This window comes from Arthrobacter sp. 05T420, assembly GCF_056396305.1.
This window is the reverse complement of sequence record NZ_JBFTLG010000017.1, coordinates 56,210-111,582: the sequence shown is the minus strand read 5'-3', so window position 1 is coordinate 111,582 and position 55,373 is coordinate 56,210. Positions and strand designations below refer to the sequence as shown.

Below are 55,373 nucleotides of genomic sequence, written 5' to 3'. Positions count from 1 at the left end.
TGCCGAACTCGGCGTTTTGAGGAGCGGCGGGTGACCCCCAGAGGCTTAAAGGCTGCGTGGCGCCTGCGTAGAATCAACCAGGCCGGCTGGGCCCGCCATGCGCTGTAGACCGCGTAGATAGCTATCGCTGCAGGTGCCAACGAAACCCAGTCCGCGAAATGCATCCCCCAGAAGTTCACTGCCTCAGTCATCGCCTCATTCAACCATCGAATGGAATCCCACAGCGCCGGGCTCGGGTGGTGTTGCAGCCGCCGTCACCGTCCCCGGTCCCCCCACCAGGCGACGGTGGCGGCGGCTGCTTCGCGCAGCGGGGTGGGCGCCAGCCCCAGGGCGGCCTGGCTTGCAGCGGATTCCATCACGAATGGCCGCTGGAACTGGTATAGGGTCTCTGTCAGTTCCCGCATGTCGGTGGAAAATACTCCCATCGTCCGCAGCGCCCAGCCGGGGACCGCAGTGACACGCGGCGCCCGGACCCCGGCCGCGCTGGCGAATGCGCCCGCGATCTCGCGCTGGGTCAGGGCGGCCCCGGTGGGTGCATGCCACACCCGGTTCCACGCCTGTGGCCTGTCCGCCGCCGCGATCATGGCGGCTGCAAGGTCCGGAACGTATGTGAAGGAATGCGGCTGGTCCGCCCGTCCGATCACCATCAGGGATTTGCCGGCCCGTGCCGGCTTCACCATGCGCTCGCCGGCATGTGCTCCGCGGACCCTGGGGCCGAAGAAGTCGCTCGCCACCACGCTGACCGTGTCCGTTGCCGATGCCGCGCGGGCGTTCAGGAGTGCCGTCCGGATGCCGCGCTTGCCGCCCTGCGCATCCCGCGGGCCGTCCTCGGTCATGGGCCGTTCCGGTGCGCTGTAGGAGTACAGGCTTTCCGGGAAGACCACGACGGCGCCCGCCGCCCCGGCCGCGGCGAGCACGTTCTGCTCGGCGGCGGGCAGTTCACTGGCCCACACGTCGGCGTTGTACCGCGAAGCGTGGATGCAGTGGAAGACGGCGGCGGCGCCGTGGAAGGCCTCGCCGAGCCGGTCAGGCTCCGACACATCAATCGACACTTTTTCGACCAGCGGGTGGGCCGGGCCGCTTCCGGACCTCGTCAGGATGCGCACGCGGTGGCCCGCAGCGGCCAGTTGTTCGGCAACGGTCCAGCCCACCGGGCCGGCCCCTGTGACGGCATAGAGCCTGGACGGTTGGCGCCCGGAGGCAACGGATTCGGACATTTCGATCTCCTTAATAAATTGTGAGAGCAGTGCTCTCCCAATCAGGATGCGACGTCGGGTGCGACCAAGTCAAGAGCGGTGCTCACATTTGTTGACAGTGCTCTTGTTTATGAAATGCTGGACTCATGCCAGAAGACAGGATTGAAGCCGGGAATGACGCTGACGTCCAGACTGGGGCTGACGGTTTTTCTGCGGCCGCAGCTTCCGGGCCCCGCACCCCGCGCGAGCGTGCCCGGGCCCAAACCGTCGCCGATATCGTCCGGTTGGGCCGGGAGCACCTGGCGCTGCACGGGGCTGCCGCGCTGTCCCTCCGGGCCGTGGCCCGCGATCTCGGGGTCGTCTCCTCGGCGGTCTATCGCTACGTGGAGAACCGGGAGGAGTTGCTGACCCTTCTCCTGATCGATGCGTACAACGAGCTTGGCGATGAAGTCGATGCCGAAGTCGCTGCGGTGCCGGAAGCCGATTTCGGCGGCCGCTTCGGGGCGCTGGGCCGCGCGGTGCGGAACTGGGCGCTGCGCGAACCCTCCCGCTACGCCCTGCTATTTGGCAGTCCGGTGCCCGGCTACCAGGCCCCGGCCGAGCGGACCACCGGCCCGGGAACCAGGGTGATTACTGCCCTCATTGGCATCCTCGACGGCGCCTTCCGGGCCGGGCAGCTTGCCGCGACAGGCCAGCGGAGTCCCGCCGTTGCCGCCGGGCTGGCCGCGGATCTGGCGAAGATCCGGACCGAGTTCGGCCTGGCGGTGCCGGACGACCTCCTGGCCCGTGGTGTGCTGGCTTGGACCTCCCTCTTCGGCGCCGTCAGCTTCGAAGTCTTCGGCCAGTACGGTGCCGGCACGTTCACTGCCCGGGAGGAGCTCTTCGGCCACCACCTCGCGGTGCTGGCAGGCGTCGCCGGCCTGCCGCCGGCCGGCGCTTCCCTGTGAACCCGGTTCCCCTGTTGCCCCGCGGCGGCGCTAGATAGACTGCCCCTGCGCCCGCACGGGCGCGCCCGATGCGTCCAGGAAGGATCCATCCATGTCTGAAGAGAACAGGCCCGAAGACAACAGGCCTGAAGAGAATATGTCCGAAGCGAAAGTGGCCGGTACAGCGGCGTCCCAAAACGCCGATGCGGGTCCCGCCGAGGATGAAGCGGAAGCCGCGGCACCAGAAGGGCAGTACGTCGAGGGCGACTACGGCTCCGCCGGGACGGCGGGCGAAGTCCCGCCCACCGCCGTCGAGGGGGAGTATGCGGCGGGGGACTACGGCAGCGCAGGCGTGGCCGGAGCGGCCGTCGTCGGCGACGTGGAAGGCGACTATCCCGAGGGTAACTACGGGGAGGGCGGGGTCTCCGGTGAGCCTGCACTTGCCGAGGAGGGGGAGTATCCCGAAGGCGACTATGGGACCGCCGGAACGTCCCGTCCCCAGCAGGCCGGCCGGCCGGCTCCGGGAGAGCCTGCAGGCGCCGACGACGCCGCCGCCCGGGGCGACGACTAGCGCGCCGGAAGCCGGGGCGACCAGCCGGCGCGGGGCGCCGGCTGGTCTGTGGTGTGGTCTCTGCGCAGGTTCGCGCAGGGCGAAACGGCGCCCCGGGAGAGGCTGCAAGGGCTGCAATCCGGGGAATCCAGGCTGCGATGAGCGGCCGCGGGCCGGACGCGGAAGCAAGGTTGAGTCGATGTCGCTCAACTTTGAGTTGACATATATCCGCGTCTGGGTAAAGTTGAGTCTAGATCGCTCAATAACGGTCGGACCCATGCGGTTGATCCCACTGTGGTCCGCGGCCATCTCCGCAAGATTCCCAGGAAAGTAAGGAAGCAATCCATGTCACGTGCAGTAGGAATTGACCTCGGAACCACTAACTCCGTCGTCTCCGTTCTCGAAGGTGGCGAGCCCACCGTCATTGCCAACGCCGAGGGTGGCCGCACCACGCCGTCGGTTGTTGCCTTCTCCAAGTCCGGCGAGGTCCTGGTCGGCGAGATCGCCAAGCGCCAGGCCGTCAACAACATTGACCGCACCATCGCGTCCGTCAAGCGCCACATGGGCACTGACTGGACCGTCGCCATTGACGACAAGAAGTACACGGCGCAGGAAATCTCCGCCCGTATCCTCATGAAGCTCAAGAACGACGCCGAGTCCTACCTTGGCGAAAAGGTCACCGACGCCGTGGTCACCGTGCCGGCGTACTTCAATGACGCCCAGCGCCAGGCCACCAAGGAGGCCGGAGAAATCGCCGGCCTGAACGTCCTACGCATCGTCAACGAGCCCACCGCGGCCGCTCTGGCCTACGGCCTGGACAAGGGCAAGGAAGACGAGCTCATCCTGGTCTTCGACCTCGGCGGCGGCACGTTCGACGTCTCCCTCCTTGAGGTCGGCAAGGACGAGGACAACTTCTCCACCATCCAGGTCCGCGCCACCGCCGGTGACAACCACCTCGGCGGCGACGACTGGGACCAGCGCGTCGTGGAGTACCTGCTGAACCAGCTCAAGGTCAAGGGCATCGACCTCACGAAGGACAAGATTGCCCTGCAGCGTCTGCGTGAAGCTGCGGAGCAGGCCAAGAAGGAACTCTCCTCCTCCTCGAGCACCAACGTTTCCCTCCAGTACCTGTCCGTCACCCCGGACGGCCCGGTCCACCTGGACGAGCAGCTGACCCGCGCCAAGTTCCAGGACCTCACCAAGGACCTGCTGGACCGAACCAAGAAGCCGTTCCAGGACGTCATCAAGGAAGCCGGCATCAAGCTCTCCGAGATCGACCACATCGTGCTCGTCGGCGGTTCCACCCGCATGCCGGCCGTCTACGACCTCGTCAAGGAACTGGCCGGAGGCAAGGAGCCGAACAAGGGCGTCAACCCCGACGAGGTAGTCGCAGTCGGTGCAGCCCTGCAGGCCGGTGTCCTCAAGGGTGAGCGCAAGGACGTGCTGCTGATCGACGTCACCCCGTTGTCCCTTGGCATCGAAACCAAGGGCGGCATCATGACGCACCTGATCGAGCGCAACACCGCCATCCCCACCAAGCGGAGCGAGACCTTCACCACGGCGGATGACAACCAGCCGTCTGTGGCCATCCAGGTCTTCCAGGGGGAGCGCGAGTTCACCCGCGACAACAAGCCGCTGGGCACGTTCGAGCTGACCGGCATCGCTCCGGCTCCCCGCGGGGTCCCGCAGGTCGAGGTCACCTTCGACATCGATGCCAACGGCATCGTGCACGTTTCGGCGAAGGACAAGGGCACCGGCAAGGAACAGTCCATGACCATCACCGGCGGCACCGCGCTGTCGAAGGAAGACATTGACCGCATGGTCCGCGACGCGGAAGAGCACGCAGCCGACGACAAGGCACGCCGCGAGGCAACCGACACCCGCAACACGGCCGAGCAGCTCGCCTACTCCGTGGACAAGCTGATCGCGGACAACGCCGACAAGCTGCCCGAAGAGGTCAAGACCGAGGTCAAGGCCGACGTCGACGCCCTCAAGAAGGCCCTCGAGGGCACCGATGACGCCGCCGTGAAGACTGCGTTTGAGAAGCTGCAGGCTTCCCAGACCAAGCTCGGCGAAGCCATCTACGCCCACGCTGGATCCCCCGACGGCCACGCAGGCGCTCAGGATGCCCCCGCAGGCGAGCCGGCAGCCGGCTCGGGCTCCGATGAGGACATCGTCGACGCCGAAATCGTTGACGAAGACGAGAAGAAGTAATCATGCCGCACCACGGTAACGAAGAAGAGCACGGTTCTTCCGAGAGCCGGAGCCAGGGCGACGAGCAGGAGAACGAGCCGCAGAAACCGGTCATCCACGACAACCGCAAGGTTGACCCGAAGACCGGCCAGGCCCGCCACCCGGACCAGGAACGCGCAGCCGCCTCCGCGGCGGACTCCGACCCCGACTCGGGAGACGCGCTCTCCCAGGCGGAGGACATCCTCAACAGCGTCGAGGTGCCTGCGGACGAATCCGTGGCCCAAGGCGTGGGTGCCGCTGAGGCGGAGGAGCTCAAGAATGACCTTCGCCGCCTGCAGGCGGAGTACGTCAACTACCGCAAGCGCGTCGAACGTGACCGCGCCGTGGCGGGGGAGATGGCCGTGATCGGCGTCCTGAACTCACTGCTTCCGGTGCTGGACGACGTCGATGCTGCCCGCCAGCATGGCGACCTCGCGGACGGCCCTTTCGCCGCGATCGCCGCCAAACTGGAGGCTGCGCTGAAGACGTACGGACTGGTCCGCATCGATGAGACCGGCGTGGAGTTCGATCCGACCATCCACGAGGCCCTCATCCAGCAGCCCGGCACGGACATCGAAATCGACACCGTCAGCCAGGTGCTGCGCGCGGGCTACAAGTCCGGCGAACGCGTCCTCCGCGCGGCCCAGGTGATCGTGGCGGTTCCGGCGTAGCTTCGCCTCCACGCCTTCGCGGATGAGGGGCCCCGCCCCTCCGCCGGGTGGCCAAGGATCTGCGATCCTGGGCCACCCGGCTTCGGCGTTACGCGATAGTCTCGCCTTAACCTCTTTGCATTTTGAAAGGAAACGCCATTGGCTAGCCAGGACTGGGTGGACAAGGACTTCTACAAGATTCTTGGCGTCGCCAAGGACGCTTCCGACGCCGACATCAAAAAGGCTTACCGCAAGCTTGCCCGGCAGCACCACCCGGACAGGAATGCCGGTGATGTCGCGTCGGAGAAGAAGTTCAAGGACATCTCCGAGGCCTATTCCGTGCTCTCGGACCCCGATGAGCGCCAGCAGTACGATGCCATCCGGGCCATGGGTGGCGGCGCACGCTTTGCACCCGGCGGAAGCGGCGGCGCCCCCGGCGGAGCTGGCTTCGAGGACCTCTTCGGCGGGCTCTTCACCGGCGGCGGGGGGCGCCATTCCGGCAGTTACAGCACGGCCGGCGGCATTCCGCCCGAGTTCGCAGATCTCTTCGGCGGCGGCGGGTTCGGCGGCGGCGGGTTCGGCGGCGGGGGCCAGCCGTTCCAGCGGGCTCCGCAGAAGGGCGCCGACCGCACGGCGTCCACCTCGATCTCGTTTGCCGGGTCAATCCGCGGCACCACGATCGGCCTGCGTGAACCGGATGGCGAGGTGATCGACGTCCGCATCCCGGCCGGAATCAAGGACGGACAAAAGGTCCGCGTCCGCGGCAAGGGACAGTATGCTGCCGCCGGCAACGGCGACCTCATGGTCACCGTCACCGTGAAGCCCCACGAGTTCTACGTCCGCGACGGCGACAACCTCCGGATCCACGTTCCGGTCTCCTTCCCGGAGGCGGCCCTGGGCGCGGACATCGAGGTTCCGACAATCGACGGCGACAAGGTCAAGGTCAGGGTTCCCGCAGGGACGCCCTCGGGCCGCACGCTGCGCGTCAAGGGCCGGGGCGTCAAGCACGCCAAAGCCACCGGCGATCTGCTGGTGACAATCGACGTCGCCGTTCCGCGCAGGCTCAACAAGGAAGCGGAGGAGGCCGTGAAGGCTTTCGCCGCGGCGACCACCGATGAGGACGTCCGCGCGGGCCTGGCAGCCAAGGCCCGGCTGTAGGAACGGGATCCAGCCATGGCCATCGACTTCGATCAGCCGATCTTCGTCATCTCCGTTGCCGCAGAGCTTGCGGACATGCACCCGCAGACACTGCGCCAGTACGACCGGCTGGGCATCGTCTCGCCCAGCCGTGCCCCGGGCAAGTCAAGGCGCTACTCGCAGCGGGATGTGAACATGCTCCGCGAGGTCCAGCGGCTCTCCCAGGAGGGGGTCTCGCTGGAGGGCATCAAGCGGATCCTGCAGCTGGAGAACCAGGTGGCCGCCCTGCAGCGCCGGGTCGGCGAACTGACTGAGGAGCTGGGCCGGCGCCGCCAGAGTGCCGATTCGCGGATCTTCGCCGCCGGAACTGCCGGCGACGTCGTCAGCCTGGCCCGCGGCAAGCGCCCCCAGGCGCGGTCGCAGGCGCTGGTGGTCTGGCGGCCACGGGGCATCGACTAGGGCGGGCACTAGGGACAATCAAGAGCACCAGGTTTGGCTTTGGATGCCCGGGCAAGTAGCCGCAGGACCGGACTGAGTACACCGGAACGTAAACAGGTAACCGGGAATCCGATAGTCGGGTACCTGATTTGCGTGACTTCAGGCCCGTGCCGCGCGTTGAATTGGAGTGTCAGAAAAGGCTGGCATGACACGCTCACAGCTCCCACAGGAAGCCCGGGCGCAGAGCCAGCGCAGAAGCAGCGTAGACGCCGGGGGGCATCGCATGCATGATTCAGCCCAGCTTGATCCGTCCATTGCCGATTCGAGGCGGCCTGGTCAGCCGCGACGGGGTTGGTCCCGACCGCGGCCGGCGACCTTGACGGGCACACTGTGAGCCCGGGGCTCCAGGCGGCCGTCCTGTTTGCCGGCTCGCTGACAGGGCACGTCCTGATGTCCCTGGGGCAGACCCTCGTGGTCGTATGCCTGTGCTTCGACTTCGTCCGCGCAGTTTCCGTCCCGCGGTCCCACCGCCGATACGTGGCCAACACCGCGTTCCGGACTCTTGCCCTGCCTTCCATCCTGGTCATGGCGTTCAGCGTGCTCATCGACGCCGCTTCCGGCTCCTGGCAGGACGTCGGCGCGGGAGTCTTTGTCCTGGTCGCCGTGATCTTCCGGTGGCACCATGACACCGACGAGGACAACTGGTGGAAGGGCAAAGGCAAAGCCCTGGGCCGGTGGCTCCGGAACCGGGCGGCCTCGGGGTCCATGGTTGCTCCGGCCACGGCGTGAAAAAGCCCTTGCTGTCCGGGCGTCCCAGGGTGTCCAATCCTTAACACAAGGCCCTGCGGGGCACGAGTGGATGCGACGCCGGGAGGTTCTCATGCCGTCGAAGGGCGCCAAGACCCCGTCCAGGGGTCCGGTCCGGGGTACATCTGACCTCCGGCGGGCCGACGCCAACGGCGTCGCGCCGCCGGAGCAGCCGGACAGGATCCGCAATGTGGCCCTCGTGGGGCATTCCGGTTCCGGAAAAACAATGCTTACCGAGGCCTCGCTTGCCGCCACCGGGGCCATCACCCGTAAAGGCTCGATCGCCGAGGGCACCACGGTGAGCGACTCGGACCCCTCCGCCATCGCGCAGCAGCGCTCCGTGGCCCTGGCGGTGGTGCCGGTGACGGTGGGGGAGACCAAGGTGAACCTGCTGGACACTCCGGGCTATACGGATTTCGTCGGCGAGCTGCGGGCCGGCCTTCGTGCGGCGGATGCGGTGCTGTTTGTCGTCTCGGCCACGGACGACGTCGACGCTGCGACAACTGCGCTCTGGAGCGAATGCCAACGGCTCGGAATGCCGCGGGCCGTGGTTATCAGCCGTCTGGACCATCCGCGCGCGGATTTCGACGCCGCCGTCGCCCGCTGCCGGTTGGCATTCGGCGACGCGATCGTTCCGCTCTACCTGCCGGTCCGCTCGGACGGTGCCGTAAACGGGTTGCTGGGGCTGCTGACCGGGACGGTGTCCGAGTACGGGCCGGCGGAAACGGCGCCGGCCACCCGGGCCGCGACCGGCGTCGAACTTGCCGCGGCGGAGACCGCACGTGACGCGCTGATCGAAGGGATCATTGCCGAGAGCGAGGACGAGACGCTCATGGACCGCTACCTCGCCGGTGTTGCAATCGCCCCCGATGTCCTGATCGACGATTTGGAGACGGCCGTGGCCCGCGGGTCCTTTCACCCGGTGCTGCCGACGTCAGCGGAATCCGGGCTCGGCATGGCGGAGCTGCTCGAGGTTCTGGTGCGCGCGTTTCCGACGCCGGCGGAGCACGGCGTTCCCGCAGCGACGGACCTCGACGGGGTGCCCGCCGGCCCGCTCGCCTGCGATCCCGAGGGCCCGCTGCTCGGTGAAGTGGTTCGCACGACGATCGATCCGTTCCTCGGCCGCGTCTGCCTGGTCCGCGTCTTCTCCGGCGTTGTGCGCGAGGACGCCGCCATCCATGTGGGCGGCCGCGGAATGGCGGACCGCGGCCACGAGGACCACGACAGCGACGAGCGGGTCACCCACCTGTATTCACCGCTGGGATCGGGACTGCGGCCGGTGCCGTTCTGCGTCGCCGGGGATATCTGCGCGCTGACCAAACTGGGCACCGCCGAGACCGGGGATACGATTTCGGCCAAGGACCTGCCGCTGCTGGTGGCACCCTGGGACATGCCGGACCCGCTCATGCCGGTCGCCATCGAAGCTGCCACGCACGGCGACGAGGACGCCCTGGCCAGGAATCTGGGGAAGGTCACCGCCGGGGACCCCACGCTCCGGGTGGAACGCAACTCCGAAACCCACCAGCTGATCCTGTGGTGCATGGGGGAGGCGCACGCCGACGTCGTCCTGGGCAGGCTGCGGGACCAGGGCGTAAATCTGCAGACCGTCCCGGTGATCACGCCGCTCCGGGAGACGTTTGCCGCGCCGGCGGCCGGGCATGGGCGCTACGTAAAGCAATCCGGCGGCCACGGCCAGTACGCCGTCTGCGACATCGAGGTGGAACCCCTTGACCGCGGCGCCGGTTTCGAGTTTGTCGACAAGACCGTGGGCGGGGTGATTCCCGGGCCGTTCATCACCTCGGTGGAAAAGGGCGTGCGTGCCCAGATGCAGAAAGGCGTCTCCGCCGGGTTCCCCGTAGTGGATATCAAGGTCACCCTGATCGGCGGCAAAACGCACAGCGTGGACTCCTCCGACGCGGCGTTCCAGGCTGCCGGCGCGCTGGCCCTCCGGGAAGCAGCGGCCGCAACCCGTATTCAGTTCCTGGAACCGGTCTCGTCCGTGACCATCAGCGTTTCGGAGGATCACGTGGGCGCGGTGATGAGCGACTTGTCCTCCAGAAGGGCACGCCTGACCGGAACCACCTCTGCCGGGGCCGACGGCACCGAGATCAGCGCCGAGGTTCCGGACCAGGAACTGTTGAAGTACTCCGTGGAGTTGCGGGCCCTGACCGCCGGCAGCGGCCGGTTCCGGCGCAGCTATTTGCGGCACGAACCCGTGCCCGCAACAGCTGCGCCGGCCGGCATCAGCCGTTGATCACCTGCGGAACACCGAGGGCCTTGAGGCCTTCGGCGCCGAATTCGAGGCCGTAGCCGGACTGTTTGGCGCCGCCGAAGGGGACGCGGGGGTCCACCGCGCCGTGCTTGTTGATCCAGACGGTGCCGGCCTCGATCCGGGCCGCCACCTTCCGGGCTTGTGCGGAGTCGGAGGACCAGACAGAGGCGCCGAGTCCGACGTCGAGCCCGTTGGCCAGGGTGATCGCCTCGTCCACAGTGCTGTAGCGGATGATCGGCAGGGCGGGGCCGAACTGTTCCTCGGCGACAAGCGGGTTGCTGTTGTCGATATCCGCCACGAGCGTGGCGGGGTAGAAGTGGCCCGGCTGGTCCGGGTCCGGGTTGCCGCCGAGCAGAATCCTGGCCCCGGAGTCGCGGGCGGCGTCAACCAGCCGGGCAACGATCTCGAACTGCTGGCGGTTCTGCAGCGGCCCCAGGACGTTGGCCTCATCCAGGCCGTTGCCCATAGGCATGGCACGGGCCACGCTGGTGAGTTCAGCGCAGACGGCGTCGTAAATGGCGTCGTGCACGTAGAGGCGTTTGAGTGCCGCGCAGGTCTGGCCGGTGTTGATGAACGCGCCCCAGAACAGGCCCTCGGCGATCGCCTTCGGGTCGGCGTCGGGCAGGACGATGCCGGCGTCGTTGCCGCCGAGCTCCAGGGTGAGACGTTTGACGGTGTCGGCGGACGATTTGATGATGGCCTTGCCGGTGGCCGTGGAGCCGGTGAACATGATCTTGCCGATCGCCGGGTGTTCGGCCAGCCGGGCGCCGACCTCGCGGCCGCCGGAGACCGCCGTGAGGAGGCCCTCCGGGAGTTCCTGGTTGAGGATTTCGACGAGGGCCAGGACGGACAGCGGGGTGAATTCGGAGGGTTTGACCACCACGGCGTTCCCCATCCGCAGGGCGGGAGCAACCTGCCAGACGGTGATCATCATGGGCCAGTTCCAGGGGCCGATCGCGCCGACGACGCCGATGGGCCGGTAGTGCAGTTCGGCGTACGTTTCGCCGTCGTCCACCACGGTTTCGGGTGCCAGGGGCGTGGCGGCGGCCGCGCGGAGCCAGGCTGCGCAGGCGCCGACCTCGAAGCGGGCGTTCGGGCCGTTGAGCGGCTTGCCCTGCTCGCGGGAGAGCAGCCGGGCGAGTTCCTCGGCGGAGCGTTCGACGGCGTCGGCGGCCCTGAGCAACGCGGCGGAGCGGGCGTCGTGGCCCAGGGCAGCCCAAGCCGGCTGCGCGGCGGCCGCGGCGGCGATGGCCTGCTCCAGGTCCTCGACGGTGTGGACCGGGGCTTCGCCGACCGGTTCACCGGTGGCCGGGTCAAGAATTGTGCGGGTCTCACCGGACACCGGGGTGATTGAGGCGAGGAGGGCGTCGTAGGTTTCCATGGGTACTCCACATCGAGTAGTTGAGGCGCTGCGTCGTTGAGACACATGTCCGAGTGTCCTCCGGTGCCTGACGCGCAGTCTTGTCTTTGCGCGAACTGCAGTTGACCCGGTGCGAATGATCGGCAGGCCAATTGCGCAGTGTTCCATAGGCGCTGTGTTCCATAGGCGCTGGGTTCCATATGCGCTGGGTTCCATTGCGCTGGGGAACAACAACCGATCACGGATCGACAAGAGAGTGACGGGCGTCACCTGCCATGCTGGATTTTACGGTGCACAGCACCTCCATTTCTCAGACAGCCATTCCCAGACTCATGACCGTTAAGAAGGATCCGATGAGTATTTCAAATTCCGAGTCCCGGACCGCGGAAGCCCGTCCCCGCACGGAGCACTCCACCGCGCTGCGCGCCGGCAGTGTCGGCGTCATGGGCATTCTCTTCTTTGTCTTGTCCGCCCAGGCGCCGTTGACGGGCATCGTCGGGGCGTCGCCGCTGGCCGCGGCGCTCGGCAACGGTGCCGGGGCGCCCGGGGCATATCTGGTGGTGGGCATCGTCATCGTGATCTTCGCCGTCGGGTTCGTCGCGATGAGCCGCAAAATTCAGGCCAACGGCGCCTTCTACGCCTACGTCACCGCCGCCTTTGGGCGGAAGATCGGGGCAGGGGCTGCTTGGCTCGCTCTCCTCGCGTACAGCACGGTCCAGGCCGCGATGTACGGGCTCTACGGCGCGGCGTTCTCGGGCGTCCTCGGAACCGCCGGCATTGAGGTCCCCTGGTGGCTGCTGGCCGTGATCACCATGGCGGGCGTGCAGGTGCTGGGATCCCTCAACATCGAACTCGGGGCGCGGGTCTTGGCCGTGCTCGTGGGCCTGGAGGTCGCCATTCTGCTCATGTTCGGGTTCACCGTGCTGTTGCGCGGCGGCGGACCGGAAGGAATCAGCCTGGCGGCGTCCTTCTCTCCCTCGGCGATCGGCGCAGGGGCTCCGGGGGTAGCCATCATGTTCGCTGTCGCCTCGATGTTCGGCTTTGAATCCACGGCCATCTACTCGGCCGAGGCCAAGGACGCCCACCGTACCGTCGCCCGTGCCACGTATCTTTCGGTGGGGGTCATCGCGGTCTTTTTCTCCTTCATTTCGTGGATGCTGGTCAGCTACTACGGCCCCTCGCACGTCATAGATGCCGCGGGCGCGGCTCTCGAATCGGGCGACTCCACCTCCTTCGTGCTGACGCCGATGGTGGAGCTGTTCGGGCCATGGGCAGGAACCGTCACCGGCGTCCTGCTCGTGACATCCCTGCTGGCCGGCATCATCGCCTTCCACAACGGCATCAACCGCTACCTCCATTCGCTGGCCCTGCGCGGGTCGATGCCCCGCGTCGTCGCCCGGACCAATCGGCACAAGGCCCCCGCCGTCGCCGCCCGGATCCAGACCGTGATCGCTTTCCTGCTCGTCGCGCCGTTCGCGGTGCTGTCCCTGGATCCTGTCCTGACACTCTTTTCCTGGTTCAGCGGGCTGGCCGTGGCGGCGCTCCTAGTGCTGTACATGCTCTGCTCCCTGGCCGTCGTCGCGTACTTCCGGCGCGAACGGGAAGCCGGCCAGATCTGGCAGACTGCGGTGGCGCCCGTGCTCGCCACCCTGCTGCTTGGCTGGGTTCTGTCCCTGGTGATCAGCAACTTCACCGCGTTGATCGGCGGCAGTGCTGAAACGGCCGTGGGCCTGCTGATCGCCGTCCCAGTAGTCTTTGCGGCCGGCGTGCTGGTGGAGATCCGGGTGGAGAGGCAGCTCCGGAACTCAGGGCATGAGTTCGCCGGGTAGTCGTCTCGGCTGAGGAGTTGCGAGGGCGGTGCCGGACAGATCCGGCGCCGCCCTCTGTGCTCCCCGGGTCCGGCTGGCGCTGTCGAAACTGCTCGCGCTGTCAGCCGCCGGGAAGGTCATGCTCAGGCGCCGCGCCGCCAGTCGCTGGGGGACTCACCGAAGGCATCACGGAAGGAGCGGCTGAAATGGGCCGCATCCAGGAAGCCCCAACGCCCGGCCACTGCCCCTACCGGCATGCCGGCCAGGAGCGGGTCCCGCAGCTCGCGGCGAGCCCCTTCCAGCCGCTGGGTCCGGATCCAGCTCGCCACGGTGGTCCCGGATTCATGGAACACATTGTGAAGGTGCCGGGTGGAAATGAAATGGGCCGCTGCGATGGAAGCGGGCGAGAGCAGCGGATCGGCCAGATTGGCGTCGATGTACTCGCGGATCGAGGCCGCCAGGAGGGCCTGCGGCCTCATCCGGTCCGGGGACATGTCCAGTTCCGAATGCAGCATGGTGGACACGAGATCGAGGGCATTTGTGGCGAGCCGGGACCCGCTCGGGCCGCTCAGCACGTCCAGGTTCTCTGCGAGGTGGGCGATGAACGGCCCCACGATCGCGGCGAGGCCGCCGTCGGAAGCCATCCGCACGGCCGAAAGCTGCGCGATGCAGTCCGGCGGCAGGGACAGCGCATCCCAGGGGAACATCACCACCATGAGCCGGGCGTCCCCCTCGAACGCGAGCGTGTAGGGCCGGCTGGTGTCGTAGATGGAGAGGTCGCCCGGGCGCAGGAGGGCCTCGCGGTTGTCCTGGATGAGGAGCCCGGTGCCCTGCAGTTGGAGATTGAGCTTGAAATAGCGCTGGCTGGACTGGGCGATCAGTGCCGGCGTGCGGTGGACCTCATGGCTGGTGGAGGAGACTTCGACCACCGCCACACGGTCCAGCCTGCGTGCCCGCATGCGGCCGCGGAAGTTGTCCGCATCTGCGCTCGAGGCGGCCAAGGGGACGAAGGACTCCGCGACCAGGTGCCTCCAGTGCTCGAACGAGGCCGCCGTGCTGGTGCGGACGTCCTGCCCTGCGGGACGGAGGGATGGGCGGGCTGCAACTGCGGTCATCGAAAGATCCTGACGCCGTCGTAATTCGGGGACTGTGCCGTTTCCGGGGACTGTGCCGTGGGACACAGTCCTTTCAGGGTAGCGGCGCGGCCCGCCGCTGTCATCTTTTTTCGACAACCGGCGAAAAAAGAATGCGCGGGGGCCTAGCAGCCCAGCAGGGTCAGGAGCCCTTCCAGCTGCTCGGTCAGCCCGAGCTCCACCTGGCCCTCGGGGGCCAGTGCGGCCGCGATCTGTGCGCCGAGGAGGAAATTGAGCAACTGTCCGGCCAGCGCGGCGTCGGCGACGACTGTGGTGACGGTGCCGGATTGCCGCGCCTCGGCAAGGTGCTGACGGATCGCAGCAAGCCACTGCTCCATAGAATCCCGGTGGATCCGCGCCTTGCCGGGATCATTGATGGCCTTCTGCCAGAAGGGAATGACAATCCGGGCCTCGTTGATCCGCTCCTCGTCCAGGGGCAGCACCTCGACGCAAAACAACCTCAGGGCCACCAGTCCGGACTGCCCGGCGGTGACCTCCGCGATGCGTTCGTTGGTGCGGTTGAAGACGTGCCCGAACGCGAACGTCAACAGGTCATCCTTTGTGGGGAAGTACGGCTTGAGGGCCCCGTTCGCGAAGCCGGCCTCGAGGGCGATTTCGCGCATGGTGGCGCTTTCAATACCGAGCCGGGCGATGGTCCGCCACGTCGCGTCGACGAGTTCAAGCCGCCGCTGGTCGTGGTCGACAATCTTTGGCACCGGGCAGCTCCCCAAAATATTTGCGTCGGACTCTTGTGGCACATCTTACGGTTCCGTATTCTCTACAACTATAGAAAATAAAGTTCTGACCCGCCAGGGTCACCGAACGAAGGCCCCCAAGATGCCCGTACAAACTGAAACCCACACCTCGTTTAGTCCTTACAGCCTGGCCACGGGCGCCGAGATCGCCGCCGTCCAAGGCATTCTGCGTGCCGCGGGCCTGCTGGGAGACACCCAGCGCATCGCGTACCTCGGCCTGGTGGACCCCGCCAGGAACGCGCCGGCCGACAGCGAGGACCGCCGGTTCCGGGTCTTCCTGCACGACGTCTCCGGAGGACGTCCGGCCGACGTCACCGTCTCGGTTTCCAGCGGCACGGTGATCTCCGCCGTCGAGGTGGACACCGCGCTGACTGGCGAGCTTCCTGTCCTGGAGGAGGAATTCGAAGTCGTCGAACAGCTCTTGGCCACAGACGAACGGTGGCTCAAGGCGCTGGCTGACCGGGGCCTGGATGTCAGCAAGGTCCGCGTCGCCCCGCTGTCCGCCGGGGTGTTCGAGTATTCGGAGGAAAAGGGCCGCCGTATCCTGCGTGGCCTGGCCTTCGTGCAGGATTTCCCGGAGGACAGTGCCTGGGCGCACCCCGTGGACGGGCTGGTGGCCTACGTCGACGTCGTCAGCCAGGAAGTCACGCAGGTGCTGGACACCGGTGCCGTCCCGATTCCCGCCGAACACGGCAACTACACCGATCCGGAGCTCACCGGCCCGCTGCGCACCACGCAGAAACCCATCAACATCACCCAGCCGGACGGACCCAGCTTCACCGTCACCGGCGGAAACCATATCGAGTGGGAAAAGTGGAGCGTCGACGTCGGCTTCGACGTCCGCGAAGGCGTGGTGCTGCACAACCTTGCCTTCCGGGACGGCGGCCGCAAGCGGCCCATCATCAAACGCGCATCCATCGCCGAAATGGTGGTTCCCTACGGGGACCCGTCGCCCATCCGGTCCTGGCAGAACTACTTCGACACCGGTGAATACCTCGTGGGCCAGTACGCGAACTCGCTGGAACTGGGCTGCGACTGCCTCGGCGAGATCACCTACCTCAGCCCCGTCATCAGCGACGCCTTCGGCAACCCCCGGGAAATCCGTAACGGCATCTGCATGCATGAGGAAGACTGGGGCATCCTGGCCAAGCACAGCGACCTCTGGACCGGCATCAACTACACCCGCCGCAACCGCCGCCTGGTGATCTCCTTCTTCACCACCATCGGCAACTACGACTACGGTTTCTACTGGTACCTGTACCTCGACGGCACCATCGAGTTCGAGGCCAAAGCGACCGGCGTCGTCTTCACCTCCGCCTACCCGGAAGGCGGTTCGGCCAACATCTCCCAGCTCGCCCCGGGCTTGGGCGCCCCGTACCACCAGCACCTGTTCAGCGCGCGGCTGGACATGGCGATCGATGGCTTCACCAACCGGGTGGAGGAAGAGGACGTGGTCCGGCAGGCGATGGGCGAAGGCAATGAACGCGGCAATGCCTTCTCCCGGAAGCGCACAGTCATCGCCCGCGAATCCGAGGGTGCCCGCGAGGCCGATGCCCGCAGCGGCCGGACCTGGGTCATCTCCAATCCGGACTCACGCAACCGGCTCGGCGAAGCCGTCGGCTACAAGCTCCATGCCGAGGGCCAGCCCACGTTGCTGGCAGACCCGGAGTCCTCCATCGCCCGGCGGGCCGCCTTTGCCACGAAGGACCTGTGGGTGACCCGGTTCGCGGAGGAGGAACGGTACCCCACAGGCGACTTCGTGAACCAGCACGCCGGGGGAGCCGGGTTGCCGCAGTTTGTGGCGCAGGACCGGGAGCTGGACGGCCAGGACATCGTTCTGTGGCATACCTTCGGTCTGACCCACTTCCCGCGTCCCGAGGACTGGCCCATCATGCCGGTAGACACAGTCGGCTTCAAGCTCCGGCCCGAGGGATTCTTTGACCGCAGCCCCGTGCTGGATGTGCCCGCAAGTGCGCAGCCGGCCGGCGGCCACTGCCACAGCTAGTCCGGCGCCGTGGGCGTTGCAGCCGGGGTGGCCGGCGGGGCGGCATTGTGCTTCATCCCCGGATCTGCGCCGCCGTGACGGCGGCGTCCTGCCTCACGCATCTGGGGCTTGCCGCCGGGAACCAGCACGGGACATGGCTGAACCTGCTCATGCTCGCCATGGTGGCTGTGTGCCTGCCGTGCGCCGTGCACATCTGGCGCCACGGCAGGGTCACCGCCGTTCGCCAGGTGATGGCCGCGGCGCTGGCGATGACCGGGGTGCACGCGGTCCTGCTCCTCGGCGCAGGCTCCGGCGGCGCGGGCCACATCCACCATGGAACCGCTGCCGGAGCGGCGCCCGCGGGCTCCGGAGCGCTGCTGGCAGTCATCGCGCTGGAAGTGACGACGGCGCTGCTCGCCGCGACGCTCCTGGCCCGGCTCCGAGCACGGGCCCACAGGTGAGGAGTGTCAGCAGTTGGGCAGCGTCAGTCGTTGAACAGTGTCAGTCGTTGAACAGTCCCGCCAGGTCCTCCGCCGTCAGTGCGGATCCGGTGAGCGCGTCGCCTTCCATGACGTCGGCGAACAGCTGGGATTTCTTGGCCTTGAGCGCCATGACCTTCTCCTCGATCGTGTCCTTGGCGACGAGCCGGTAGACCATGACGTTCCGGGCCTGGCCGATCCGGTGGGTCCGGTCCACGGCCTGGGCCTCCGACGCCGGATTCCACCACGGGTCCAGCAAGAACACGTAGTCGGCCTCGGTCAGGTTCAGGCCGAAGCCGCCGGCCTTGAGGCTGATGAGGAACACCGGCGCGGCGCCGTTCTTGAACTCGTTCACGACGTCGGTGCGGTTGCGCGTGCCGCCGTCGAGGTAGCAGAACTCGATGTTCTCCTCGACCAGCCGTTCCCGGACCTTGCCCAGGAAGCCGGTGAACTGGCTGAAAATCAGGGCCCGGTGTCCTTCGGCCACCAGGTCCGCGAGCTGCTCGAAGAGGACATCGAGCTTGCTGGAACGCACCCCGGACAGTGACGGATCGATCAGTGACGGGTCCAGGCTCAGCTGCCGGAGCAGGGTCAGCGACTGGAAGATGGTGAAGCGGTTCTTGTTGACGTCCTCGATCAGGCCCAGGATCTTCTGGCGTTCCCGCTGCAGGTGCGTCTGGTACACCTTCTGGTGCCGCGGGTTCAGCACGACTTCCAGAATCTGCTCCTGCTTGGGCGGCAGGTCCCGGATGACCTGTTCCTTGGTGCGCCGCATCATGAGCGGCCGGACCCGCCGCCGGAGCTTGTCCAGCTGCCCCTTGTCGCCGTTCTTCTCCACCGGCTTCTGGTAATACTCGGCGAACCGTTTGGGGCTGGAAAAGAGCCCGGGGGCCACAATCGAGGTCAGTGCCCAGAACTCCATCAGGTTGTTCTCCAGCGGGGTGCCCGTGATGGCGAGTTTGAAGGCGGCAGGCAGTTTGCGGGCGCACTGGTAGGCCTTGGACTGGTGGTTCTTGACGAACTGCGCCTCGTCCAGGACCAAGCCGGCCCAGGTCTGGGAGGCGTAGGCCTCGTAGTCGATCCGGAACAGGGCATAGGAGGTGATGATGATGTCTGCGCCGGCCATCGCCTCAGCGGGCTGCGAACCGCTCTTGGCGAAGGTTTCGCCGATGGCCCGCACGCTCAGCCCCGGCGCGAACCGTGCCGTCTCTGCCTCCCAGTTGCCCACCACACTGGTGGGGGCGACGACGAGGAACGGGGCGGTCCCGGCCGCGGCGTCTTTCGCGGCGCACATCAGGGCCAGGGCCTGTACGGTCTTGCCCAGGCCCATGTCGTCGGCCAGCACACCGCCGAGGCCATGGCGGTACAGGAAGCTGAGCCAGTTGAAGCCCTCCAGCTGGTACGGGCGCAGCTCGGCGTTCAGCGACTCGGGCAGGGGAAGGCCCTTGATGTCCCCTTCCAGCAGGCCGCCCACGGACTCGCGCCACGCCGCTGCCTGCTCGTCGACGATCCCGAGGTGTGCGAGCTCGTCCCACAATCCTGCCTGGAAGCGGCTGATCTGCAGGGGGGCGTCTTTGTCGCCGGGGTTGTCCTGCAAAGAGCGGGCCTCGTCGATCAGCGCCCGCAATTGGTGCAGCTCCGGCAGGTCCAGCGAGAAGTACGCCCCGCTGGGCAGCAGCATGCGGGTCTGACCGGACGCGAGTGCGGAAAACAGTGCCGCGAAGGAAACCGGCTGGCCTTCCAGGGTGATGACGATGCCCAGATCGAACCAGTCGCGGCTGTCTGTCGCCTTCGTGGAGATTGCCACCACAGGGGCTTCTTCGGCCTCGCGGTAGTCCGCGATCTCGCCGGAGGTATCCACGGAGACATCGCGGAGGTCGCGGAGCCGGGGAAGCACGTCCTCGGTGAAGGCGAGCGTGTCCAGGCCGGCCAGTTCTGCCGTGGCCGCCAGACGCGGCGTGCCCCAGCCGCCGGTCGCGGATTCGCCGACGGCGGGCACCACGTCCCAGGGCTGTCCCACGGCCTCGAGGATGCGCGCCTCGGCGGGGTCGTCGCGGTAGCCATGATCGCCTGGATGCCGCCACAGCGGCTGCGCCGTGACGAGGTTCCCGGACTTGTAGTGCCATTCCCAGTGCAGCCGGACCCGGTGGTCCGCCCCGTAGTTGGCCAGCAGGGACAGGGTGGGGACCGCAAGCGTGGGCAGTTCCACCGACTCGTCGGAGGCGGTAACCCGGGCGGTCTGCTTCAGTTTGGGGTAAAAGCCGGTCAGGAAGCGGCTCTCGTCCCGCGCGGGGATATGCAGCGTGGTCCCGCCCGTGACGAAGGTCAGCAATTCCTCGCTGAGACCGCTTTCCAGCGGGGCAAGGGTGATGACGGGGCCGGCGGGGGCGATGCCGGGCAGGGCGTCGCCGTCGGACGCCAGGAAGATCCCGTGCGCCGGGCGGCCGATGGTCCCGACCAACGCCGGGTCCACCACCTGGCCTTCGACCGTGATGGTCGGCGCGAGCTCGAGCCCGCCGTTCTCCCCTTCGGCGCCGAACCGCGCCAGGTTAAGCCCGACGGCGGCAGGCTGCTCAACCAGCCGCACCGGCTCGTCGCCGCGGCTGTGCACCAGCGCGACGCCGATCTTCTTCGCCTGCGACAGCAGGCTCCACAGGTTCTTGCCGGCGTAGGTGTTCAGTCCCAGCCACAACCCGGTGCCGGAATGCTGGCGGTTCGCCACGGCGGTGTGCGAGGCGAGGAATTCCTGCATCCACTCCACATGCGACTCGTTGCATTCGCGTCGGTAGTTCAGGTAGCTCAGCGTGCTCCAGGAGACATCGCCGCGGATCCATTTGCCCTTGGCCCCCATGATGACGGGGCGTGCCTTCAGCTGGCGGACGCTGCGGAGCGGATCGCGGCGGCCCGTGTAGGAGAAGTGCGGGGCGGGTTCCTCGATGTCGAACTGGAGCGCCAGCGGTGTGCCGTTGGCGGACGGCGTGATTCCCGGGTGGGCAATCAGGGAGCTAAGGGCCTGCTCCCAGTCGGCCATTTCCGGTGGTGCGCTCTGGCGGGCCAGCCGAGTGCCCTCGGCGGGGGCCAGCAGCTGCAGCCGGGTGGCCGGGTTGTCTTCGGCCGAGAAGAGCAGGGCCGCCACGTGCTTGCAGTCCTTGCGGACCGGGCAGCTGCAGACTCCCACCGTGCAGCTCCAGCCGCCGGCTTTCCGGACAAGCTTCGCCGTCGTGGAATAGGGCACGTCGGAGCCGCCCCGCACCTTGCCCAGCAGCAGGCCGGTGGCAGCATCGAAGGAGATCCCGGAAACGCGGCTCCCCATGGCGTAGGCGAGCCCGGCCGCGAGGGAGCGGTCGTTGATCGCGGGGGTCTGAATCGCCAGTGCCGCACTCTCGTCCGGATGGGATGGCATGTGCGCGCTACTTTCGGCAGGTGGTCATCTGATCCATCTTACCGAGCCTTGGCGGGCCCCGGAACTTCGCCCGCGGCCGTGGAACCGCCGCCCAAACTTCGCCTGACGTTCAACTGGGGCTGGGCTGCCCGCCGTGAAGACGGACCTACCGTGGAGACGTCCGGAGTTTCAGCAGTGCCAGCAGTAAGGATTCCCCATGACCACCGGTGAGCCCACCACCCAGTCCGTCCACGGCTACCCGACCGTGCTGACCACGGAAAGCCTTAGCGGCGGGAACGAGGACGTTGTCGACGCAAACGTCAACGTGGTCAACGCCATGTTCGAGGAGTTGCTGGAGGCGGACGAGATCTCCCCGGCCGCGCTGCGCAGCTACTACGTGGACTTCTACCTGACGCAGGCCCTGGCCGGCGGCTTCGCGCAGTACGTCTTTACCGCGCCCGAACGCGAGGAAGTCGATCCCTACGTCCGGGAAGGGCTGGCCGCCATGGGTGCCGCCGCGCACTTGGACCTCTTCAACCGCACAGTGGCCGCCTTCGGTGCCCTGACCGACACCGACGTCGACGCGTACCTCGACGGCGGCAGCGGCTGGACCGCCGAAGGCGACACAGCCGGAGCCGGCACAGACGGCGACGAAGCGGGGGACGCCGTCTCCGACGCCGTTCGCGGCATTGAAGAACTGGACGGGGAATTCGAGTCGGTTCTCGAGACAGAGGACATTGTGGCGCTCAACGCCGCGTGGCTGCGTGGCCAGGCGGACTTGCTGGTTCTTGCCGACGACGACCTCGACGCCCACATTGCCGCTCGGGTGGCCAGGCTTTCCGACCTCGCGGAGCGCCAGGCGGCAGCCGCCGAGGAAGACCTCCTGGACGCGCCGGAGTTCGAACAGATCATCCGGGAACTGTGCGACATTGCCGGCCACAGCCTGGAGCGGATCACCATGGGCGATCCCAACTACGAGCACAACGGGGACACCACCCTCGCTTGGCACTTCACCACGGAACAGGGCGAATTCCTCATGCTGGAAGACGATGACGAGGCGTTCATGCTCAACCCCCGGACCCAGGAAATCCTCGCAGCCGTGGAGTTCGAAGTGGCAACGGAATTTGAAGAGGCCGGCGTTTAAGCCACATTCCCCGGTACGGCCGGCGCCTCCCCCGAAATAGCAGGCGCCGGCCGTACGTCGCGCCCGGCTCGCTGGGCCGGGCGAATCGGCACGGCCGAATTCCCCTTAGTAGCTGCTCGGCGCGGTCTTGATCATCTCTCCGGAGGGCGACACGAGGTACCAGACCCCGCCGACGCCCTGGCCCGTGATGTCTCCCGCGGTCTGATCCTTGGAGTAGTAGTAGATCGGCATCCCGTTGATGGTCAGCTGCATCTTTCCGTCAGCCGTAGGAATGGTTCCGATCTTGCCGGTGACGCCGTTCACGGTGGGGGTGGCGGTCGTCGAGGTGACCGGGGGCCACGACGTGAGGCAGGCGCCGGTGCAGGCGCTGTTTCCGGAGTCCTTCGTGTTCTTGGTGAAGAAGTAGACGCTCAGTCCTTGGTCGGCCACCACGATCTGGCCCGCCTTGGACTGGCCCACCGAAAGCGCCGCAGCGGCCATGGACGCGGGCGCCGAGGTCGCTGGCGCGCTGGTCTCTGCGGGAGCGGAGGTGGCCGGCGCGGCCGACGTCGGCGCCGTGGTGGTCGCTCCGCCGCCGCAGCCGGACAGTAGCGCGGCGAGGGCGAAAGCGGACAAGCCAATGCTGAGGTGCTTCTTCATTGCTGCTCCTAGGCTCGAGCCAGCCCAACTCAGAGGCCGGCGCTACCCGATACGACGGCGGGGAGCGCGGAATGGTTCAAGGCGGACCCGGCAGGTTCATGTTGGGGCTGTCCTGGTGCACACTGAACTATTGGGTCCGCCCGTACGTCATATAGGGGCAGGACAGGAAATCCCGGAAGGTGGGACATGCCGCTGGATGAAGACGTCGTGGCTGCCATTTACCGCGACCACGGGACGGCCTTGAAGCGGTTCGTTCTCAGCGCCTCCCGGGATCCGCAGCTCGCCGACGACGTCGTCCAGGAGACTGTGCTGCGGGTCTGGCAACAGGCGCCCCAGATCACCGGCAGCCTGCGCAGCTATCTGTTTCGGACGGCCCGCAACATCATGATCGACAACTACCGCAAGGCCCAACGGCGCCCGCAGGAAGCCGGCGAACGCGATGTCCCGGACACCCCCGATGGCGCCGGACGCATCGATGACCTGCTCAACAAGGTCCTGATGGAAGAGGCGCTGCTGCGGCTCAGCGCGGAGCACCGCGAAGTCCTTGTTGCCCTCCATTACCGCCGCTACACAGTCCAGGAGGCATCCGCCCAATTGAAGATCCCCAGCGGCACGGTGAAGTCCCGGGCGTTCTACGCCGTGCGGGCCCTTCGGTCAATCCTCGACGAAATGGGGGTGCAGCGGTGAACGGGACCGAGCTGCATCACCTCCTCGGCGCGTACTTGCTCGGCGGGCTGGAGCCGGCCGAGGCCGCAGCCTTCGACCAGCACCTTGCCGTGTGTGCCGAGTGCCGCCGGGAGTTGGACGATCTCGCCAGCCTCCCCGCGCTGCTCGACGCGATCCCGGTGTCCGACGCCGTGGCGCTCACCGCGGCGGCTGCGGCCGCCCACGAGCGGACCTTGGTTCCGCCGGAACCCGTTCCCGTCCCGCGCCGGCTCCTGGACGAGATCGCCGCCCGCCGCCGGAAAGTGCGGCGCCGGTGGACTGCCGCGGTGGCCGCAGCCGCCGCCGCATGCCTGGCGCTGGGGATCATGGCCGCTCCGCTGCTCAACCAACCCCCCAAACCGGACGCGAGCTATTCCGTTGCGGCCAGCAGCGGGATGCAGGTCACGGTGGGGCTGGTCAAGAAAACCTGGGGCACCGAGTTGGCGGTGGACGGCCGCAGCCTGCCTGTCGCCGGTACCCTCTCGGTTTGGGTGAAGGACCGTGACGGCGGCGAGGACCGCGCCTGCTCGTGGACGGCCACGCCTAGCGGCAGGGTCCGGATTACCGGGGCGACGCCGGTGCAGCTGACCAAGATCGCCAGTGTCGCGCTGCGGGACGAACAGCAGAAGACCGTGGCTGTTATCGCCGTGCCGCAGGGTTAGCGCAGTCCAGGTGCCGCAGCCCAGGCGGGAGCGTGCCAGGGCGGGCGCAGGCCCAACAGTCCGCGCGAGCCTACATCTTTGCGAGCTTGGCCCGCACCACCATGTAGATGCCGTAGCAGATCAGCCCGGCACCCACTGCGGCCAGCAAATACACGCCGAACGGCTGCTCCCGCAGGGCTTTCAGGCTGCCGTCGAGCCCGGTTGACTCTTCGGGGTGTGCCGTCACCGTGGCGATGATGATGAGCAGGCCCACCAGCAGCAGGGCGAAGCCCTTGGCCACGTAACCCACGACTCCGACGACCGTCACTGCAGTGCGCGCCTGCGGCTGGGACGGCATGCGCAGGTACTTGACGAAGGACTTCTTGAAGCCCCGGATCGCGTAGACGATTCCCGTGACGGCTACCGCGGCGCCGATGACCACCAGGAGCGCGACGCCGCCCGGTGCCTTCATGAGGCTTACGGTCATATCGGACGTTGACTCGCGGTTGTTGGAACCGGCCCCGGTGGCCACGGACGCGAGCGTCAGCGCGAACACGGCGTAGACAACGGCCTGCAGGGCTGCCTTGAGCTTCTTGCCGACCTTTTTCTTGGCCGGGAGGTGCTCGAAGTCGAAGATCGCGTCAGACGTCTGCCAGATGGCCAGCGCAACGCAGGCGGCAAAAGAGGTCCAAAGCAGCAGCGGCCCGGCCGGCTGCTTGGCGAGCTCTTGCACCGCGCCGCTGACGTCGGCCTGGCCCTTGCCGCCCATGGCGAGCCGGATCGCGACCAGCCCGATGAGGAAGTGCAACAGGCCAGACACGGCGAATCCGGCCCGTGCCATCACTTCGAGCGGCTTGGAATTGGTGACGTCCTCGGCGACGTCAGCGGCGTCCTTCATTTCTCGTTTGATGATCGTGTCCTTAGTGCTACCCAGCGCGGTTCGTTCCGTAATCGTGTCACGCCAAACCGTTCAGGAACAGATGCAGGCGGACCCGGGGCGCCTAGATTCGGCGGTAGCTGAGGTCGAAGATCAGGCGCCCGGCTTCGTGCGCCTTGTTCTCGAAGCTGGTCAGAATCCGCCCCTCAAACCGCGGTGCCCAGCCACCTGTCCCGTCGACGCCCTCGTTGGGTCCGGTGTGTTCGGTGCTGACCGGCGCCCGGCCTTCCTTGACGGGCGCGCCGCCCACGCGGGACTCGACGCCGGATTCCCACACCTGGGTCAGGGGGCTGTCCGCACCGGCGCGCTCGCCCCCGTGCAGATTCACGAACTCCGCCGAGCCCGCCATGACCTCACGGACGTGAACGGCGTAGTTGGACCAGTCGGTGGCGATCCGGAAGATGCCGCCGGGCTTGATGGCCCGGGCGGCGAGATCCACGAACTCCGGCTGAATGAGCCGGCGCTTGTGGTGTCGGGACTTGTGCCACGGATCCGGGAAGAACACCCATAGTTCCGTAACGGAGCCGGCAGGGAGCATGGTCGCGAGCACCTCGGGGGCATTCGCCTCCACCACCCGCACGTTGCCCAGTTTGCGGCTGTTGATCTTGATCAAAGTGTTGGCCAGACCGGGGGTGTAAACCTCCACGGCCAGGAAGTCTTTGTCCGGGTTTTCCTCCGCGGCGTGGCACACGGCGTCGCCAAGGCCGGAGCCTATCTCCACAACCAGCGGAGCCGTCCGGCCGAATTCGGCCTCCGCGTCGAACGCATAGTCCGGGTGGACGGACGTATTGGCGATATGGCGGGGGACTTCAACCGCCCAGCGGTCCGAGTGCTCCTCCCAGGCGGCCTGGCGGCGGCCCTGCAGGCGTGTGCCGCGGCGCACGAAACTGACCGGGCGGCCTCCGTAGGTGCCGAACGAAGCCTGGCTGCCGGGGGTCACGGGGCGCGGCAGCCGGGTCTCTTCAGGGGCGCCGGACTCCGGGTCTGCCGGCGTGCCGGGGGTTTCTGGGGATTCGCTCATCCCTTCCAGAATAGTTGAGTTTGCGCGTCCGGGGCGCCTCCGGTGGATCCCGCGGCCCCCTGAAGAAGGGACTGCGGGCGGGTTGCTGCAAGAATGGGGTGGGTGACCTCAGCTGGGAAAACCGACGAGCAGAACCTTTCGGCCGGCGTTGCTGTCCGGGACGGTTCCGCCGGACCGCCGCGCGCCGCAGCCCGCCGCATGCTCGCGTACATGGCCATCTGCCTGGTCCTGATCGGGCTGAATCTCCGCACCGTGTTCTCGAGCTTCGCGGCGGTACTCCCGGAGGTGACGGCCGACGCCGGGCTTCCGGCCTGGGCGGTCATGGTGCTCACCACCGTGCCGGTGACGCTGCTGGGCGTGTTTGCCCCGCTGGCGCCGGCGCTGGCACGCCGATTCGGCGCCGAGCGGGTGCTGCTCGGTGCCATGGCGGTGCTCACGGCAGGGCTGCTGCTGCGGCCCGTGGAGTTGCCAGCGGCCGGCCATCTGCCGGCCCTGCTGGCCGGAACCGCCGCGTGCGGCGCCGCGATTTCATTGTGCAACGTGCTGCTGCCCGGCGTGGTCAAGCGTGACTTCCCGCACCGCCTGGGCCTCATGGGCGGCCTGTACACCACGGCGATCTGCGCCTCGGCAGCCCTTGGGGCCGGGTTCACATTCCCGGTTTTCCGGGCGACCGGGCAGTGGACAGCGGCGCTCTGGTTCTGGGCGCTGCCGGCCGGCGTCGTCCTTCTCTTGTTCTTGCCGCTGGCGCTTAGGGCCGGTCCCGGCGGCGCGACGCGGCCGGCAGACGGCGTTAGCGTCTGGCGCTCCGCCGTGGCCTGGCAGGTGACTGCGTTCATGGTCCTGCAGGCCATGATGTCCTTCAGCGTCTTTGCCTGGCTGGCCCCGATCCTGCGTGAACGCGGCGTGGACGGCGGCACGGCCGGCCTGATCGTCTCGGCCTCGATTGTGCTGCAGATGCTGGGCTCGCTGTTCGCGCCGGCGCTGGCCACCCGGTTCCGGGACCAGCGCGGCATCAACACGGTGGTGGCACTCATGACCGGCGGAGGCTTCGCGCTCAGCATCTTCGGGCCCCTGGACTTGATCTGGCTGTGGACCGGGCTGCTGGGCCTGGGCCAGGGAAGCCTGACCGCCGCGGCGCTGACCCTGATCATGGTCCGCACCCGCGACGGGCACACAGCGGCCCACCTCTCCGGGATGATGCAGGGCGTGGGCTACGGACTGGGCTCCAGCGGCACCCTCCTGGTCGGCCAGCTCCACCAGTCCACCGGGTCCTTTGCCGCGGCGGGCGTGCTCTTTCTCCTGGTGGGCTCCCTCGCCGCGGTGTTCGGGTACCGGGCCGGACGGGACCGCTTCGTCGGCGACTGACGTTCCGTTGCCCAACAAACACGCAACCGGGCGGTCCGGGATCAGAGGGTGAGGTCCTTGCCCTTCGTTTCCGGGATGGTGAAGACGCAGGCCGCGGAGACGGCGAGCAGCAGCACGGCGTAGACGTTGAACAGCTGCGGCATCTGCACAGTGGTGCCGAGCCACTGCTGCAAGTAGGGCGCGGTTCCGCCGAAGAGCGCCACACAGATTGAGTAAGGCACTCCGACGCCGACGGTGCGGATGCTCGTGGGGAACAGCTCCGCGTACACGGCCGGGACGATCGCGGCGCTGGCGGCGATGAAGATCAGCATGACGGACATGCTGACGGCCAACTGCCAGGCGGAATCCTTGAGCAGGGCGGTCATCGGAAAGTGCATGATGCCTGCGCCGATCGCACCGGACCACAGCACTTTCTTGCGGCCTATGCGGTCCGACAGCTTGCCCCAGAAGGGGAGTGCCGCGATGAACACGATGTTGCCGATCACGCCGGCCCAGAGGGCCTCGCCGCGGTCGATCTTCAGGGCGGTGGTGGCGTAGCTGGGGGCGACGACACCCCAGATGTAGTAGATGACGGTCAGGCCGACGGTCAAGCCGATCACCTGGAGGGCCTGCTTGCGGTGGCGGACGATCTGCGGCCAGATCGGAGCGCGCTTCTCCGTCGCTGCCTCGCCCTCGAAGACGTCCGTTTCGTGCAGCCGGGACCGCATTATCAGTGCGTAGAGGCCCATGGCCGCGCCGATCAGGAACGGGATGCGCCAGCCCCACGCGTTCATGACTTCGGTGCTCAGGGTCATGTTCAGCACGGCGCCCAGCAGGGTACCGAACAGGATGCCCACCGTGCCGGAGGTGTAGATCAGGGTGGCCCAGAAGCCGCGGTGTTCCTTCGGCGCCATTTCGGACAGGTACGTCTGCGACGACGGCAGCTCACCGCCATGCGCCAGGCCCTGGATCAGCCGGGCGACCAGGAGCATGAACGACGCCCAGGTGCCCACCGCCGCGAAGGTCGGCGCGATGCCGATCATCAGGCTGCCCACCGACGCGAGCCCCACGGCCAGTGTCATGGAAGCTTTCCGGCCGATCCGGTCACCGATCCAACCGAACAGGAAGCCGCCGAAGGGGCGGGCGACGAAGCCGACGGCGAAAATCGCCAGCGTGGACAGCACCGCGGACGCAGGGTCCGACTTGCTGAAAAGCTGGCTGGCGATGAACGGCGTGAACGTGGCGTAAATGGCCCAGTCGTACCATTCGACGGCGTTGCCGATGCCCGTGCCGATGAGCGTCTTGCCGGTGGATGTTCGGGTTGCCGCCGGTGTAATCGCGGTTGCAGTCATGGTCTTCTCCCTCGGGGATGGCAGCTAGGAAAGGGTGGCGGTGGCGGCAAGGTTGGCCGCGGCGGGAGCCTCGGCTGCTGCAAGCGCGGCCAGCCTGGAAATGGCGAGTTCCGCGTAGAGTGCGGCACCGTCAGCCAGCACGCCGTCGTCGAACGTGGCGTACGGGGAGTGATTGAACGCGGAGGTGGCGTGGTCGGCGTCCCGGGGGACGGCGCTCAGCCCGATGAACGTGCCGGGAACCTCGGCGAGAACCCTCGAGAAGTCTTCAGAGCCGCTGAGCGGGGTGGCCCAGCGGGCCAGCCGGGAATCGCCGAACAGGCCCTCGATGACGTTCTCCGCCGTGTGAGTCTCGTCCTCGTCCGTGATGGTGAGCGGGTACTCCTGCTGGTAGTCGACGTCGACCTCCAGCCCGTGCGCCGCCGCGATTCCCTTCAGCAGGCGCGGCACGGCTTCCATCATCTTCTGCCGGGCTTCCTCGGAGAAGGTCCTGATGGTGGCCTCGATGCGCGCGGTTTCCGGGATGATGTTGCGCTTGGTGCCGGCCTGGAGGACCCCCACGGAGAGGACTACGGGATCGAACATGTTGAACTGGCGGGTGATCATCACCTGGAGGGCGGTGACCATTTCGGCGGCCGCCGTCACGGGATCCTTGGCAGAATGCGGGGCAGACCCGTGGCCGCCGGCACCGAGCACGGTGACCATCAGGCCGTCGGAGGAGCTGAGCATGACGCCGGGCTTGGTGCAGAACGTGCCGTGCGGTTCCAGGGCGGAAAACACGTGCATGCCGTAGGCGGCGTCGACCCGCCGGCCGGCGGCATCCAGCACGCCTTCGCGGATCATGTGGCTGGCACCGTCGAAGCCTTCCTCGCCGGGCTGGAACATCAGGACGACGTCGCCGGCCAGCTGGTGGCGGCGTTCGGCCAGGAGCGTGGCGGCTCCTGCCAGCATGGAAGTGTGGAGGTCGTGGCCGCAGGCGTGCATGGCGCCGTCGATCCGGGACGTGAAGTCAACGCCTGTTTTCTCCTGCACCGGCAGGCCGTCCATGTCCGCGCGGAGCAGCACGGCCGGGCGGGAGCCCGCGCCGGTTCCGGCCGCCTGGCCGCGCAGTACCGCGGTGACCGACGTCGTGTCCTCGCCGAGGGTGATCTCGTAGGGAAGCCCGTCCAGGGCTTTGAGCACCTTTTCCTGGGTCCGGGGCAGCGTCAGGCCGATCTCGGGTTCCCGGTGCAATTCATGGCGGAGCCGGGCAAGGTCCGCCTGCATTTCCCGGGCGTCTGCGGTGATCGGCACGTGTTTCTCCTTGGTGGTCGAAAGCGCTGGGTTGTGATTTTGGTTGGATAGCGTCCGCTGAGGACGTCCTGCGTCTATTCTCAAGTGACATGGTTCACACGCCGTTGAAGGCCAGAAAAAATGCAAAAAAGCGTCGGTAGCGCAGATTTCGTGCATGAATGAGGGGGAGAATGATGGAACTCAGCGAGGATGATCTCGCCCTGATCAACGTCCTGCAGATTGCCCCGCGCCTGAGCTGGGCGGATGCGGCCCAGGTGCTGGGCGTCCATGCCACCACGCTCGCCGCCCGCTGGGAGCGGCTGCTGGCCTCTGGCGTTTCCTGGATCACCGCCCACCTGATCGGCGACCCGCAGCAGATGTGCCTGGCGTTCGTTGCCGTGGACTGCGAAATGAACCGGCGCGAGGAGGTCACCGCCAGGCTTGCCGAGATGCCGGAAATCGTCACGGTGGAGGAAGCGGCCAGCAACCGGGACCTCATGCTGACCGTCATTACGCCCTCCCTGGACGATTTCAGCCTGAAGGTCATCTCGCGGCTGAAGGAGATCGACGGCCTCCTCAAATACCAGACCGCCCTGTGCACCAGGTTGCACGCGAGCGGCGGCTCCTGGCGGCTCAATGTGCTGAGCCGCGCACAGCAGGCCGCCGTGCGGGCACTGGCCGGCCCGGAGGCCACCGGGGCTGCCCAGGCTGCCGCCCGGGAAGCGTTGCCGGAAAGCCACCTGGCGCTCCTGCCGTTCCTGGCCAGGGACGGACGGGCCTCGGCGGCGGACATTGCCCGCGGGCTGGGCAGGCACCCTGCCACCGTCCAGCGCCAGCTTAACCGTGTGCTCGCCAGCGGCATCCTGTCATTCCGGTGCGAGGTGGCCCAGAAATTATCGGCGTTCCCCGTGACCTGCCAATGGTTCGTCAACGTCCCCGCCGGGCGGCACGAGGCAGCCGCCGCCGAGCTGCGGACCATGCGGAACGTGCGGCTCAGCGCCTCTACCACCGGGCCCACGAACTTCGTGATCATCATGTGGCTGCAGTCCCTGGCAGACGTCATGAACATCGAGGTGGCGCTCCAGGAGAAGGTGCCCGGGATCGTGCTCGTGGAAAGCGTCGTCATGCTGAGCACCGTCAAGCGCGTGGGCTGGATGCTGAACCCGGACTCGAGAGCCAGCGGCGCCGTCGTGGTTCCGGCTCAAACGTTCGACGCGGCGACGGTAAAGGCAGGGGTTTCGGAAGCCGATCCCAGCCGGCTTTCTTTTGGCCTTGACTCAGGGCAGGCAACGGGCGCAAGGTGATGGCCTGTGGCTGCGGCAGTCCACAGCGTCATCGTGAACCGGGTCCGCGGGGCCCCGACCGACTATTGCCCGTACCTGCTTGACGGAGAACCCCCATGCCAGAGATCGAGATCCAGCACCAAGTCCCGGCCGGTGCGCTATCGACTGCAAGTCCGCGTCCCCGTTGGAGAGCGGTTCTTGTGGCCGTGGTCCTGGTCCTCGCCGGCCTCGTCGGGGTCGCGCCTCCGGCCCAGGCCATCTACAACGGGACCATCCTCAGCCCCAACAGATACCCCTGGGCCGTGAGAATCCAGTTTGTCTATCCAGATGGTGCCGTTGCCACGTGCAGCGGCGCCTTGATCAGCTCATATGCGGTCGTCACGGCCGCTCACTGCCTGCATTACAACGGCGGAACGCCACGAAGAGCAGCGGTCACGTTCCACTATGGATCTCACCCCGGGCAATTCACCGTGCCGGTCCCGGTCTTGCAGGGAGGACTGATTGTCCACCCGGGGTTCAACGAGCCCCTGCTCCGGAACGACATCGGCATACTTCATCTGGCGCATCCCGTGACTGAAGCGCCAATCCCCCTGGCCACAGTGAACGCACCGGTGAACACCAGCGTCGTTCTTGCCGGCTACGGCTGTCTGAGCGACCCGTTCCTCAGTCAACAACGCTGCCCTCGTGGCCTGCCGGCGACCCTGGTGGCGATGTCCACGAGAGTTGTCCCCTCCGGATCATGCCCGTCCATCACCGGGGGATGGAGTTTCTGCACCTTCTCGCACGCCAAGTCTGCCAACCACGGCGACAGCGGGGGCCCGGTGCTGCGGACCGAAAACGGCGTCCTGAAGCTTGTCGGGATCATCTCCGCCTACGAAGACCCGCCAGCGGCGAAATACCTCGACTTATCGACATCCATCCCGTTCGAGTTGTCCTGGATCCGGGCGACCCACAGCGGAGTCTGAGCGCGACCTCCGATTTCAGCCCAAAAGTCAGGAGTTCACGGTCTGCGGAGTTCAGCCCGATGTCGTCGCGGGCCGCGGATAAGGAAGTAACCATGGCCAAGCAGCGCAAGCCTTTCAACCCCAAAACCGCACCCAAGCGGAAAGCCACTCCAGTGACGGTGAAGTGGCTGAAGGAACCGCAGCACCACGACTACCCTGCCGCCGCCTCCTATCTTTCCCTGATCGCCGGTCCCAAAGCTGTGTCCAGGGCGGTCAAGGCGCTTAAAGAGGCGGCGACGGTGTCGTTCAAGGCCAAGGACCTGCTGCGTGCAGCGGGGCTGCCGCTGCTGCCCGCCGATGACCCGGATGTTGTCAAGGAACTTGGTCGGGTCAGGGCTGGTACGGCACTTTCGCCATGTTTGGTCATCCGCGGCAGCGTCAAGAACGGGACGACCGCGCGGATCGCCGACGGGTACCACCGGATTTGCGCCTCCTATTACCTGAGCGAAGATACCGTTGTTGCCGCCCGGATCACCGGATTCTAGGCAGGATCCGGCGCCCGAGAAGGCCCCTTCCGTCCTCGTCTAAGCGGCTGACGTTCTTGTGCGGACAGCCGAGGTGTCCCGCTTGCAAGTTCAGCGACGTCCACTAGAATCCGAAACACCAGTGCGCTCCGCTTCCGCCGTCCCGGCCGTGGCTGCTCCCAAGTACCGATCGCAGGGCCATCAGTGTCCGCCAAACCGTCCTTCGATGCAAAGGTTCATGATGTCCGAGGCTCTTCTGTCCCAACCGGGTCCCGTTGCGCACGTAGGCACCCCGGCCGCTGCCGTGGACGCCCGCGGCCTGTACAAAGCCTTCGGCAGCGTCCACGCCGTCAATGGCATCGACCTGACCATCGCCCCGGGTGAGATCGTGGCGTTCCTTGGCCCCAACGGGGCCGGCAAGACCACAACCATCGACCTGCTCCTGGGACTGGCCAAACCGGACCGCGGTGACGTGCGGATTTACGGGCACACGGCACGCGGCGCGATTGCGCGCGGACAGGTCTCCGCCGTCATGCAGACCGGCGGGCTGCTCAAGGACCTCACGGTGCGCGAAACTGTGGCCCTGACGGCGTCACTGTTCGCCGACACCCAGCCCGTGGACGATGTGCTGGGGCGGGCCGGGATCGCCGAGATCGCAGACCGCCGGGTGGATAAATGCTCCGGCGGCCAGCAGCAACGGCTCCGCTTTGCCATGGCGCTGGTTTCGGATCCGGGGCTGCTGGTGCTGGACGAACCGACCACGGGAATGGACGTCGAGGGACGGCGTGATTTCTGGGATGCAATCCGGTCCGACGCCGCCCGCGGCCGGACGGTGATCTTCGCGACCCACTATCTGGACGAGGCTGACGCCTACGCGGACCGGATCATTCTTCTCCGCCGTGGACGGATCGTGGCAGACGGCACCGCAGCCCACATCAGGTCCCTGGCCTCCGGCCGCACCGTCCGGGCGTCCGTGAGCAACCTCGACCCCGCCGCCGTGGAAGCACTGCCCGGCGTCGACTATGTCGAGGCCCGGACTGATACCGTGATCATCCGCACCAGAGATTCCGATGCCACGGCCCGATACCTCCTCACCCACACCGACGCCAGCGATCTGGAAATCACGTCCCATAATCTCGAAGACGCGTTCCTCTCACTCACGTCCGACGCCGGCGACGCCGACACCCCAGATCTGTCCGGGCGAGCAGAAGGAGGCACCAAATGAACCCGAGCCCCACCCCCGCCCCGGCCGGTCTCTCCACGGAACGCCGGGTTCCAGGCTTCGGCGGGTTCAACCGGACGCTGCTGGGCATTGAAATCAAACGCCGTCTCCGGAACTCGCGCACCCTGTTCTTCACCATCGCCTTCCCGATCATCATGCTCATCGCCTTCGGCAGCCAATACAAAGACACTCCGCTTGACCCGGCAGTACCGGTCAGCAACGGCGGCACCTCCGTCACGGCATTCATCATGATCTCCATGGCCGTCTACGGGGCAATGCTGGCCTCCACCTCCGCCGGGGGCGCCGTGGCCATAGAACGGGCCCAAGGCTGGAGCCGCCAGCTGCGGCTCACCCCGCTCACCCCCGCGGCCAACATCGCGGTCAAGATCATCGGCGGCCTGGCCGTCGGACTGTTAGCGGTGCTCGCGACCTTCGCCACCGGAATCCTCCTCGGCGTCCGGATGGAGCTGCACATCTGGATCCTCGCCGGCCTCACCGCCTGGCTCGGATCCCTCGTCTTCACCGCATTGGGCCTGCTCGCCGGCTATCTCGTGCCCTCTGAAAACGTCATGCAGTTCATGGGACCCGTCCTGGCCTTCCTCGCGTTCTTCGGCGGCCTCTTCCAACCCCTGAAAACCATGACCCCGGCCTTGCAGAACATCGGCGTCTGGACACCCACATACGGTCTGGGCGAAATCGCCCGGGCCCCCCTCACGGGCGACGCCTTCAACTGGGCCGCCGCAGGCAACGTTCTGCTCTGGCTCACCCTCTTCGGCACCGGCGCAGCCCTGGCCTTCCGCCGCGACACCAATCGCGTCTAACCAGCCACTTCGGCAACCGATGACCTTGTCTCCAGGAGCCTGGCGGGAGGGCACGCCCACCTCGACGGGCCTTTATCGGCCAGTTTCTGCCGGTTCCACATTGGTCCGGGCAAGGAGGGCTTCCACTACCTCGGCAACGAGGTCTTCCTTCTGACGCATCTTGGCCTCTTCAAGCTGCGCTACTTCCACACGGGCGGCCTGCCATGCGGACCAATGACCGGACACGAGAGCCCACAACGACAGAGCCGAAACATAAACGACCGAGTCCAGCCATCCCATCACCAGGGAAATCGGGATCATGAGGATCCACAGGATCGCCAGCCATCCATTGACCCGCCGCATGAAAACGGGATCACCCTGGACACTCGCCCAAAGACTCTTGATCGGACCCACACCTTCTCCTCACATCTGGGACAGAAGAGATTCTGTCCCCGGGATGTTAGCAGTGGCATCCGAGACGAACCTGAAGATTGACCGCGGCGGACTGACAGGTCAGACCCGGTGCACGGCGTGCCGCGATTCTAAGCTGTGGGATGCTTCCCCTAGGCGCTCTGCACCTGCTTCAGCCTCCGGTTGCTACGTCAGGGGCCGCGCCGCCACCCGTCCCGCCCGGACCGGCCTTGACCTCAAGCCGAGTTGAGGTTCTAGGGTTGCGTCCATGTCCCCCGATCAGGTCCCGCCCGTGTCCCGAACCGACCCGCCCGCCCGTCCGAAGTCCGTCCCGGAATCGGCCGGCATTTTTCACCGCAGCTACCTGCTGGTGACACTCGGCGCCTGCGCGCTGGTGTTCCTGGCGGCCTTCGAGTCTTTGGCGGTGACCACCATCATGCCGCTCGTCAGCCGGGAGCTGGATGGCGCGGGCCTCTACGCCTTGGCCTTCGCCGGGCCACTCGCCACCGGGGTGATCGGGATGGTGGCCGCAGGCAGCTGGTCGGACCGCAAAGGGCCGGTGGCGCCGCTCCTGGCCGCAGTGGGCATGTTCGTGCTTGGCCTGCTCATCGCCGGTACCGCCGGATCCATGCCGGTCCTGGTGTCCGGACGGCTGGTGCAGGGACTCGGCGGGGGCGGACTGACCGTAGCCCTGTACGTGGTCATCGCCCGGGTCTACCCGCCGGTCCTGCATCCGAAAATCTTCGCCGCCTTCTCCGCGGCCTGGGTCATCCCGTCCCTGGTGGGCCCGTTCGCGGCCGGCGCCGTGGCGGAACTGGCCGGCTGGCAATGGGTCTTTCTCGGCGTGGTCGGACTCGTGATCCCGGCCCTGTTCCTGACGGCCCCGGCCCTGCGCGGCCTGAACGGAAGATCCGGCGTCGCCGGAGATCCCCCGGCAAACGTGCAGACCGCAGCCGGCGGCCGTCCGCCGGGCGGCCTGGCCAAGTTGGCGCTGGCGGCGCTGGCCGCGCTCGCCGTGCTGGGCCTGAACCTGTCAGCCGCGGTACCTGGGGCCGGGGCGGTGCTGGCGGCGGCCGCCGTCGCCGTCGCACTCCTGGCCGTCCGTCCCCTGATGCCGCGCGGCACGCTGACCGCCCGGCGCGGCCTGCCGAGCGTGATCCTTACCCGCGGGCTCGCGTCCGCAGCTTTCTTCGGCGCCGAGGTCTACCTGCCGTATCTGCTCGTGGAACGTTACGCCTTTCCCCCGACGCTTGCGGGCCTCACGCTCACCGGCGGCGCCATCGCCTGGGCGGCGGCGTCGGCCATCCAGGGAAGGCTGGGGACCCGGCTGGAGCACCGGAGGGCGGTGCGGATCGGTTCGGCCCTCGTCCTTGGCGCCGTCGTGCTGGCCCTCGTGACAACGGTGTTGGCGTGGCCGGCCGCCGTCGCGATCGCGGGATGGATCTTCGCCGGCGGCGGCATGGGCCTGATGTATCCGCGCCTGAGCGTCATGACCCTGGCCCTCTCCACCAAGGACACCGAGGGCTTCAACAGCTCGGCGATGTCCATTTCGGATTCCCTCGGCGGCGCCCTGGCCCTCGCCGGCACCGGGATCGTGTTCGCCGCGTTCGCGACGGCGGCTCCATCGGCGTCGTTTGCCGGCGTCTTCGCGCTCACGGCGGTGATCGGGATCGCCGCCGTGGCCGTCGCGCCGCGCGTCGCCGTCGTACCGGCCGCAGTCAGGTCACCTGTTTAGCGGCGCAGCACCATAAGGGCGCAGCACCGTAGCGGCACGGCACGGCACGGAAGAGGAGCCCCGGCCGGACGATCCGGCCGGGGCTCCTCAGCTCACTTTGTATCAGCGCATGGATCAGGCAGCCGCGCGGGCTTCCTCCTGCGAGCGGACGGCCTTCCATTCCACAATCCGGGCCTGCTGCAGCGGGGTCTTCCGGTTGAAGTGCCAGGCCGCACCCAGCAGCAGGAACCACACCGGGGCCACAAAGAGTGCCAGACGGGTGTCATCGGCCTGCGCCAGCGCCACCAGCATGAAGACGAAGAACGCGAGGACCACGTACGGCATGAAGGCGGAGCCCGGCATCTTGAAGGCCGAGGCCTCGTGCAGGGCCGGGCGCCGGCGGCGGAAGACGATGTAGCTGATCAGGATCATGGACCACACGAACATGGTCAGCACGGAGGCCACGGAAGTGACGATCGTAAACGCGCCGATCACGGAGTCGCCGGAGTAGAGCAGGACAAGACCGGCCAGCAGGAAGATGCAGGAGAACAGCAGCGCGTTCTGCGGCACCTTGCGGACGCTGAGCTTTCCGAATGCCTTGGGCGCGTTCCCGTCCTGGGCGAGGCCGTACACCATCCGGGACGTTGAGTAGATTCCGGAGTTGGCGCTGGAGGCGGCGGAGGTCAGGACCACAAGGTTGATCACCACTGCGGCGATCCCCAGCCCGGCCAGCGTGAACATGCCGATGAACGGGCTGCTGGCGGGGTCGATGGTGCGCCACGGATTGACAGCCATGATGACTACCAGGGCGCCCACATAGAAGAGGAGGACGCGGACCGGGATGGAGTTGATGGCCCGTGGCAGGTTCTTCTCCGGGTCCTTGGTTTCGGCGGCGGCGGTGCCCACCAGTTCGATCCCGGCGAAGGCGAAGATGGCGATCTGGAAGCCAAGGACGAAGCCGAACATGCCGTGCGGGAACATGCCGCCGTCGTTCCACATGTTGGCGAGGTTGGCCTCCGCGCCGTTCGGGGACGTGAAGTGGGTGGCGATCATGACCGCGCCGGTGATGATCAGGGCCACGATGGCGACGACTTTGATGATGGCAAACCAGAACTCCGCTTCACCGAACGCCTTCACAGTGGGGAGGTTCAGGAGGATCAGGACCACGGGCGTCAGCAGCGCCGGGATCCACAAGGGCGTGCCGGGCGCGAGCTTGTCCACGTATCCGGAAATGGCGACGATGTCCGCCACCCCGGTAACTACCCAGAAGAACCAGTAGGACCAGCCGGTAAAGAAGCTGGCCCAGGGGCCGAGCAGGTCGCCGGCGAAGTCACTGAAGGATTTGTAGTTCAGGTTGGAGAGCAGGATTTCGCCCATCGCACGCATCAAGAAGAACAGCATGAAGCCGATGATCATGTAGACGAAGATGACGGACGGCCCGGCGAGCGAGATGGTCTTGCCGGAACCCATGAACAGGCCGGTGCCAATTGCGCCGCCGATGGCGAGCAATTGGATGTGGCGGTTGCCGAGGGCGCGGGCGAGGTGCGGTTCGCGGTTCCCGGCGCCGGAGTCACCGTTGGCTGAGGCGGCAGTGTCAGATTCTGAAATGGCCGGAGCGGCCGAGGTGGTGCGTTCAGACATGAGGCTTCTTCCTTGTCACAGGCGGTCGCAGCGGGCGGGGGTTGCGCAGTGCGGGCCGCACGGATCCGTCAAGGTGTGACGGAGGTAACAGTTTTGGCGGGTAAATCAAGGTTAGGGCCGGTATTTCGTGGCCCCTCGCGTCGCGGCAGCCTCCGCCGTGGGCCCGGCCGGCAGGGGAAGTGCCGTGGCGCTTCCGACGGAACGGAACTCCCGGAAGGCGCGGGAGCGGGTCCGGAGCCCACATCCTTCGCGGGCCCTAGGGAAAATGCGACGTCGGCACGGCCGCCCGCCGCCCGCTCCGGTAGCGCGTTTCCGCGAATCATCCACCCGGGGCGGGTTCGACAACTGTCGACCATCTTAGCTTCAGTTGTCGTCCGCTGTCTTTTGTCACATTTTTTGCGCGGCAACGGTGCGACGACGGCGAACGGAACGGCCCCGCCGTGGGCGGGGCCGTTGGGGGGCGCAGTTTTCGGTTCTGCAGGTCAGTAGGGCAGGGATGTTGCCTTCCGATGATTCCTAGGTCATGCGGTGTCGGTGTACGTCCAACCGGGCCAACGGGCGAGGTCGGGTCCAGCCACGTAGCCGTGCTGCCGCTGGTGATTCGGACCTGAGTCGGAAGCGGATGGCCCAGCAATGGATCAGTTCCAAAGCGGTTCAGCGACGGTGTGTGATCCCCTGGAATACTCCCTCGAACGCTGCCAGGCAGCCTACTGTGCGGCCAGGCGCGTGGCCCGCAGCACGGCATCGGTGAGGGACACGGCCTCGCCCTCGGGTCCGACGGCGCTGCGTTGCCGGCTGTCCAGGACCTCGACGCGCCACAGCGGCTCCTCGATCCGGAGCTCCCGGGCCAGGTCCTCGGCGGTGAAGAACTTCTCCGGCGTATGGTGCGCGCCCCACGGAGGCAGCCCGTCGGGGTGATGGCCGACGATCAGCAGCGTCCCGCCGGTCCGGACCGCGGCGGCGGCGAGCTGCAGCGCCTGCTGCCACGGCATCTGGGTGGAATGCAGGAACTGGGCCGTGACGAGGTCGAACAAACGGTCCGGGATCCACGTGGCAAGATCCTGCTGCACCCACTCGATGGTGGCATCCTGGCCCCGCTCCCGGGCGTGGGCGGCCGCACGCTCCAGGGCGACGGCCGAAACGTCCAGGCCGGTCACCGCCCAGCCGCGGGCAGCGAGCCAAATGGCGTCCGCGCCCTCGCCGCATCCCAGATCCAGAGCGTCGCCCGGAGGCAGGTCCGCCACCTCCGCGACGAGTTGCGGATTCGGATCTCCGCTCCACATCTTGGGGCGGCTGCTGTACTTTTCATCCCACATCTGGGCCGCGGTGCCCGGCGCCGCATCCGCATCCGCGTAGGCGTCGTGCTCGTGGGTGTGGCTCTGGCTGTGTTTTGTCATGGTTTCCCCTCATCGTGGTATTTCGACAGGTTTGGCTGACTGTTTTCCTGCGGGCCGTCGTCGACGGCGGGCGCCACGACGGCGGTGACGAAGCCGGCGGGCGCGGGCCGCCGTCGGGTCTCCCGGCCAAAATTCCTGTGCTCCTCAAGGGCCAGCCCGAAGGACCCAACAAAGTCGGCCGCGCTCTTCCTGGCCGGGGGAGTGTTGTCGATGCCAAAGGTCAGCGGCTCACCCACGAATCTCGCGGCAGCCCGGGCGTACCGCATGTAGGGCGATCGCGAGGCGATAGTTTCACTGGCGAAGTAGTCAAAGGCCACTATGCTGCCGGCGGCCGTGCCGGCGATCCTGCGCAGTGTTGCCTCGACCGAGTAACGATCCAAATACATGGTCACCCCTTCCCAGAGGAACATCGCGGGCTTGCCGGGGTCGAAGCCGGCCGCCACGATCTTCTTCATCCAGTCCTCGGTCTCGAAATCGGCGGACACGTAAGTGGCCAGGCGGGTCGACAGGCCCGCTTTCTCGAGCATCGCGAGTTTGTGGGCCTGCGTCCGGGGCAGGTCGATTTTAAAGCAGCGCACACCGTCCTCCGGCGACACCCTGAACGACCGGGTGTCGAATCCCGCACCGAGGACCACAAGCTGGTCAATGCCGGCCAGATGCCGCTGGAGGGCAGCATCGTAGTAGGTGGTCCGTGCCGTGGACTGGTGGCGCATCGGGGCCGGCCCCTGATACGGATAGCGGTAGATCTTGGGGACGAAGCCGGTCAGCAGGTGTCCCACGAGCGTGGGGGCGGTCTCCAGCCGGAACCCCTCCGGGGATACATTCGGCATGACCGTCATGAGCCGGGCCGCAGGCTCATCCGGCCTCGTCCCCAGCCGGTGCTGCATGTAGCGCGTGTAGAGGGTGGCAAACACTGTCGCCGAAACGCCCGCACGCCGGCTGTAGTTAAGCAGCCGCGGGACAGCGGCGACGTAGCCCGCAGCCCCTACTGGCAACAGCGCCACTTGGATGGTCCGGAAGAAGCCAGCGACGAGAATTCCCGGCATCGTCCCCCGTCTCCTCTCGTCACTTTGCCCGCCCACCATGCTCCTCCGGGACGCAAAGGTGGTCAATACAAGGTCAATACACGCATGGGGCCTCCCTGAGAACGCCGCGCAGGCCCAGGGATACGCAAAAATCACGCCCCGGAAACGAATCCGAAACCTGTGTCGTGAATGCTGGGCACAAGAGGTTGTACACGGGGGAAGGGCAATGATCATGGACGTTGACGAAGCACGGAAAATCCACAGCTCTGCCGAGTTGAACGTGGGGGACGAGATCGAGGCCTGGCACAACGGCAAGCTCTTCCATCGGGGCCCGGTAACCCAGACCGTCACGGGGGTGGACCTGTTCTGGATCCTGGATGCCCGGACGGGAACCCGCCGCCTCATAGACGCCGAGGCGCTCGTGATCCTGCGGCCGGCCGGCCCCAGCCCGGCCGCAGGCAAGTCGCCCGCGGCGTCACGGCCGCCCGTCCACACAACCACTCACACCTCCAAGGACGCAGCTTCCCGGTCCGCCCACATGCCGCTGTTCCAGGCACCCAGCCTGGCGGGCTAGGGACTGGGCCGGCGGCCCGGATACGGGCCCCGGCCCTGCCGGATGGTAGGCTAGTGGAACTTGATGTGCAGTGATGCCCACTTTTGATTCGGTTGACCGGCCTCGGTCCGTCAACCGGGTCCCTGCCGGATTCCTTCGGGAATCCGCACGCAGGCAGTGGGATTTTTTCATGTGAGAGGCACATCCTGCGTCGATGAACGCGTTCCATTTGGTCCCGGCGGCCGCTTGCTGAAGTTTGGCAACAGCCCGGTTGATCACCTGACTTTTCTTCGGCGAACCCTTGAGCCAACCGGCATCGGGGGCCGATATCCGCACGGATACCGCCTGAAAGACCTTGAAACACATGACTACATTCGCTGCCCTCGGCACGCCCAAAGCACTTGCCGACACCCTGACCGCCCAGGGGATCGTGGAGCCCTTCCCGATCCAGGTCAAGACACTCCCTGACACCCTTTCCGGACGCGACGTCCTGGGCCGCGGCCGCACCGGCTCCGGCAAGACCATCGCATTCGCCATCCCGCTTGTGGCACGACTCGCCGAGCGGGAAGCCAAGCACTTCCGCAAGCCCGGCCGCCCGATGGGCCTGGTCCTGGCTCCGACCCGCGAGCTGGCAACACAGATCAACGCGACCATCGAGCCGATGGCCAAGGCCATGGGCCTGACCACCACGGTGATCTACGGCGGCATCTCCCAGGCCCGCCAGGAAAAGGCCCTGCGCGCCGGCGTCGACATTGTCATCGCCTGCCCGGGCCGCCTGGAGGACCTGATCCGTCAGCGCATCCTGACCCTCGAAGCAGTCGAGATCACCGTCCTGGACGAGGCCGACCACATGGCTGACCTTGGCTTCCTCCCGGTGGTTAAGAAGCTCATGGACATGACCCCCACCCAGGGCCAGCGCCTGCTCTTCTCCGCCACCCTGGACAACGGCGTGGACAAGATCGTCCAGCGCTACCTGTCCAACCCGCTGACCCACTCGGTGGATGACCCGCAGGCCGCGGTGACCACCATGGAACACCACGTGCTGGTGGTCAACGACCAGACCGTCAAGAAGCAGCTGATCGTCGAGCTCGCTTCCGGTGCCGGCCGCCGCGTGCTCTTCATGCGCACCAAGCACCACGCCCGCAAGCTGGCCAAGACCCTGACCGACGCCGGCATCCCCGCCGTCGATCTCCACGGCAACCTCTCGCAGAACGCCCGTGACCGCAACCTGGCCGAGTTCTCCTCCGGTGACGTCCGCGTCCTGGTGGCCACCGACGTCGCAGCCCGCGGCGTCCACGTCGACGACGTCGAACTGGTCATCCATGTGGATCCGCCCACAGAGCACAAGGCGTACCTGCACCGCTCAGGCCGCACGGCCCGCGCCGGCTCCGACGGCACCGTGGTCACGCTGACCCTGCCCGAGCAGCAGTCCGACGTCAAGAAGCTGATGAAGGCTGCCGGCGTCGAAGTCAACTTCGAGCGCGTCACCGCCAACTCCCCGCTGGTTGCAGAACTGGTCGGCGAAATGGCCGACAAGATCGATCCGCGCACCCGCGCCGCGCTGCTGGCCGCGAAGGCCGCACAGCACGGCGGCGGTAGCTCCACGGGTGCCAACGCCGAGCGCAAGCGCGCCCGCCGCACCACCCAGGCTGCACCCACCGCGGGTGGCCGTGGTGGCCGTGGCGGTCGCGGACGCGTCGGAGCCGAGGCTCCCCGCACCGATCTGCCGCGCGCCGAGCGCCGCGCTGTCGCCTATGAAGGCCAGGCTGCTGCCCGCAACGCTGCAGAGCGCGTCGCGGAGAAGAACGAGGATCGCGCCGAGGCCGAGCGCGCCGAGCGCCGGAATGCGCGCGGCCGTGGCCGCACCACCGCTTACGCGCACCACAACGATGTTCCGGCAGCCGGCGGCCGTGCCGCGGCCGGCCGCGGTTCGGACGGACGCGCCGCCGAGGGACGCAGCGACGCCCGGGGCGCTTCGGCCCCCCGCAGCGGAGCACCCCGCTCCGGTGGCGCTCCCCGCACCGGCGGCGCCCCCCGCGCCGGCGCTTCGACCGGCGGCCAGCGTAGCGGCCGCCCGGCAACCGGCCAGCGCGCAGCTGCCGGCGCCAAGTCCGGCGGAAGCAAAGCCGGAGGCAGCGCGGCTGTCTGGTCCTCCAACACTGGTGGCACTTCGGGCGGATCCTACGCAGGCGGCGGCAACGGCCGCTCCAGCGAAGGCCGTCCGGCCCGCAGCGGCGGCCCGCGCCGCGCGTCGGCTCCGGCCTCGAACGAACGCCGCAGCCGCTAAGGTTTCGCTTGCCGGCTACTCAAAGTAGCCGGTGACGCGCAAAATGCCGGTCGCTGCGGGAATTCCCTCTGCGACCGGCATTATGCGCGGCGCAATCTGCGAAGCGCAGCGCCAGTTACCAGCCTCGGACGCGCCACTCTTCCAGGTGCGGGCGCTCCGCACCAAGGGTGGTGGGCTTGCCGTGGCCCGGGTGCACCACGGTGTCATCCGGATACACGTCGAACAGCCGCTCGCTGACATCCGTGATCAGCTGGGCAAACCGCGCCGGATCCTTCTGCGTGTTGCCTACTCCTCCCGGGAACAGCGAATCGCCGGAAAAAATGTGTGCCGGCCCCGCGGGGTCCTGGTACACGAGGGCGATCGACCCCGGAGTGTGGCCGCGCAGATGCACTGCCGTCACGTCGAAGCCGTCGAAGTTGCCGACGTCCCCGTGATCCAGCAGTACATCCACCGGCACCGGAAGCTCCGGGGCATCCTCTGTCCCGGCCGCGGTTTTCACACCCGTGGCTTCCACCAGGCCCGGCAGCGCCCGGACGTGGTCCCAGTGCTGGTGGGTGGTGGCAATCAACGCCAGCTTTGGCGTCGCGGAAGTATCCGCAGCGGCGTCCGCTAGCAGCCCCTGGATGGCGGCCAGATCTTCGGCCGCATCGATCAGGAGCTGCGCGCCGGAGGCCTTGGCCGTGAGCAGGTACACATTGTTGTCCATCTCGCTGACCGAAATCCGGCGGATGGTGATGTCACGTAACGAGTGAATAAGCGAGTCCATGGGCTTCAGTCTACGGAGGCGCTATTCACGGCCCTGGGACACCCAGGTGGGGTCCGCCGAACGGGAGCCGACGACGGCGTCCGCTGCGGCGTCGAGCGTCTTCAGTTGCGCTGCGGTGAAGCCGAGCGCCAGGGCGCCCAGGTTTTCGTCGATCCGGGCCGCCTTGCGCGTGCCGGGGATGGGGACCACAGGCAGCCCCAGCTTCCGGCCCTGCGCGAGCAGCCAGGCCAGCGCCACCTGGGCGGGAGTTGCAGCCCGCCCGGCAACGCTCAGTTCCGCGGCGACCGCCCGCACGGCGGCCACCACGCCCTGGTTGGCGCCCGCAGCGTCCGGGGCGAAGCGCGGGATATTGCGGCGGAAGTCGTTGCTGCCCAGCGTCGAGGCGTCCACGGTGCCGGTGAGGAATCCCCGGCCCAGCGGCGAATAGGGCACAAAACCCACCCCGAGTTCGGCGGCGGCGGGAACAACGTTCCGTTCCACGTCGCGGCTCCAGATGGACCATTCGCTCTGGACCGCGGCGATCGGGTGGATGCTGCTGGCCTCGCGCAGCTCCTCGGCCGTCACCTCTGACAGGCCCAGGTGCCGCACCTTGCCGGCCTGCACCAGCCCCGCCATGGCCTCCACGGTTTCCACTATCGGAACGCGGAGGTCACGGCGGTGCACGTAGTACAGGTCGATCGAGTCGGTGCCCAGCCGTTGCAGGCTGCGGTCCACCGCCTGTTTCACGTAGGCGGCATCGCCGCGGATGTCCGTGTAGCCCGCTGCGGGATTGCCCACGAGGCCGAACTTGGTGGCCAGTTGGACTTCGCCGCGGCGTTCCTTGAGCAACCGGGCAATCAGCTCCTCGTTGCTGCCGCCGCCGTAGATGTCCGCCGTGTCGATGAAGCTGACACCGGCATCCACCGCGTGATGCAGGGTCCGCAGGGCCTCCGCCGGGTCCACCTCGCCGTACACAGGGGTCAGGGCCATGCCGCCGAACCCCAGCGGGCTGACCAACAGGCCGTCGCCAAGCTGGACTCCTGCTGCATTCACTGTTGCTGCATTCATGGGGATCTCCATTCGCGCACTGAGAAGTTCGGAGTAGTTCTGTCCCTGGCAAGAACCCCGGGGTGTGCGCGGCTATTCCGACGTTCCCGCCCGGTTGCCGCCCGCGGACGGGGGGTGGCCATGGCGTGCCGCCCGCAAGGACCCCCTTCCGGGGGGACTAACTGGGCGGGAGCGCCGGGGACGCCCCGGACTTCCCGGATTTCCCGGCCGGCAGGAGCTTCAGGCCCGCCGCGCAGCCGACGATCCCCGCGATGAAAAACAGTTTGAGCGGGCTGGCCGGTTCGACGCCGGTGGCCATCGCCCAGCCGACCGTCAGTGCGGCGCCGATCCCCACCCAGACGGCGTAGGCGGTGCCGAGCGGAATCCGTTTCACGGCCATGCCCAGCCCCACCATGCTGAGGGTGGCCGTCACGGCGAACACGAGGGTGGGCAACGGCTGGGTGAAGCCGTCGGAGAGGCCCAGGGCCGTGGCCCAGACCGCCTCCAGCACGGCGGAGGCGAGCAGGATGAGCCAGGCCAGCGTGGTGGCCGGCGCCTTGCTTGTCGTTTTCCGTATGCGGTTCGCGGCCATGGTTATGCCACCAGCTTCAGGCCGGCCACGCTCGCGGCAATCCCGCCGAGCAGCAGGATCCGCGCCGCCGTCGCGCGCTCAACTTTGGCGATCATCGCGTAGCCGGATGTCAGGACGACGCCGACCCCCACCCACACGGCGTAGGCCGTTCCGGTGGGGATGGACTGCATGGCGACGGCGAGGCCCCCGGTGCTGGCAAGGACCGAAACGAGGAAAACGAATGCCGGGACCAGCCGGCGGCGGCCAGTGGCCTGGGCGGTCCGGTGCAGGGCGGCGGCCCAGACGGCCTCCAGCGCCCCGGAAAGAATGAGTATGAACCACGACATGACAGCTCCTGTGGCCAGTCTTGTCGCGTGCCGGGTACTGAACCGTCGTCCGGAGGCCCGGAAGTGGGGGCCTTGGCCTCCAATTCTAGCAAAGCCGCGTCACAGCCGGCCTGACTCACAGTCCGGCTGCGTTGCTCCAGACCGTGAAGGTGCGCCCCACTGGGTAGTGCGCGCACGGCTGGTCCGGCGAGATCAGGTCTCCGGCGTCGATATCGGTCGCCGCCGACACCACTGCCCGGCCGTCGGCGTTGGCCAGGGTGGCCCGGTCGCCGATCCGCCGCAGGGCCGGCATGGCCCCGCGTTCCAGGCGCTGAACCGTGACGTCGATGCCCACGATTCCCGCCACCGGGGTGTCCGGACGGGTGAACACCGGGTGCGTGAAGGTCAGGACGTACTCGTCGGTGCAGAGGAAATCCACGTAGGGCCCGGTGACATGCGCCCGGCCTGTTTCCACGGGGGTCCGGAACCACTCGGCCTTGACGTAGCGGCTGATGGAGTTGGGACTGAAGTTGGCCAGCGCGTCGACGTGTTCCAGATCCGGGCCCTGCCACCAGGCGATATAGCTGCGCTCGGGCCCGAGCAGCCCCGCGTTGGCGATGAACCCAGCGCCGGCCGCGTAACCGCCGGGCAGTTGCACCAGTTCCTCGACCACGGGCCGGATGAGCTTGTCCACGGCCGTGCCCGTGACTTTCCCGGACATGGCGGCCAGGGCCGCACCGGCGGCGGCAGCCCAGTCCGCCAGTCGGTGCTCGATGCCCGCGATGGTGGCGTCGAGCTCGGCGGCGGCCCGTTCGGCAGAGCCGGGTCCGGCCGGTGCAGCAGAGGGGCCTCCCGGGGGACCAGCGGCCGGTGCCGCGGAGTCTGCGGAGGAGCCTACGGTGGACGTGGTTTCGGACATGGTTGCTGCCTTAGCTCGAAGCGGCGGGGACATTTGCGGTCAAGCTGGACGGTGAGGATTGGTCGGTCAAGATCGTGGCTAAAACGTGCGGATGCGGTCAATAGCGTTTGGCCTGCTCGGTCAGCAGCCAGTCGGTCGTGGCGGAGATCAAGTCCTTGACCCCGGTTTCGGCGGCCCTTGGATCGTGGGCCTCGATGGCGGCTGCCACGTCCTCGAGGATCACGGCGGTGCGCCCGCGGTACCCGGCATCGGCGCAGGGCAGCAGCGTGAGGGTGCCAAGATCGGCCTGTAACCGGATGAGCTCCCGGGCCAGCCGGGCGGAGCGGGCAATCGCCGCAACTTCCAGCAGGAACTCCGAGAGGGCCAGGCGCCAGCTGGCAGAGTCGTCGTTGGCTGAGGGGATGAACGAGCGCAGCGTGGCGATGTCGGCGGCGTCGGAGCGCCGGGCCGCCACCCCCGCGCAGGCCGCGGCGATCGCCTGGTAGTGCAGCGCGAGGTCCCTGATCTGCAGCCGGCTCAACTCCTGCAGCTGCGCCAGTGCCCGTTCCCGGGAGGGCAGCACGTTGTCGGCGATGAAGCTTCCGCCGCTGCGGCCGCGTGCGGTCCGGATGATTCCCGAGGCACGCAGCTGCGAAAGGGCCTCCCGTGCCGTTACCGCGGACACTCCGAGGGCCGCGGCCAGCTCCGTTTCGTTCGGCAGCCGCTGGCCGCTGGTCAGCAACCCGGTCTCCACCGCCTGCTCGATCCGGCCGCACACTTCATCCACGAGCCCGCGTGACTTGATCGGCGTGAACACCGCCGCCAGGCTCCGGGAGGCGCCATTCGGCGACAACACCATCCGGGCCTCCCTTCCCCTCCGGCGGTATCCGGCCGGTTCCGGTGTTACCGTCCGGCATCCATGCAGCGTCCGCAGGGGGCGCCGCCGTGCGTCGACCGGGCTGATGTCATCCTAATCCGGGCTTTGCCGGAGGGTCTATACATAAAACCTATGAAGTAATAGCATTTGGCCCAGCAGCCCTGTGTGGACTGGATCACATTCCTCTGCGTGGCTCTCTCGTGGACGATCCGGCAACGGAGTAAGGCGCACCCCATGACCGAAACACTGGCCGCCGGCACCTCGACCGGAACCGAGGAGATTCCGGCGATCCGCCTCCGTAAGCTCACCAAGGTCTTCGGGGATACCGTCGCGGTAGATGGCGTGGACCTGGACATCCGCCACGGGGAGTTCTTCTCCATGCTTGGCCCGTCCGGCTCCGGCAAGACCACGGTCCTGCGGTTGATCGCCGGCTTCGAGCTACCGACGTCCGGAAGCATCGAACTCGAGGGCAAGGACGTCACGGCGATGGCGCCCTTCCAGCGGGACGTCAACACCGTCTTTCAGGACTACGCCCTGTTCCCGCACATGTCCCTCGTGGACAACGTCGCCTACGGGCTCCGGGTGCGCGGAATGGCCGGAAAGCAGCGGCGCGAGCGGGCCAGGGAGGCCCTGGACCGCGTCCAGCTCGGGAAATTCCTCGGCCGCAAGCCCGCCCAGCTCTCCGGCGGCCAGCGGCAGCGGGTTGCCCTGGCCCGGGCGCTGGTGGTCGAGCCGAAGGTCCTCCTGCTGGATGAGCCGCTCGGTGCCCTGGACCTCAAGCTCCGGCAGCAGATGCAGGTGGAACTCAAGGAATTGCAGCGCTCGCTGGGCATCACCTTCATCTTCGTCACCCACGACCAGGAGGAGGCCCTGACCATGAGCGACAGGATCGGTGTCTTCAACAACGGCAGCATCGAACAGATCGGTACCGCTCACGAAATCTACGAGCGCCCCGGCGGCATCTTCGTGGCCAACTTCGTCGGCACCTCCAACATTTTCGACGCCGCCCAGGCGCAGGCGCTCTATGGCCGGCCGGGCCCCCTGTGCATCCGTCCCGAGCGGCTGCGCGTCGGCTGGACTGGGGAGCCGGAGAGCCGTTCCGGCACCACCTCCCGGCCCGGGACGGTGACGTCGTCCGTCTACGTCGGGCACGCCACCCAGGTGCGGGTGCAGCTCGACGGCGGGCCCGACGTCGTCGCGCTGGTTCCGGAAAAGCTGCCCGGCGGCGACGCGGAACTGGTGAACCAGCCAGTCACAGTCAGCTGGGACGACGACGCCGTCGTTTGGCTTCCGGGCCCCGTCACCTGACGTCGGGCGGGCGTCCCGCCCGTTCCGCAGCGTTCCCAGTCCAGAGATTCTCCACATCGAAAGGTAAGGATTATGGCACCAAGAACTAAGGCCTCCCTCGTTGTCGGGGCGGTTGCGGCGGCAGCCCTCGCGCTGTCAGCCTGTGGGACCAGCGGCGGATCGGGTTCTGCACCGTCGACCCAGCCGGTGAAGACCGAGATCGGTGCCGGCGAAGGCCAGATCTCCATCCTTGGCTGGCCGGGGTATGTCGAGGACGGCAGCAACGACCCGGCGGTCGACTGGGTGCATCCGTTCGAAAAGGAGACCGGGTGCAAGGTCAGCTTCAAACCGTTCGGCACCTCGGACGAGGCCGTGACCCTGATGCGCACCGGACAGTACGACGTCATCTCGGCATCCGGGGATGCTTCGCTGCGCCTGGTCGCCGGCCATGACGTCCAGCCGGTCAACATGAGCCTGCTGAAGAACTACCCGGACATCTATCCGTTCCTGAAGGACAAGGCCTGGAACACCGTCAACGGCGTCAACTACGGGATGCCCCACGGCTGGGGCGCCAACCTGCTGATGTACTCCACGGACAAAGTCACCCCGGCGCCCGCCTCCTGGAGCGCGGTGTTTGACGACGCCGCCAAGCACACCGGCAAGGTCACGGCCTACGATTCGCCCATCTACATAGCCGACGCCGCCGTCTACCTCATGGCCCATAAGCCGGACCTGGGCATCAAGAACCCTTATGCCCTCGACAAGGACCAGCTGGCCGCCGCCGTCGACCTGCTCAAGCAGCAGCGCACGCACATCGGCGAGTACTGGAGCGACGTCGTCAAGGAGGTCCAGGCCTTTACGTCCGGGAGCACCGTGGTTGGCACCACCTGGCAGGTGGGGGCCAACATCGCGACGGGCGAGGGCGCCAAGGTTGCAACCCTTCTCCCCGAAGAGGGTGCCACCGGCTGGTCGGACACCTGGATGATCGGATCCAAGACCAAGAACCCGAACTGCGCCTACAAGTGGCTCGACTACATCGCCAGCCCCAAGGCGAACGCCCAGGTGGCGGAGTACTTTGGCGAATCCCCGGCCAACGCCAAATCCTGCGAGCTGACCAAGGATCCCAAGCACTGCCAGACGTACCACTCCGGTGATACGGCCTACGCCGAAAAGATCTGGTACTGGACCACCCCGGTGGCCGAGTGCCTCGATGGCCGCACGGACGTCAAGTGCACCGACTATTCGGAATGGACCAAGGCCTGGACGGAAATCAAGGGCTGAGTCCGGCGTCTGCGCACCCAAACCGCAAGAACAAGCCGGCCGCGGCGGCCGGCAGAGACTAAGGCGAGATGGCACAACAGATACAACACCTGCCGCCCGGCCCACCCCGTGATGCCGGGGCTGTACCGAGGGCGAAAACCAACGCCTTCTCGGCGTTGCTTCACCGATCACCCCGGCTACGGCTTGCCGCGCTGCTCACGGCGCCGGCGGGCTGGCTGGTGCTTGTGTACATCGCCGCCCTGGCAGCACTGCTGATCACCGCGTTCTGGACCGTGGACACCTTTACGGGAGAGGTGTCCACGGTCTGGACCACGGAGAACATCGTCACGGTCCTGACCGATCCGGTGTATCAGCGGATCACCCTGCGGACATTGTGGATCGCGGTTGCGGTCACGGTGATCGACATGATTCTCGCCCTGCCCATCGCGTTCTTCATCGCGAAGGTGGCCAGCGCCCGCTGGGAGAAACTGCTGGTGGTGGCCGTGCTGATGCCGCTGTGGGCCAGCTACCTCGTCAAGGCCTACGCCTGGCGGAATGTCCTGGCCGAGGGCGGGCTGCTGGAGTGGCTGGGGGCTCCGGTCGGCCTCTCGTCCCCAGGCTATGGCGAGACCGCCGTCATCCTGACGCTGTCCTACATCTGGCTGCCGTACATGATTCTGCCCATTTACGCGGGCTTTGACCGGGTGCCCGACTCCCTGCTGGAAGCCTCCGGGGACCTCGGCGCGAAACCGCTGACCACCATGCGCCTGGTCATGCTTCCGCTGCTGGTCCCTTCCATCATTGCGGGCACAATTTTTACGTTCTCCCTGTCCCTGGGTGACTACATCACCGCGCAGATCGTCGGCGGGACCACCCAGATGCTGGGCACCGTGGTCTACGCAAACGTCGGAGCCGCGAACAACCTGCCCTTTGCCGCCGCTGTGTCGCTGGTTCCTATCGCCATCATCATGTTCTACCTCTTCATCGTCCGCCGTACCGGCGCCCTGAATAACCTGTAGCGAAAGGCGCATCATGAGGCTTTCCCGTAGCGCCAAAGTGGTCCTGGGCGTCGTTACCGCGCTGGTGCTGTTGTTCATCTACACCCCGCTCATGCTCGTGGTGGTGAATTCGTTCAACGCGGACCGGACGTTCGGCTGGCCGCCCAAGGGCTTCACCTTGGAATGGTGGGGCAAGGCTTTTGACTCGCCGGGAGTCCGGGAGGCTGTCCTGTCCTCGCTGTGGGTGGCGGTGGTCGCGACCGTCATTTCGCTGCTGCTGGGGACGCTGCTGGCACTGTCATTGCAGCGGTATGAGTTTTTCGGCCGCGACGTCATCAACCTGCTGGTGATCCTGCCGATCGCGCTGCCCGGTGTTGTCACAGGCATTGCCCTGAACAACATGTTCACCACCATCATGGGCGTTTCGCTGAGCCTGTGGACGGTGGTGATCGCCCACGCGACGTTCTGCATGGTGACCGTTTTCAACAACGTCATAGCGCGGCTCCGCCGAATGAGCCCCGGCCTGGAGGAAGCCTCTTCCGATCTCGGCGCGGGTGTCTTCACCACCTTCGGCCTGGTGACGTTCCCTCAACTGCGCTCGGCCCTGCTGGCGGGCGGGCTGCTGGCCTTCGCGCTCAGCTTCGACGAGATCATCGTCACCACGTTCACGATCGGTGCCGGTGAGACCACGCTGCCGATCTGGATCCTGCAGAACCTCTTCCGTCCGAACCAGGCGCCCGTGGTCAACGTCGTGGCCGTCGTGTTGATCGTGGTCTCGATCGTTCCGATCTGGCTGGCGCAGAAGCTGTCCGGGGACTCCGTGCGTGTCAGCGGCGCCCGCCTGAAGGCGGACGAACGCTAAACCGTACCGGGCCGCGCAGGATCGATGGAGACGACCGCCAGGAATCCGCGGCCCACGATTTCCGGCGTGGCGGTGTCAGCGCCGACGACGGCGTCATAACGGTTCAGCTCGACGCGCTCCGGCTCCGGCTCCGGCTCCGAGGTGACTGTGGGCGTGCCGACGGCACTGCCGGCGCCGGGCGCGGGGTCGCCCGCAGTGCCGGGGCTGACGGTCCCCTGGCCCTGCAGGAGGATGCCGAACTGTCCCTCGAACACTGGATGCGCGCGCTTCTTGGACAGCTCGATGATGGACGTGTAGCCCTTGAAGGCGCCGTTGCGGGTGATGACGTTCAGGTCCCGGATGTCGCCGGTGGGCAGTGCCCCCGCGGCGGCGGCGTCGCCGGAGAACCGGAACGGCCGGTACTTCTCAAGCGGGTGCTCGGCGCCGTCCACGCTCAGGAGCAACAACTCCCCGTCAATCACAGTCAGCACACGGTCCATCCCCGCGAACGCAGAGAAGGGGCCGGCCTTGGATACCTCGGCAATGCTGACGCGCCAGTCCCATGAGTTGTCCTGCGCTGTTTTTTGCAGGGCGGGTTGCAGGGCGGTTTGCACGGACGGCGTCCGGGGATGGCGGGCCACCTCGCGGGTCACCCCGCCGCCGTTGCGCCAAGGGTGGGCTTTGAGCTCGGCATAGCGGATGATCTCCATGGCACCAGCCTATCGGCCGGTCAAGGGGCGCCTGGAGCCAGCCCGGCTGCGATGCCGGCGCCACTGCCGGTGCCGGCGCTTCTGCCGATACCGACGCAAAGTCGGCGGCGGCGGTCCTGTCTTGCTAACGTCAGAGGCAGGAAGCGTGCAAAAGGAGCCAGAATGTTTGTCAAGGTGTGCGGCCTCAGCACCCCGGACACGGTCCGCGCCGCGGCCGGTGCCGGCGCGGACGCGGTCGGCTTTGTCCTGACCCGCAGCGCCAGGGAGGTTACCCCGGAACAGGTCAGGAACCTCCTCGCCCACGTCCCGGACGGGTTGCCGGCCGTGGGGGTGTTCCGGCACGAACCGGCCGCCGACGCCGTCGACGTCGCCCGTGAGGCGGGCCTGGTCTGGGTCCAGCTCCACGGGGACCGCTCACCGGCGGACGTCCGGACGGTGCATGACGCCGGGATGAAGCTGATCCGGGCCGTCACCATGGCCGCCGCTGCAGACGCCTTCGACAACTGGGGTGAAGAGCTGCTCCTGATCGACGCCGCTGTCCCCGGCTCCGGCGAAGCCTGGGACTACGGCTCCGTCCGGGCCAAGGCCCTGGCTGGACGCAAGTGGTTGCTCGCCGGCGGCCTGGATCCCGCCAACGTGGCCCGGGCGGCGGCGGAAGCCGGGGCGTGGGGCGTCGATGTGTCTTCCGGGGTCGAGTCCTCGCGAGGCATCAAGGACCTTGCCAAGATTGGGGACTTCGTGAGGGCGGCCAAGGAGCCGGAATGAGGCCGGCCCGCTTGCGGGCTATCGGAGGGAGCTAGGAGCGTTTGATGATGACATCATCGATGTATTCGTCGCCCTTTTGCCGGTTGTGCTCGGCCCCGAGCTGAACTTTGCTGAGGCTGCTCCCCAGCATGCTGACGCTCGTGCTGCTGTATCGCTGCACGCCGTCGAACCACACCTGGATTGTTGACGCGCTGCCATTGGCGGTCACCCGCATGCTGACGTGGTGCCAGGCGCTCAGGGAGATGCTCCCTGAGATCAGTTTCGTGTAGACAAAGGTGCCGCTTGGTGAGGTGACCCGGAGCCACAGCTGCCCGTTGCTGTTGTAGCGGTAGATGTCCGCGACGCGGGTGGAACCGGAGAAGAAGCGGAAGTACGGTACGTCATTGCCGGAAACGCCGGCCACGGTGATATTGAACCAGCCGTCTGCGTACGAGGTCTTGGTCCCCGAGGCGAACGCCGGGGCGGAAAGGTTTGCGAGCGAACCGGAATCCGTGGTCACGTGCAGCTTGGCTGAATGCGTCCCGGTCTTGGCCCGCGAAGTGGACATTGTTGCCGTCCCGGTGCCCGACACTTGGGGGATGAGGCCGCAAAAGCTGCCCGATTCAAAACTCGTGGCCAGCACGACGGACCCAGAAAAGGAGTTCGTGGGTGCGGGGCTGCACGTTGCGGCCGTAGCCACCTGGGCGGAACCGAAGACAAGGGAACCGGCTACGAGTAATCCGAGCGTCCCAACCATGCTGAGTGTTCTAAGTGTTCTCATTGCAGATACTTTCCGTGATTGGTTGGACTTGATGATGTGCGCTTGTGCCGCGCCGGGCGGGCGGCTTCTGTCATGCAAGCTGCGCCAAGTGCACCAACTGCGCCACCGCTGCGACGCCGACTATGGCCAGAAGGGCTGCCGTGGTGATCAATACAGGGCGCGGCAGTGCCTTGTCCGGATGCAACACGCGGAGGACATCGCAGCTCACGAGTGCTGTCACCGTGGCCAGTCCTGTCAGGAAGATGATCATTTCGCACGCACCAGGGCCCGCTGTGGCCTCTTGAGCTCAAGGCCAAGGAAGGCGAGGGTCATGATCGACAGGACGC

52 protein-coding genes and 1 riboswitch (1 of these 53 cut by a window edge) are annotated in these 55,373 nt (G+C 67.2%); of the genes, 28 read left to right on the top strand and 24 right to left on the bottom strand.

Annotated features, from left to right (window positions below):
* Positions 1–254: 254 nt before the first annotated feature.
* Positions 255–1,217 (bottom strand): NAD-dependent epimerase/dehydratase family protein, encoded by a 963-nt coding sequence (locus AC1DEM_RS16950; RefSeq protein WP_476885469.1) that lies wholly within the window; start codon positions 1,215–1,217, stop codon positions 255–257.
* A gap of 125 nt (positions 1,218–1,342) precedes the next feature.
* On the opposite strand from AC1DEM_RS16950, the gene AC1DEM_RS16945 reads away from it, so the two are divergent.
* The 8 genes from AC1DEM_RS16945 (at position 1,343) to AC1DEM_RS16910 (ending at position 10,190) form a co-directional block, all read left to right on the top strand.
* A complete protein-coding gene (locus AC1DEM_RS16945) occupies positions 1,343–2,143 on the top strand; it encodes a TetR/AcrR family transcriptional regulator (protein ID WP_476885468.1) in 801 nt (266 codons plus the stop codon).
* Positions 2,144–2,234: 91 nt separating this feature from the next.
* Positions 2,235–2,693, top strand: coding sequence for a hypothetical protein (locus AC1DEM_RS16940; RefSeq protein ID WP_476885467.1), 459 nt, complete (start codon positions 2,235–2,237; stop codon positions 2,691–2,693).
* 324 nt (positions 2,694–3,017) lie between these two features.
* A complete protein-coding gene (dnaK, locus tag AC1DEM_RS16935; protein WP_476885466.1) occupies positions 3,018–4,886 on the top strand; it encodes a molecular chaperone DnaK in 1,869 nt (622 codons plus the stop codon).
* A gap of 2 nt (positions 4,887–4,888) precedes the next feature.
* Entirely contained in the window at positions 4,889–5,575 is a 687-nt protein-coding gene (locus AC1DEM_RS16930) for a nucleotide exchange factor GrpE (protein ID WP_476885465.1), read from the top strand.
* A gap of 138 nt (positions 5,576–5,713) precedes the next feature.
* The gene (locus tag AC1DEM_RS16925) at positions 5,714–6,712 is read left to right on the top strand and encodes a DnaJ C-terminal domain-containing protein (protein ID WP_476885464.1); all 999 of its coding nucleotides are present in this window, start codon (positions 5,714–5,716) and stop codon (positions 6,710–6,712) included.
* Positions 6,713–6,727: 15 nt separating this feature from the next.
* Positions 6,728–7,150: a heat shock protein transcriptional repressor HspR gene (locus AC1DEM_RS16920; RefSeq protein ID WP_476885463.1), complete on the top strand. Its 423-nt coding sequence runs from the start codon at positions 6,728–6,730 to the stop codon at positions 7,148–7,150.
* A gap of 369 nt (positions 7,151–7,519) precedes the next feature.
* A complete protein-coding gene (locus tag AC1DEM_RS16915; protein ID WP_476885462.1) occupies positions 7,520–7,918 on the top strand; it encodes a hypothetical protein in 399 nt (132 codons plus the stop codon).
* Between the two features lie 91 nt (positions 7,919–8,009).
* Positions 8,010–10,190, top strand: a complete 2,181-nt coding sequence (locus tag AC1DEM_RS16910; RefSeq protein WP_476885461.1) for an elongation factor G-like protein EF-G2 — start codon at positions 8,010–8,012, stop codon at positions 10,188–10,190.
* On the opposite strand, the gene AC1DEM_RS16905 is transcribed toward AC1DEM_RS16910, so the two are convergent.
* Positions 10,180–11,589: an aldehyde dehydrogenase family protein gene (locus tag AC1DEM_RS16905; RefSeq protein ID WP_476885460.1), complete on the bottom strand. Its 1,410-nt coding sequence runs from the start codon at positions 11,587–11,589 to the stop codon at positions 10,180–10,182. The two genes, AC1DEM_RS16910 and AC1DEM_RS16905, sit on opposite strands and share 11 nt — an antisense overlap.
* A gap of 332 nt (positions 11,590–11,921) precedes the next feature.
* On the opposite strand from AC1DEM_RS16905, the gene AC1DEM_RS16900 reads away from it, so the two are divergent.
* Positions 11,922–13,397, top strand: coding sequence for an APC family permease (locus tag AC1DEM_RS16900; protein WP_476885459.1), 1,476 nt, complete (start codon positions 11,922–11,924; stop codon positions 13,395–13,397).
* Positions 13,398–13,519: 122 nt separating this feature from the next.
* On the opposite strand, the gene AC1DEM_RS16895 is transcribed toward AC1DEM_RS16900, so the two are convergent.
* A complete protein-coding gene (locus AC1DEM_RS16895) occupies positions 13,520–14,491 on the bottom strand; it encodes an AraC-like ligand-binding domain-containing protein (protein ID WP_476885458.1) in 972 nt (323 codons plus the stop codon).
* Positions 14,492–14,634: 143 nt separating this feature from the next.
* Positions 14,635–15,225 (bottom strand): TetR/AcrR family transcriptional regulator, encoded by a 591-nt coding sequence (locus AC1DEM_RS16890; protein WP_476885457.1) that lies wholly within the window; start codon positions 15,223–15,225, stop codon positions 14,635–14,637.
* Between the two features lie 121 nt (positions 15,226–15,346).
* Here AC1DEM_RS16890 and AC1DEM_RS16885 point away from each other — a divergent pair, with 121 nt between their 5' ends.
* Together AC1DEM_RS16885 and AC1DEM_RS16880 are read left to right on the top strand one after the other, a co-directional pair.
* Positions 15,347–17,269, top strand: a complete 1,923-nt coding sequence (locus AC1DEM_RS16885; RefSeq protein ID WP_476885456.1) for a primary-amine oxidase — start codon at positions 15,347–15,349, stop codon at positions 17,267–17,269.
* Positions 17,270–17,316: 47 nt separating this feature from the next.
* On the top strand, positions 17,317–17,709 hold the full coding sequence (locus AC1DEM_RS16880) for a hypothetical protein (protein WP_476885455.1): 393 nt from the start codon (positions 17,317–17,319) through the stop codon (positions 17,707–17,709).
* Positions 17,710–17,749: 40 nt separating this feature from the next.
* Here AC1DEM_RS16880 and AC1DEM_RS16875 read toward each other — a convergent pair whose 3' ends face one another.
* A complete protein-coding gene (locus tag AC1DEM_RS16875) occupies positions 17,750–21,130 on the bottom strand; it encodes a DEAD/DEAH box helicase (protein WP_476885454.1) in 3,381 nt (1,126 codons plus the stop codon).
* Between the two features lie 196 nt (positions 21,131–21,326).
* Here AC1DEM_RS16875 and AC1DEM_RS16870 point away from each other — a divergent pair, with 196 nt between their 5' ends.
* Entirely contained in the window at positions 21,327–22,253 is a 927-nt protein-coding gene (locus tag AC1DEM_RS16870; protein ID WP_476885453.1) for a DMP19 family protein, read from the top strand.
* A gap of 105 nt (positions 22,254–22,358) precedes the next feature.
* Here the strand turns inward: AC1DEM_RS16870 and AC1DEM_RS16865 are convergent, their stop codons facing one another.
* Positions 22,359–22,892, bottom strand: a complete 534-nt coding sequence (locus AC1DEM_RS16865) for a COG4315 family predicted lipoprotein (RefSeq protein WP_476885452.1) — start codon at positions 22,890–22,892, stop codon at positions 22,359–22,361.
* A 186-nt stretch (positions 22,893–23,078) separates the two neighbouring features.
* Here AC1DEM_RS16865 and AC1DEM_RS16860 point away from each other — a divergent pair, with 186 nt between their 5' ends.
* Together AC1DEM_RS16860 and AC1DEM_RS16855 are read left to right on the top strand one after the other, a co-directional pair.
* Complete coding sequence (locus tag AC1DEM_RS16860) at positions 23,079–23,579, top strand: sigma-70 family RNA polymerase sigma factor (RefSeq protein WP_476885451.1); 501 nt, start codon at positions 23,079–23,081, stop codon at positions 23,577–23,579.
* Entirely contained in the window at positions 23,576–24,259 is a 684-nt protein-coding gene (locus AC1DEM_RS16855) for an anti-sigma factor family protein (protein WP_476885450.1), read from the top strand. The genes AC1DEM_RS16860 and AC1DEM_RS16855 overlap by 4 nt, the downstream gene beginning before the upstream one ends.
* 70 nt (positions 24,260–24,329) lie before the next feature.
* Here the strand turns inward: AC1DEM_RS16855 and AC1DEM_RS16850 are convergent, their stop codons facing one another.
* Both AC1DEM_RS16850 and trmB read right to left on the bottom strand, forming a co-directional pair.
* The gene (locus AC1DEM_RS16850; protein WP_476885449.1) at positions 24,330–25,136 is read right to left on the bottom strand and encodes a DUF1206 domain-containing protein; all 807 of its coding nucleotides are present in this window, start codon (positions 25,134–25,136) and stop codon (positions 24,330–24,332) included.
* 103 nt (positions 25,137–25,239) lie between these two features.
* Entirely contained in the window at positions 25,240–26,196 is a 957-nt protein-coding gene (gene trmB, locus AC1DEM_RS16845; RefSeq protein ID WP_476885448.1) for a tRNA (guanosine(46)-N7)-methyltransferase TrmB, read from the bottom strand.
* A 102-nt stretch (positions 26,197–26,298) separates the two neighbouring features.
* Here trmB and AC1DEM_RS16840 point away from each other — a divergent pair, with 102 nt between their 5' ends.
* Positions 26,299–27,561 carry an MFS transporter gene (locus AC1DEM_RS16840; RefSeq protein ID WP_476885447.1) on the top strand — a complete coding sequence of 421 codons (1,263 nt, stop codon included), beginning with the start codon at positions 26,299–26,301 and terminating at the stop codon, positions 27,559–27,561.
* 41 nt (positions 27,562–27,602) lie between these two features.
* Here the strand turns inward: AC1DEM_RS16840 and AC1DEM_RS16835 are convergent, their stop codons facing one another.
* Together AC1DEM_RS16835 and AC1DEM_RS16830 are read right to left on the bottom strand one after the other, a co-directional pair.
* On the bottom strand, positions 27,603–28,892 hold the full coding sequence (locus AC1DEM_RS16835; protein ID WP_476885446.1) for an MFS transporter: 1,290 nt from the start codon (positions 28,890–28,892) through the stop codon (positions 27,603–27,605).
* Positions 28,893–28,916: 24 nt separating this feature from the next.
* Positions 28,917–30,182: a M20 metallopeptidase family protein gene (locus tag AC1DEM_RS16830; protein ID WP_476885445.1), complete on the bottom strand. Its 1,266-nt coding sequence runs from the start codon at positions 30,180–30,182 to the stop codon at positions 28,917–28,919.
* Between the two features lie 173 nt (positions 30,183–30,355).
* Here AC1DEM_RS16830 and AC1DEM_RS16825 point away from each other — a divergent pair, with 173 nt between their 5' ends.
* From AC1DEM_RS16825 to AC1DEM_RS16805, 5 genes are all read left to right on the top strand, one after another.
* Positions 30,356–31,465: an Lrp/AsnC family transcriptional regulator gene (locus AC1DEM_RS16825; RefSeq protein ID WP_476885485.1), complete on the top strand. Its 1,110-nt coding sequence runs from the start codon at positions 30,356–30,358 to the stop codon at positions 31,463–31,465.
* A gap of 95 nt (positions 31,466–31,560) precedes the next feature.
* Positions 31,561–32,409, top strand: coding sequence for a S1 family peptidase (locus tag AC1DEM_RS16820; protein WP_476885444.1), 849 nt, complete (start codon positions 31,561–31,563; stop codon positions 32,407–32,409).
* A 92-nt stretch (positions 32,410–32,501) separates the two neighbouring features.
* Positions 32,502–32,933 (top strand): hypothetical protein, encoded by a 432-nt coding sequence (locus tag AC1DEM_RS16815; RefSeq protein ID WP_476885443.1) that lies wholly within the window; start codon positions 32,502–32,504, stop codon positions 32,931–32,933.
* A gap of 220 nt (positions 32,934–33,153) precedes the next feature.
* A complete protein-coding gene (locus AC1DEM_RS16810; protein WP_476885484.1) occupies positions 33,154–34,137 on the top strand; it encodes an ABC transporter ATP-binding protein in 984 nt (327 codons plus the stop codon).
* Positions 34,134–34,955 carry an ABC transporter permease gene (locus AC1DEM_RS16805; protein ID WP_476885442.1) on the top strand — a complete coding sequence of 274 codons (822 nt, stop codon included), beginning with the start codon at positions 34,134–34,136 and terminating at the stop codon, positions 34,953–34,955. Before AC1DEM_RS16810 ends, AC1DEM_RS16805 begins: the two co-directional genes overlap by 4 nt.
* 72 nt (positions 34,956–35,027) lie before the next feature.
* Here the strand turns inward: AC1DEM_RS16805 and AC1DEM_RS16800 are convergent, their stop codons facing one another.
* Positions 35,028–35,348: a hypothetical protein gene (locus AC1DEM_RS16800; protein WP_476885441.1), complete on the bottom strand. Its 321-nt coding sequence runs from the start codon at positions 35,346–35,348 to the stop codon at positions 35,028–35,030.
* A gap of 265 nt (positions 35,349–35,613) precedes the next feature.
* Here AC1DEM_RS16800 and AC1DEM_RS16795 point away from each other — a divergent pair, with 265 nt between their 5' ends.
* Entirely contained in the window at positions 35,614–37,080 is a 1,467-nt protein-coding gene (locus tag AC1DEM_RS16795) for an MFS transporter (protein ID WP_476885440.1), read from the top strand.
* Between the two features lie 114 nt (positions 37,081–37,194).
* Here AC1DEM_RS16795 and AC1DEM_RS16790 read toward each other — a convergent pair whose 3' ends face one another.
* The 3 genes from AC1DEM_RS16790 to AC1DEM_RS16780 all read right to left on the bottom strand — a co-directional run bounded on the left by AC1DEM_RS16790 (position 37,195) and on the right by AC1DEM_RS16780 (position 41,143).
* Complete coding sequence (locus tag AC1DEM_RS16790) at positions 37,195–38,700, bottom strand: amino acid permease (protein WP_476885439.1); 1,506 nt, start codon at positions 38,698–38,700, stop codon at positions 37,195–37,197.
* 707 nt (positions 38,701–39,407) lie between these two features.
* Positions 39,408–40,097 (bottom strand): SAM-dependent methyltransferase, encoded by a 690-nt coding sequence (locus AC1DEM_RS16785; RefSeq protein WP_476885438.1) that lies wholly within the window; start codon positions 40,095–40,097, stop codon positions 39,408–39,410.
* On the bottom strand, positions 40,094–41,143 hold the full coding sequence (locus AC1DEM_RS16780) for a class I SAM-dependent methyltransferase (protein ID WP_476885437.1): 1,050 nt from the start codon (positions 41,141–41,143) through the stop codon (positions 40,094–40,096). The genes AC1DEM_RS16785 and AC1DEM_RS16780 overlap by 4 nt, the downstream gene beginning before the upstream one ends.
* 211 nt (positions 41,144–41,354) lie before the next feature.
* Between AC1DEM_RS16780 and AC1DEM_RS16775 the strand changes: the two genes are divergently transcribed.
* The gene (locus AC1DEM_RS16775; RefSeq protein ID WP_476885436.1) at positions 41,355–41,696 is read left to right on the top strand and encodes a hypothetical protein; all 342 of its coding nucleotides are present in this window, start codon (positions 41,355–41,357) and stop codon (positions 41,694–41,696) included.
* Between the two features lie 343 nt (positions 41,697–42,039).
* Positions 42,040–43,962 (top strand): DEAD/DEAH box helicase, encoded by a 1,923-nt coding sequence (locus AC1DEM_RS16770; RefSeq protein WP_476885435.1) that lies wholly within the window; start codon positions 42,040–42,042, stop codon positions 43,960–43,962.
* 115 nt (positions 43,963–44,077) lie between these two features.
* Here AC1DEM_RS16770 and AC1DEM_RS16765 read toward each other — a convergent pair whose 3' ends face one another.
* From AC1DEM_RS16765 to AC1DEM_RS16740, 6 genes are all read right to left on the bottom strand, one after another.
* Positions 44,078–44,728: an MBL fold metallo-hydrolase gene (locus AC1DEM_RS16765; protein ID WP_476885434.1), complete on the bottom strand. Its 651-nt coding sequence runs from the start codon at positions 44,726–44,728 to the stop codon at positions 44,078–44,080.
* Between the two features lie 21 nt (positions 44,729–44,749).
* Positions 44,750–45,775, bottom strand: a complete 1,026-nt coding sequence (locus AC1DEM_RS16760) for an aldo/keto reductase (RefSeq protein WP_476885433.1) — start codon at positions 45,773–45,775, stop codon at positions 44,750–44,752.
* Positions 45,776–45,932: 157 nt separating this feature from the next.
* Positions 45,933–46,346, bottom strand: coding sequence for a DMT family transporter (locus tag AC1DEM_RS16755; protein ID WP_476885432.1), 414 nt, complete (start codon positions 46,344–46,346; stop codon positions 45,933–45,935).
* Positions 46,347–46,348: 2 nt separating this feature from the next.
* Entirely contained in the window at positions 46,349–46,672 is a 324-nt protein-coding gene (locus AC1DEM_RS16750; RefSeq protein WP_476885431.1) for a DMT family transporter, read from the bottom strand.
* Positions 46,673–46,681: 9 nt separating this feature from the next.
* A riboswitch (guanidine-III (ykkC-III) riboswitch) is annotated at positions 46,682–46,749 on the bottom strand.
* A 38-nt stretch (positions 46,750–46,787) separates the two neighbouring features.
* Complete coding sequence (locus AC1DEM_RS16745) at positions 46,788–47,570, bottom strand: cache domain-containing protein (RefSeq protein WP_476885430.1); 783 nt, start codon at positions 47,568–47,570, stop codon at positions 46,788–46,790.
* Between the two features lie 97 nt (positions 47,571–47,667).
* Entirely contained in the window at positions 47,668–48,408 is a 741-nt protein-coding gene (locus tag AC1DEM_RS16740; protein WP_476885429.1) for a FadR/GntR family transcriptional regulator, read from the bottom strand.
* 252 nt (positions 48,409–48,660) lie between these two features.
* Between AC1DEM_RS16740 and AC1DEM_RS16735 the strand changes: the two genes are divergently transcribed.
* The 4 genes from AC1DEM_RS16735 (at position 48,661) to AC1DEM_RS16720 (ending at position 52,833) form a co-directional block, all read left to right on the top strand.
* Positions 48,661–49,734, top strand: a complete 1,074-nt coding sequence (locus AC1DEM_RS16735) for an ABC transporter ATP-binding protein (RefSeq protein WP_476885428.1) — start codon at positions 48,661–48,663, stop codon at positions 49,732–49,734.
* 72 nt (positions 49,735–49,806) lie between these two features.
* Positions 49,807–50,994, top strand: coding sequence for an ABC transporter substrate-binding protein (locus AC1DEM_RS16730; protein WP_476885427.1), 1,188 nt, complete (start codon positions 49,807–49,809; stop codon positions 50,992–50,994).
* A 68-nt stretch (positions 50,995–51,062) separates the two neighbouring features.
* Entirely contained in the window at positions 51,063–51,992 is a 930-nt protein-coding gene (locus tag AC1DEM_RS16725) for an ABC transporter permease (protein ID WP_476885426.1), read from the top strand.
* Between the two features lie 13 nt (positions 51,993–52,005).
* Complete coding sequence (locus AC1DEM_RS16720; RefSeq protein WP_476885425.1) at positions 52,006–52,833, top strand: ABC transporter permease; 828 nt, start codon at positions 52,006–52,008, stop codon at positions 52,831–52,833.
* On the opposite strand, the gene AC1DEM_RS16715 is transcribed toward AC1DEM_RS16720, so the two are convergent.
* A complete protein-coding gene (locus tag AC1DEM_RS16715) occupies positions 52,830–53,522 on the bottom strand; it encodes a HutD/Ves family protein (RefSeq protein ID WP_476885424.1) in 693 nt (230 codons plus the stop codon). The two genes, AC1DEM_RS16720 and AC1DEM_RS16715, sit on opposite strands and share 4 nt — an antisense overlap.
* A 162-nt stretch (positions 53,523–53,684) precedes the next feature.
* Between AC1DEM_RS16715 and AC1DEM_RS16710 the strand changes: the two genes are divergently transcribed.
* Entirely contained in the window at positions 53,685–54,287 is a 603-nt protein-coding gene (locus AC1DEM_RS16710) for a phosphoribosylanthranilate isomerase (protein WP_476885423.1), read from the top strand.
* 31 nt (positions 54,288–54,318) lie between these two features.
* Here AC1DEM_RS16710 and AC1DEM_RS16705 read toward each other — a convergent pair whose 3' ends face one another.
* From AC1DEM_RS16705 to AC1DEM_RS16695, 3 genes are all read right to left on the bottom strand, one after another.
* On the bottom strand, positions 54,319–54,834 hold the full coding sequence (locus tag AC1DEM_RS16705; protein ID WP_476885422.1) for a hypothetical protein: 516 nt from the start codon (positions 54,832–54,834) through the stop codon (positions 54,319–54,321).
* A gap of 283 nt (positions 54,835–55,117) precedes the next feature.
* Complete coding sequence (locus AC1DEM_RS16700; RefSeq protein WP_476885421.1) at positions 55,118–55,297, bottom strand: hypothetical protein; 180 nt, start codon at positions 55,295–55,297, stop codon at positions 55,118–55,120.
* Positions 55,294–55,373, bottom strand: the 3' portion of a protein-coding gene (locus AC1DEM_RS16695) for a hypothetical protein (RefSeq protein ID WP_476885420.1). The gene runs 298 nt beyond the window's last position; the window shows 80 of its 378 coding nt (coding positions 299–378); its start codon lies beyond the right edge, outside the window; its stop codon occupies positions 55,294–55,296. Before AC1DEM_RS16695 ends, AC1DEM_RS16700 begins: the two co-directional genes overlap by 4 nt.

What these genes read in the sequence shown, in the direction of transcription:
- AC1DEM_RS16905 (WP_476885460.1), bottom strand. Translation starts at nt 11,589, where the DNA reads ATGGAAACCTACGACGCCCTCCTCGCCTCAATCACCCCGGTGTCCGGT.
- AC1DEM_RS16785 (WP_476885438.1), bottom strand. Translation starts at nt 40,097, where the DNA reads ATGACAAAACACAGCCAGAGCCACACCCACGAGCACGACGCCTACGCG.
- AC1DEM_RS16865 (WP_476885452.1), bottom strand. Translation starts at nt 22,892, where the DNA reads ATGAAGAAGCACCTCAGCATTGGCTTGTCCGCTTTCGCCCTCGCCGCG.
- AC1DEM_RS16725 (WP_476885426.1), top strand. Translation starts at nt 51,063, where the DNA reads ATGGCACAACAGATACAACACCTGCCGCCCGGCCCACCCCGTGATGCC.
- AC1DEM_RS16825 (WP_476885485.1), top strand. Translation starts at nt 30,356, where the DNA reads ATGGAACTCAGCGAGGATGATCTCGCCCTGATCAACGTCCTGCAGATT.
- AC1DEM_RS16720 (WP_476885425.1), top strand. Translation starts at nt 52,006, where the DNA reads ATGAGGCTTTCCCGTAGCGCCAAAGTGGTCCTGGGCGTCGTTACCGCG.
- AC1DEM_RS16795 (WP_476885440.1), top strand. Translation starts at nt 35,614, where the DNA reads ATGTCCCCCGATCAGGTCCCGCCCGTGTCCCGAACCGACCCGCCCGCC.
- AC1DEM_RS16730 (WP_476885427.1), top strand. Translation starts at nt 49,807, where the DNA reads ATGGCACCAAGAACTAAGGCCTCCCTCGTTGTCGGGGCGGTTGCGGCG.
- AC1DEM_RS16755 (WP_476885432.1), bottom strand. Translation starts at nt 46,346, where the DNA reads ATGGCCGCGAACCGCATACGGAAAACGACAAGCAAGGCGCCGGCCACC.
- AC1DEM_RS16940 (WP_476885467.1), top strand. Translation starts at nt 2,235, where the DNA reads ATGTCTGAAGAGAACAGGCCCGAAGACAACAGGCCTGAAGAGAATATG.
- AC1DEM_RS16765 (WP_476885434.1), bottom strand. Translation starts at nt 44,728, where the DNA reads ATGGACTCGCTTATTCACTCGTTACGTGACATCACCATCCGCCGGATT.
- AC1DEM_RS16735 (WP_476885428.1), top strand. Translation starts at nt 48,661, where the DNA reads ATGACCGAAACACTGGCCGCCGGCACCTCGACCGGAACCGAGGAGATT.
- AC1DEM_RS16920 (WP_476885463.1), top strand. Translation starts at nt 6,728, where the DNA reads ATGGCCATCGACTTCGATCAGCCGATCTTCGTCATCTCCGTTGCCGCA.
- AC1DEM_RS16850 (WP_476885449.1), bottom strand. Translation starts at nt 25,136, where the DNA reads ATGAAGGACGCCGCTGACGTCGCCGAGGACGTCACCAATTCCAAGCCG.
- AC1DEM_RS16760 (WP_476885433.1), bottom strand. Translation starts at nt 45,775, where the DNA reads ATGAATGCAGCAACAGTGAATGCAGCAGGAGTCCAGCTTGGCGACGGC.
- AC1DEM_RS16820 (WP_476885444.1), top strand. Translation starts at nt 31,561, where the DNA reads ATGCCAGAGATCGAGATCCAGCACCAAGTCCCGGCCGGTGCGCTATCG.
- AC1DEM_RS16885 (WP_476885456.1), top strand. Translation starts at nt 15,347, where the DNA reads ATGCCCGTACAAACTGAAACCCACACCTCGTTTAGTCCTTACAGCCTG.
- dnaK (WP_476885466.1), top strand. Translation starts at nt 3,018, where the DNA reads ATGTCACGTGCAGTAGGAATTGACCTCGGAACCACTAACTCCGTCGTC.
- AC1DEM_RS16780 (WP_476885437.1), bottom strand. Translation starts at nt 41,143, where the DNA reads ATGCCGGGAATTCTCGTCGCTGGCTTCTTCCGGACCATCCAAGTGGCG.
- AC1DEM_RS16775 (WP_476885436.1), top strand. Translation starts at nt 41,355, where the DNA reads ATGGACGTTGACGAAGCACGGAAAATCCACAGCTCTGCCGAGTTGAAC.
- AC1DEM_RS16835 (WP_476885446.1), bottom strand. Translation starts at nt 28,892, where the DNA reads ATGACTGCAACCGCGATTACACCGGCGGCAACCCGAACATCCACCGGC.
- AC1DEM_RS16910 (WP_476885461.1), top strand. Translation starts at nt 8,010, where the DNA reads ATGCCGTCGAAGGGCGCCAAGACCCCGTCCAGGGGTCCGGTCCGGGGT.
- AC1DEM_RS16870 (WP_476885453.1), top strand. Translation starts at nt 21,327, where the DNA reads ATGACCACCGGTGAGCCCACCACCCAGTCCGTCCACGGCTACCCGACC.
- AC1DEM_RS16700 (WP_476885421.1), bottom strand. Translation starts at nt 55,297, where the DNA reads ATGATCATCTTCCTGACAGGACTGGCCACGGTGACAGCACTCGTGAGC.
- AC1DEM_RS16930 (WP_476885465.1), top strand. Translation starts at nt 4,889, where the DNA reads ATGCCGCACCACGGTAACGAAGAAGAGCACGGTTCTTCCGAGAGCCGG.
- AC1DEM_RS16715 (WP_476885424.1), bottom strand. Translation starts at nt 53,522, where the DNA reads ATGGAGATCATCCGCTATGCCGAGCTCAAAGCCCACCCTTGGCGCAAC.
- AC1DEM_RS16875 (WP_476885454.1), bottom strand. Translation starts at nt 21,130, where the DNA reads ATGCCATCCCATCCGGACGAGAGTGCGGCACTGGCGATTCAGACCCCC.
- AC1DEM_RS16710 (WP_476885423.1), top strand. Translation starts at nt 53,685, where the DNA reads ATGTTTGTCAAGGTGTGCGGCCTCAGCACCCCGGACACGGTCCGCGCC.
- AC1DEM_RS16950 (WP_476885469.1), bottom strand. Translation starts at nt 1,217, where the DNA reads ATGTCCGAATCCGTTGCCTCCGGGCGCCAACCGTCCAGGCTCTATGCC.
- AC1DEM_RS16790 (WP_476885439.1), bottom strand. Translation starts at nt 38,700, where the DNA reads ATGTCTGAACGCACCACCTCGGCCGCTCCGGCCATTTCAGAATCTGAC.
- AC1DEM_RS16895 (WP_476885458.1), bottom strand. Translation starts at nt 14,491, where the DNA reads ATGACCGCAGTTGCAGCCCGCCCATCCCTCCGTCCCGCAGGGCAGGAC.
- AC1DEM_RS16805 (WP_476885442.1), top strand. Translation starts at nt 34,134, where the DNA reads ATGAACCCGAGCCCCACCCCCGCCCCGGCCGGTCTCTCCACGGAACGC.
- AC1DEM_RS16810 (WP_476885484.1), top strand. Translation starts at nt 33,154, where the DNA reads ATGTCCGAGGCTCTTCTGTCCCAACCGGGTCCCGTTGCGCACGTAGGC.
- AC1DEM_RS16900 (WP_476885459.1), top strand. Translation starts at nt 11,922, where the DNA reads ATGAGTATTTCAAATTCCGAGTCCCGGACCGCGGAAGCCCGTCCCCGC.
- AC1DEM_RS16745 (WP_476885430.1), bottom strand. Translation starts at nt 47,570, where the DNA reads ATGTCCGAAACCACGTCCACCGTAGGCTCCTCCGCAGACTCCGCGGCA.
- AC1DEM_RS16860 (WP_476885451.1), top strand. Translation starts at nt 23,079, where the DNA reads ATGCCGCTGGATGAAGACGTCGTGGCTGCCATTTACCGCGACCACGGG.
- AC1DEM_RS16740 (WP_476885429.1), bottom strand. Translation starts at nt 48,408, where the DNA reads ATGGTGTTGTCGCCGAATGGCGCCTCCCGGAGCCTGGCGGCGGTGTTC.
- AC1DEM_RS16750 (WP_476885431.1), bottom strand. Translation starts at nt 46,672, where the DNA reads ATGTCGTGGTTCATACTCATTCTTTCCGGGGCGCTGGAGGCCGTCTGG.
- trmB (WP_476885448.1), bottom strand. Translation starts at nt 26,196, where the DNA reads ATGAGCGAATCCCCAGAAACCCCCGGCACGCCGGCAGACCCGGAGTCC.
- AC1DEM_RS16770 (WP_476885435.1), top strand. Translation starts at nt 42,040, where the DNA reads ATGACTACATTCGCTGCCCTCGGCACGCCCAAAGCACTTGCCGACACC.
- AC1DEM_RS16815 (WP_476885443.1), top strand. Translation starts at nt 32,502, where the DNA reads ATGGCCAAGCAGCGCAAGCCTTTCAACCCCAAAACCGCACCCAAGCGG.
- AC1DEM_RS16705 (WP_476885422.1), bottom strand. Translation starts at nt 54,834, where the DNA reads ATGTCCACTTCGCGGGCCAAGACCGGGACGCATTCAGCCAAGCTGCAC.
- AC1DEM_RS16945 (WP_476885468.1), top strand. Translation starts at nt 1,343, where the DNA reads ATGCCAGAAGACAGGATTGAAGCCGGGAATGACGCTGACGTCCAGACT.